The sequence below is a fragment of the Phyllobacterium bourgognense genome (genome assembly GCF_003337575.1).
Taxonomy (GTDB): Bacteria; Pseudomonadota; Alphaproteobacteria; order Rhizobiales; family Rhizobiaceae; genus Phyllobacterium; species Phyllobacterium bourgognense.
Genome location: NZ_QPJM01000018.1, coordinates 1 through 57,671, shown reverse-complemented (window position 1 = coordinate 57,671; position 57,671 = coordinate 1). Strand labels below are relative to the sequence as shown.

General features: G+C 56.0%; 44 protein-coding genes and 1 tRNA gene (1 of these 45 running past the window's edge). 14 read left to right on the top strand and 31 right to left on the bottom strand.

Annotation, left to right across the window (positions count from 1 at the left end):
* From cysQ to C7476_RS22860, 6 genes are all read right to left on the bottom strand, one after another.
* A protein-coding gene (cysQ, locus tag C7476_RS22890; protein WP_181872568.1) for a 3'(2'),5'-bisphosphate nucleotidase CysQ crosses the window boundary here: on the bottom strand, positions 1-588 show its 5' portion. The gene continues 213 nt to the left of window position 1, outside the view; 588 of the gene's 801 nt are visible here — the first part of the coding sequence; its start codon is at positions 586-588; its stop codon lies off the left edge, out of view.
* A gap of 167 nt (positions 589-755) precedes the next feature.
* Positions 756-2,639 (bottom strand): bifunctional sulfate adenylyltransferase/adenylyl-sulfate kinase NodQ, encoded by a 1,884-nt coding sequence (gene nodQ / locus C7476_RS22885; protein ID WP_245426494.1) that lies wholly within the window; start codon positions 2,637-2,639, stop codon positions 756-758.
* Positions 2,640-2,975: 336 nt separating this feature from the next.
* Entirely contained in the window at positions 2,976-3,881 is a 906-nt protein-coding gene (gene cysD / locus C7476_RS22875) for a sulfate adenylyltransferase subunit CysD (RefSeq protein ID WP_114432167.1), read from the bottom strand.
* 319 nt (positions 3,882-4,200) lie between these two features.
* Positions 4,201-4,659 (bottom strand): RbsD/FucU family protein, encoded by a 459-nt coding sequence (locus C7476_RS22870; RefSeq protein ID WP_114432166.1) that lies wholly within the window; start codon positions 4,657-4,659, stop codon positions 4,201-4,203.
* Between the two features lie 21 nt (positions 4,660-4,680).
* Positions 4,681-5,610: a ribokinase gene (rbsK, locus tag C7476_RS22865; protein WP_114432165.1), complete on the bottom strand. Its 930-nt coding sequence runs from the start codon at positions 5,608-5,610 to the stop codon at positions 4,681-4,683.
* Between the two features lie 82 nt (positions 5,611-5,692).
* A tRNA-Gln gene (locus C7476_RS22860) sits at positions 5,693-5,767 on the bottom strand.
* 521 nt (positions 5,768-6,288) lie between these two features.
* Between C7476_RS22860 and C7476_RS22855 the strand changes: the two genes are divergently transcribed.
* Positions 6,289-7,284 carry an MraY family glycosyltransferase gene (locus C7476_RS22855; protein ID WP_114432164.1) on the top strand — a complete coding sequence of 332 codons (996 nt, stop codon included), beginning with the start codon at positions 6,289-6,291 and terminating at the stop codon, positions 7,282-7,284.
* Positions 7,285-7,287: 3 nt separating this feature from the next.
* On the opposite strand, the gene C7476_RS22850 is transcribed toward C7476_RS22855, so the two are convergent.
* From C7476_RS22850 to C7476_RS22840, 3 genes are all read right to left on the bottom strand, one after another.
* The gene (locus tag C7476_RS22850; protein ID WP_114432163.1) at positions 7,288-9,156 is read right to left on the bottom strand and encodes a polysaccharide biosynthesis protein; all 1,869 of its coding nucleotides are present in this window, start codon (positions 9,154-9,156) and stop codon (positions 7,288-7,290) included.
* A 131-nt stretch (positions 9,157-9,287) separates the two neighbouring features.
* On the bottom strand, positions 9,288-9,563 hold the full coding sequence (locus C7476_RS22845; protein ID WP_114432162.1) for a hypothetical protein: 276 nt from the start codon (positions 9,561-9,563) through the stop codon (positions 9,288-9,290).
* Positions 9,563-10,093, bottom strand: a complete 531-nt coding sequence (locus C7476_RS22840; RefSeq protein WP_114432161.1) for a hypothetical protein — start codon at positions 10,091-10,093, stop codon at positions 9,563-9,565. The genes C7476_RS22845 and C7476_RS22840 overlap by 1 nt, the downstream gene beginning before the upstream one ends.
* Before the next feature lie 152 nt (positions 10,094-10,245).
* On the opposite strand from C7476_RS22840, the gene C7476_RS22835 reads away from it, so the two are divergent.
* On the top strand, positions 10,246-11,445 hold the full coding sequence (locus C7476_RS22835; RefSeq protein ID WP_114432160.1) for a DUF2793 domain-containing protein: 1,200 nt from the start codon (positions 10,246-10,248) through the stop codon (positions 11,443-11,445).
* Positions 11,446-11,588: 143 nt separating this feature from the next.
* Here the strand turns inward: C7476_RS22835 and uraH are convergent, their stop codons facing one another.
* The 7 genes from uraH to C7476_RS22795 all read right to left on the bottom strand — a co-directional run bounded on the left by uraH (position 11,589) and on the right by C7476_RS22795 (position 18,911).
* Positions 11,589-11,942, bottom strand: coding sequence for a hydroxyisourate hydrolase (uraH, locus tag C7476_RS22830; protein ID WP_114432159.1), 354 nt, complete (start codon positions 11,940-11,942; stop codon positions 11,589-11,591).
* Positions 11,943-11,952: 10 nt separating this feature from the next.
* Entirely contained in the window at positions 11,953-12,456 is a 504-nt protein-coding gene (gene uraD, locus C7476_RS22825) for a 2-oxo-4-hydroxy-4-carboxy-5-ureidoimidazoline decarboxylase (protein ID WP_114432197.1), read from the bottom strand.
* A 185-nt stretch (positions 12,457-12,641) separates the two neighbouring features.
* Positions 12,642-14,960 (bottom strand): xanthine dehydrogenase molybdopterin binding subunit, encoded by a 2,319-nt coding sequence (gene xdhB / locus C7476_RS22820; protein WP_114432158.1) that lies wholly within the window; start codon positions 14,958-14,960, stop codon positions 12,642-12,644.
* Positions 14,957-16,414: a xanthine dehydrogenase small subunit gene (xdhA, locus tag C7476_RS22815; protein ID WP_114432157.1), complete on the bottom strand. Its 1,458-nt coding sequence runs from the start codon at positions 16,412-16,414 to the stop codon at positions 14,957-14,959. Before xdhA ends, xdhB begins: the two co-directional genes overlap by 4 nt.
* A 58-nt stretch (positions 16,415-16,472) precedes the next feature.
* Complete coding sequence (locus C7476_RS22810; RefSeq protein ID WP_114432156.1) at positions 16,473-16,979, bottom strand: ureidoglycolate lyase; 507 nt, start codon at positions 16,977-16,979, stop codon at positions 16,473-16,475.
* On the bottom strand, positions 16,976-17,890 hold the full coding sequence (gene puuE / locus C7476_RS22805) for an allantoinase PuuE (RefSeq protein ID WP_114432155.1): 915 nt from the start codon (positions 17,888-17,890) through the stop codon (positions 16,976-16,978). Before puuE ends, C7476_RS22810 begins: the two co-directional genes overlap by 4 nt.
* A gap of 433 nt (positions 17,891-18,323) precedes the next feature.
* Complete coding sequence (locus C7476_RS22795) at positions 18,324-18,911, bottom strand: biotin transporter BioY (RefSeq protein WP_114432154.1); 588 nt, start codon at positions 18,909-18,911, stop codon at positions 18,324-18,326.
* Positions 18,912-19,045: 134 nt separating this feature from the next.
* Between C7476_RS22795 and C7476_RS22790 the strand changes: the two genes are divergently transcribed.
* A complete protein-coding gene (locus C7476_RS22790; protein ID WP_114432195.1) occupies positions 19,046-19,948 on the top strand; it encodes an MBL fold metallo-hydrolase in 903 nt (300 codons plus the stop codon).
* 233 nt (positions 19,949-20,181) lie between these two features.
* Here the strand turns inward: C7476_RS22790 and C7476_RS22785 are convergent, their stop codons facing one another.
* From C7476_RS22785 to C7476_RS22770, 4 genes are all read right to left on the bottom strand, one after another.
* Positions 20,182-20,979, bottom strand: a complete 798-nt coding sequence (locus C7476_RS22785; RefSeq protein ID WP_114432153.1) for a DUF1499 domain-containing protein — start codon at positions 20,977-20,979, stop codon at positions 20,182-20,184.
* A gap of 128 nt (positions 20,980-21,107) precedes the next feature.
* On the bottom strand, positions 21,108-23,429 hold the full coding sequence (locus tag C7476_RS22780; RefSeq protein WP_114432152.1) for an alkaline phosphatase family protein: 2,322 nt from the start codon (positions 23,427-23,429) through the stop codon (positions 21,108-21,110).
* Between the two features lie 89 nt (positions 23,430-23,518).
* Positions 23,519-24,043: a hypothetical protein gene (locus tag C7476_RS22775; RefSeq protein ID WP_114432151.1), complete on the bottom strand. Its 525-nt coding sequence runs from the start codon at positions 24,041-24,043 to the stop codon at positions 23,519-23,521.
* Positions 24,044-24,105: 62 nt separating this feature from the next.
* Positions 24,106-27,177 carry an alkaline phosphatase family protein gene (locus tag C7476_RS22770; protein ID WP_114432150.1) on the bottom strand — a complete coding sequence of 1,024 codons (3,072 nt, stop codon included), beginning with the start codon at positions 27,175-27,177 and terminating at the stop codon, positions 24,106-24,108.
* Between the two features lie 307 nt (positions 27,178-27,484).
* Here C7476_RS22770 and C7476_RS22765 point away from each other — a divergent pair, with 307 nt between their 5' ends.
* Positions 27,485-27,823: a hypothetical protein gene (locus C7476_RS22765; RefSeq protein WP_147274713.1), complete on the top strand. Its 339-nt coding sequence runs from the start codon at positions 27,485-27,487 to the stop codon at positions 27,821-27,823.
* A gap of 225 nt (positions 27,824-28,048) precedes the next feature.
* On the top strand, positions 28,049-29,443 hold the full coding sequence (locus tag C7476_RS22760; protein WP_114432148.1) for an aminotransferase: 1,395 nt from the start codon (positions 28,049-28,051) through the stop codon (positions 29,441-29,443).
* A 56-nt stretch (positions 29,444-29,499) separates the two neighbouring features.
* On the opposite strand, the gene C7476_RS22755 is transcribed toward C7476_RS22760, so the two are convergent.
* The 8 genes from C7476_RS22755 to C7476_RS22720 all read right to left on the bottom strand — a co-directional run bounded on the left by C7476_RS22755 (position 29,500) and on the right by C7476_RS22720 (position 43,896).
* Positions 29,500-32,367 carry a TIM-barrel domain-containing protein gene (locus tag C7476_RS22755; RefSeq protein ID WP_114432147.1) on the bottom strand — a complete coding sequence of 956 codons (2,868 nt, stop codon included), beginning with the start codon at positions 32,365-32,367 and terminating at the stop codon, positions 29,500-29,502.
* Positions 32,368-32,724: 357 nt separating this feature from the next.
* Positions 32,725-33,486, bottom strand: coding sequence for a polysaccharide deacetylase family protein (locus C7476_RS22750; RefSeq protein WP_114432146.1), 762 nt, complete (start codon positions 33,484-33,486; stop codon positions 32,725-32,727).
* A 207-nt stretch (positions 33,487-33,693) separates the two neighbouring features.
* Positions 33,694-36,363, bottom strand: a complete 2,670-nt coding sequence (gene ppdK / locus C7476_RS22745) for a pyruvate, phosphate dikinase (RefSeq protein ID WP_114432145.1) — start codon at positions 36,361-36,363, stop codon at positions 33,694-33,696.
* Between the two features lie 147 nt (positions 36,364-36,510).
* Positions 36,511-39,966 carry a chromosome segregation protein SMC gene (gene smc / locus C7476_RS22740; protein WP_114432144.1) on the bottom strand — a complete coding sequence of 1,152 codons (3,456 nt, stop codon included), beginning with the start codon at positions 39,964-39,966 and terminating at the stop codon, positions 36,511-36,513.
* An 84-nt stretch (positions 39,967-40,050) separates the two neighbouring features.
* Positions 40,051-40,749 (bottom strand): DsbA family protein, encoded by a 699-nt coding sequence (locus C7476_RS22735; RefSeq protein WP_114432143.1) that lies wholly within the window; start codon positions 40,747-40,749, stop codon positions 40,051-40,053.
* A gap of 280 nt (positions 40,750-41,029) precedes the next feature.
* Positions 41,030-41,530: a DUF721 domain-containing protein gene (locus C7476_RS22730; protein ID WP_114432142.1), complete on the bottom strand. Its 501-nt coding sequence runs from the start codon at positions 41,528-41,530 to the stop codon at positions 41,030-41,032.
* Between the two features lie 29 nt (positions 41,531-41,559).
* Positions 41,560-42,534, bottom strand: coding sequence for an NAD-dependent epimerase/dehydratase family protein (locus C7476_RS22725; RefSeq protein WP_114432141.1), 975 nt, complete (start codon positions 42,532-42,534; stop codon positions 41,560-41,562).
* 18 nt (positions 42,535-42,552) lie between these two features.
* Complete coding sequence (locus C7476_RS22720; RefSeq protein WP_114432140.1) at positions 42,553-43,896, bottom strand: O-antigen ligase family protein; 1,344 nt, start codon at positions 43,894-43,896, stop codon at positions 42,553-42,555.
* An 86-nt stretch (positions 43,897-43,982) separates the two neighbouring features.
* On the opposite strand from C7476_RS22720, the gene mutY reads away from it, so the two are divergent.
* Complete coding sequence (mutY, locus tag C7476_RS22715) at positions 43,983-45,053, top strand: A/G-specific adenine glycosylase (RefSeq protein ID WP_114432139.1); 1,071 nt, start codon at positions 43,983-43,985, stop codon at positions 45,051-45,053.
* Between the two features lies 1 nt (position 45,054).
* On the top strand, positions 45,055-45,666 hold the full coding sequence (locus tag C7476_RS22710) for an HAD family hydrolase (RefSeq protein ID WP_114432138.1): 612 nt from the start codon (positions 45,055-45,057) through the stop codon (positions 45,664-45,666).
* A 21-nt stretch (positions 45,667-45,687) separates the two neighbouring features.
* On the opposite strand, the gene C7476_RS22705 is transcribed toward C7476_RS22710, so the two are convergent.
* The gene (locus C7476_RS22705) at positions 45,688-46,821 is read right to left on the bottom strand and encodes a site-specific DNA-methyltransferase (protein ID WP_114432137.1); all 1,134 of its coding nucleotides are present in this window, start codon (positions 46,819-46,821) and stop codon (positions 45,688-45,690) included.
* Between the two features lie 192 nt (positions 46,822-47,013).
* On the opposite strand from C7476_RS22705, the gene C7476_RS22700 reads away from it, so the two are divergent.
* Positions 47,014-47,700 carry an HAD family hydrolase gene (locus C7476_RS22700; protein WP_114432136.1) on the top strand — a complete coding sequence of 229 codons (687 nt, stop codon included), beginning with the start codon at positions 47,014-47,016 and terminating at the stop codon, positions 47,698-47,700.
* A 34-nt stretch (positions 47,701-47,734) separates the two neighbouring features.
* Here the strand turns inward: C7476_RS22700 and C7476_RS22695 are convergent, their stop codons facing one another.
* Positions 47,735-48,349: a hypothetical protein gene (locus C7476_RS22695; RefSeq protein ID WP_245426488.1), complete on the bottom strand. Its 615-nt coding sequence runs from the start codon at positions 48,347-48,349 to the stop codon at positions 47,735-47,737.
* A gap of 290 nt (positions 48,350-48,639) precedes the next feature.
* On the opposite strand from C7476_RS22695, the gene thrC reads away from it, so the two are divergent.
* Genes thrC through C7476_RS22675 form a run of 4 tightly spaced genes read left to right on the top strand, consistent with a single transcriptional unit; the run spans position 48,640 to position 54,866 of the window.
* On the top strand, positions 48,640-50,046 hold the full coding sequence (gene thrC, locus C7476_RS22690; RefSeq protein ID WP_114432135.1) for a threonine synthase: 1,407 nt from the start codon (positions 48,640-48,642) through the stop codon (positions 50,044-50,046).
* On the top strand, positions 50,047-51,342 hold the full coding sequence (locus tag C7476_RS22685; RefSeq protein ID WP_114432134.1) for a M16 family metallopeptidase: 1,296 nt from the start codon (positions 50,047-50,049) through the stop codon (positions 51,340-51,342).
* Positions 51,343-51,364: 22 nt separating this feature from the next.
* A complete protein-coding gene (locus C7476_RS22680; RefSeq protein ID WP_114432133.1) occupies positions 51,365-51,946 on the top strand; it encodes a GNAT family N-acetyltransferase in 582 nt (193 codons plus the stop codon).
* Positions 51,947-51,986: 40 nt separating this feature from the next.
* Positions 51,987-54,866 (top strand): EAL domain-containing protein, encoded by a 2,880-nt coding sequence (locus C7476_RS22675; protein WP_114432132.1) that lies wholly within the window; start codon positions 51,987-51,989, stop codon positions 54,864-54,866.
* A gap of 182 nt (positions 54,867-55,048) precedes the next feature.
* On the opposite strand, the gene C7476_RS22670 is transcribed toward C7476_RS22675, so the two are convergent.
* The gene (locus C7476_RS22670; RefSeq protein WP_114432193.1) at positions 55,049-55,651 is read right to left on the bottom strand and encodes a YqgE/AlgH family protein; all 603 of its coding nucleotides are present in this window, start codon (positions 55,649-55,651) and stop codon (positions 55,049-55,051) included.
* Between the two features lie 174 nt (positions 55,652-55,825).
* Here C7476_RS22670 and C7476_RS22665 point away from each other — a divergent pair, with 174 nt between their 5' ends.
* Both C7476_RS22665 and C7476_RS22660 read left to right on the top strand, forming a co-directional pair.
* Positions 55,826-56,623, top strand: coding sequence for a protein-disulfide reductase DsbD domain-containing protein (locus C7476_RS22665; protein ID WP_181872567.1), 798 nt, complete (start codon positions 55,826-55,828; stop codon positions 56,621-56,623).
* 79 nt (positions 56,624-56,702) lie between these two features.
* Positions 56,703-57,188, top strand: coding sequence for a peroxiredoxin (locus C7476_RS22660; protein ID WP_114432130.1), 486 nt, complete (start codon positions 56,703-56,705; stop codon positions 57,186-57,188).
* Positions 57,189-57,671 lie beyond the last annotated feature (483 nt).

Here is a 57,671-nt window from a genome sequence, read left to right as displayed (position 1 = left end):
GATCGATGAGCCAACCGAGACGCAGTCGGCGATGGCGAAGCCTTTCAGGTACTCGTCGGTTTCCGGCGTACGATGCGAGCGGCTGGCGACGGCAATCATTTCCTTCGGCGCAGTCCGGCAGGAAATGCTGTTGCGCGTGGTCACGCTTCCGGCGGAATCGACGGTCACTTCCTGCGCGCCGTCCGGGCCGCCGGTGAACAGCCACCCGCGTACCGGAGCATAGACGATGCCCAGCACCGGAGCGCCGTCTTCTATCAGGGCGATGTTTACAGTGAAATCACCATTGCGATTGACGAACTCGCGCGTGCCATCGAGCGGATCAACCAGATAAAAACGGTTGCCGAGATCGCCGGGCACATGCCCGCCGGAAATCTCTTCCTCCGCCACGATCGGAATGTCGGGCGTTGTCTGGCGCAGCGCCTCCAGGATGATCGCTTCCGCCGCGCGGTCTGCCGCCGTGACCGGCGAATTGTCGTCTTTCAACGCGACATCGCAGCCTTCTATGTAAATGCGCAGAATTTCGCGCCCGGCGGCAATCGCTGTAGATTCGAACACCTGAAGCAGAGCAGGATAGTTTACGGCGTTCATGCCTTCCCCTCTGGGCTGCTGCCCACGGCCATGTTGATATTCACGATCATGCCGCACCGAAAACGGTGGTGTTCGAGCACCGGAGCGCAGTGGACTTGAAGTCCATGAGCACCGGAGCGCAGAAAAACGCCGTTTGCAGGCCGGCATGGCGTGAATATCAACATGGCCTAGATCGACCACGAACTCTGATCGTAATTAAAGATAATGCCGTGCTCTACAAGAAGCTTTTCGACCTCGGAAGCAAGTTCTTCCGTCGTCCGGCCAACTGTCTTCAAATGCAGTTCCGGATGCTCCGGCGCTTCATAGGGCGAGTCTACGCCGGTGAAGTTCTTGATCTCGCCGCGCAGTGCCTTGGCATACAATCCCTTGGGGTCACGCTTCGCGCACTCCTCGAACGGCGTATCGACAAAGATCTCGAGAAATTCACCATCATCCAGCAGTTCGCGCACCATGCGGCGCTCGGAAACGAACGGCGAAATGAACGATACCAGCACGATCAACCCAGCGTCTGCCATCAGCTTGGCCACCTCGCCGACACGGCGGATGTTCTCGACACGGTCTTCTTCGGTAAAGCCAAGATCGCGATTGAGACCATGACGGACATTATCACCATCGAGAATATAGGTGTGCTTGCCGAGCGACGACAGGCGCTTCTCGACCAGATTAGCGATCGTCGATTTGCCGGAACCCGATAGACCAGTGAACCACACGACTGCGGGTTTCTGGTCTTTTTGGGCGGCGCGCGATGCCTTGTCGACGTCGAGCGCCTGCCAGTGCACATTGGAAGCACGGCGCAGCGCAAAGTCGATCATGCCGGCGCCGACCGTCGCATTGGTCAGGCGGTCGATCAGGATGAAGGAGCCCGTCGAACGGTTCGACTTATAGGGGTCGAAGGCAATTGGCTCCTGCGTCGAGATATTGACGACGCCGACTTCATTCAGGTCAAGCGATTTAGCTGCCTCCTGCGCGAAACTATTGATATCGATTCGATATTTGAGATCGGTGATCGTCGCAGTGACCTGATCTGTCTCCGTCCGCAGGATGTAGGATCGCCCCGGGATCAGCGCATGATCGGCGAACCACACGACGTTGGCAGCGAACTGGTCCGCGACGTCAGGCCGTGCTTCGGGCGCGACCAGCATATTGCCGCGCGAAACCTCGATCTCGTCATCGAGAACGATCGTGACCGCTTCGCCCTCGCCGGCAGACTTGAGGTCGCCGTCCCAAGTGACGATACGCTTGACCCGCGAGGACTTGCCGGATTTGGCGACGACGACTTCGTCGCCCGGCGCAACGCTGCCCGAGGCAATGGTGCCGGAAAAACCGCGGAAGTCGAGGTTGGGCCGGTTGACGAACTGAACCGGAAAGCGGAACGGACGTGCGTCATCGGTGCTTTCCAACGGCACGTTCTCCAGATGCTGCAACAGCGCCGGTCCCTTGTACCAGGGAAGGTTTGCGGATGGACCGATGACATTGTCGCCAAAGCGCGCCGAAAGCGGGATGGCCTGTATTGTCTTGAATCCGAGTTTGCTCGCAAACTCCTGATAATCCGCGACAATCTTGTCAAAGACATCCTGCGAATAGTCCACGAGATCGATCTTGTTGACGGCAAGAATGATGTTGCGAATGCCAAGCAGAGACGCGATGAAGCTGTGACGCCGCGTCTGGCGCAGGATGCCCTGCCGCGCATCGACCAGCACGATTGCAAGGTCCGCAGTCGAAGCGCCGGTCGCCATGTTGCGTGTGTATTGTTCATGGCCGGGCGTATCGGCGACGATGAACTTGCGTTTCGGCGTCGAGAAGAAGCGGTAGGCGACGTCGATGGTGATGCCCTGCTCGCGTTCAGCTTCCAACCCGTCGACCAACAGGGCGAAATCGATATCTTCGCCATTGGTGCCGTGCTTGCGGCTATCCTTGGTCAGCGCTGCCAGCTGGTCCTCGAAGATCAGCTTGGTGTCGTAGAGCAGACGTCCGATGAGTGTGGATTTGCCGTCATCGACTGAGCCGCAAGTGAGAAACCGCAGCAGCGATTTCTTCTCTTGTTCGGCCATATAGGCGTTGATTTCCTCGGCGGCTGAAGCTGCAGGCGAAATCTTGATCTGTCCTAGCTGAGAGCGAGATGAGGTCATATTGCACCGTTCTGCCGGAGAGAATTGGTTTCAAGGTCAAGGGATTTGGCGAGGCCGATGTTTTTCCAACGGACGATGCCAAAGTCCGAAGGAATTGGAACAAATTCACCCGGCCCTTCGGGTTTCCGGCTGGCGGCCAACCACTTTGTCGGGTGGCTTCGTCCGATGAACCACATCGGCCTCGCCACCTTCCGCGTGGATTGCCTCCCCAGCCGGGAAACAGAACGTGCGCAATATGACTTCATCTCGCTCTGGCCATCAGAAATAGCCCTCACGCTTCTTCTTCTCCATGGAGCCCGCTTCGTCCTTGTCGATCATGCGCCCCTGCCGCTCGGAGGTGCGCGAGACGAGCATTTCGCTGACGATTTCTGGCAGCGTTGCCGCATCGGACTCAACAGCCCCCGTAAGAGGATAGCAGCCAAGCGTGCGGAACCGCACCATTTTCTGCTGCAGCACTTCGCCGGGAAGCAGTTGCATGCGTTCATCATCGCGCATGATCAGCGTGCCGTCACGCTCGACGACCGGACGCCTCGCGGCAAAGTACAGCGGAACGATCGGAATATCCTCCTGCATGATATATTGCCAGATATCGAGCTCCGTCCAGTTGGAGATCGGAAACACGCGGATGGATTCACCCTTGGCGACGCGGGTATTGTAGATCTTCCACATTTCCGGCCGCTGGTTCTTCGGGTCCCAGGAATGCTGCGCATTGCGGAACGAGAAAATCCGCTCCTTGGCACGAGACTTTTCCTCGTCACGGCGTGCGCCACCAAAGGCCGCATCGAACCCGTATTTGTCGAGTGCCTGCCGCAGTGCGACGGTTTTCATAATGTGGGTATGTGTGTTGGAACCATGCGTGAAGGGACCGATGCCCTGCTCGATGCCTTCCTGATTGCTGTGCACGAGAAGATCGAAGCCAAGTCGCTGAGCTTCTGAATCACGAAATGCGATCATCTCCTTGAATTTCCACGTGCTATCGACGTGGAGGAATGGAAATGGCGGCTTGGCCGGATAGAAGGCCTTCATCGCCAGATGCAGCATGACGGACGAATCCTTGCCGATCGAATAAAGCATCACGGGATTGGAGAATGTCGCCGCGACCTCACGAAAAATATGGATTGCTTCGGCTTCAAGACGCTGGAGATGCGTCAGGTTCTTGGTCATGAAAATTACTATCCACTCTCGCTGCCAGCATCAGGCGCAACGAATATCAACTGAATCACGCGGCGTATCAATATCGCCATTGCTCGCGGCAACATAGTGGAACGGCGATATTTAAGGAAAGGATGGTTTCACAAGGGATGCGAAATCCGCGCCAATTTATTGCCGTGAACGACATTTTATCAGAATGCGATTCCATAGCAGCGCAACGCCGGAGTCCAGCTTTTTTAAAACATGCAATCCGTGGAAAATTGATCCGGGATTTTTGGGGCGACGTTGGAAGACCTATTGAGAATTCAGCCTGATGCACGTCAGGGGTGGATTATCGAACCTCTTCCGGTGGGATCACGCCCTTCGTCAGGATAAAACACCCATAAAACCGCCGCTCGCCAGTCGCGATAACGCAATAGGCATTCTTGGCATGTTCATAGAAGTCCATCCGGTCGATGGAGACCATCGGCCAATGCTTGCCTTCCGCGGCGTCGATCTCGGCCTGCATTTCCACTTGCACATCCGGGATTTCGTCGGGACTGCCAACGATTTCCATGCGCGCGGCGGCGTCGTCGATGAACGTGTCGAGCGGCATGACCGAGAGAATGGCACGCGCGGCTCTCGGCGCGGTCACAGCGTCAATACGCAACAGCCGGCCGAGCCGTGTCTGGCGCGCAATGGAATCCCCCGGAAAATTCGTATCGCATATGACCAGCCGATCGCCATGGCCCATAGCTCTCAGCGCGTAGAGCACATCCGCATTCAGCAATGGATCCAGATTCTTGAGCATGTTTCCTCCCGATATGTCTGATTATTTCGCGCGATTGTGCAGAAATTGGTTGAATTCTTCGGCCGTCGCATAGGACTTCTGCGTGCCTTGGCGGGTAATCGAGTCGGCGGCATAGAGCGCCGCTTTCCTGAGCGAAGCCTCGAGCTCCCGACCCTCAACGTAGTAGCGGGCGAAACTGCCAATGAAAGCATCGCCAGCGCCTGTCGTGTCTTTCGGCTTGACCTTGAGAGGCTCGATCAATGTCGAGGAACTTGCTGTGATCAAGCGCGCGCCGCGTGAGCCGAGAGTGACGATGACCGTGCGGATACCCTTGTCGATCAAGGAACGCGCTGCCGTTTCAATCTCGGCGTCTGTCCCGGTAGGCATGCCAGTCAGCAGCGCCAGTTCGGTTTCGTTGGGAACCACGAAGGTTGCCTTGGTGACCTGTTTCGGATCAAGATCAGGCGCAGCGGGTGCCGGATTGAGGATCGTTTCGATGCCATGCCGATCAGCGAAGGCAATCGTATAATAGACCGTCTCGAGCGGCACTTCCAATTGCATCAGAATGAGGTCGCACCGCTTCAAATCTTCTGCAGCCGCATCGATATCGGAGGGCTTCAGATCATTGTTCGCGCCCTTGATGATAAAGATCGAGTTCTCGCCGCTTTCATCGACAAAGATCGGCGCAACGCCGCTGGATTTGCCCGTAACGGTCCCAACATGCGACACATCGATGCCGTTGCTCTTGAGGTTGTCGATGGTGCTTTGACCGAAAACGTCGTCGCCAACCTTGGTGACCATCATCACATCGGCACCAAGCCTTGCGGCAGCGACGGCCTGATTGGCGCCCTTGCCGCCAAATCCCATCGAGAATGCCGGTGCTTCCAAAGTTTCTCCTGGCGCCGGCATGCGGATGATCGATGTGACGAGATCGGTCATGTTGCTACCAACGACCGCGATGCGACGTGCCATATCTGTTTCCTCTCAATAGTCTTTTGCCAATGATCTATAGCAATGATTAGCCGGAAAGGAACAGGTCTTGTCATGAAATGACTGGCTGGGGCGGGAGGGTTCGAACCTCCGAATGGCGGTACCAAAAACCGCTGCCTTACCACTTGGCTACGCCCCAAAATGTCAACGCTGGTGGGAATATTCGGCGTGACAGCGCGGCCTTATAACCTCTGGTTCCAGCTTGCGCAACGTGAATGATTGGAGAGTTTGTACCTTTCCGCAATTGTTTCCGCGTTTTCCATAACCAAAGCCAGGACAGGGCATTGGACCTAAGTCGGGGTTCTGTTCAGAAATGCATATCGCTAGGCTGGAGCACTATTGCGTTTTGACGGCGAAGCAGCAGCACCGTGCCAGCCGGTGCAATCAGGGGGATGGGCCTCCCTGGCTGAGGCATACGGCCAATATGCTGTCAAAACTTGGAGTGAAGCGAATGTGGTTTCTACCGCTGCGCATCACCCTAGAAGTGCGAAAGACCCGAACGAGCTGGACACTCACGGTTCGGGTCTCATTCGCGCTAAACTAGGATTGGGAGGTGGGCTTCGGCCTGCCTCCTATCCAAGTGAGAATATAGCACTTCTCAAGGATTTTCCAAGAGTGCTAAGTGACCACTCCAGAGTCATATAAGTAGTGGAATCATCATTGACTGCCATCATCGCTTCTTTTCTTGCCGCTGCCGTCGCAAGTGCCGTCTTGTTGGCGATCATAATGCGGGCGCTTCCTGCGGATTTCCTCGGCGCGGCGATGACCGAGCGCTCCAATCATACGCAGGCGGCCCGTCAATTGGGCGGCCTCGCAATCGTTCCGGTCATCATTGTTTCGCTGTGGATATTCGGCCCTGCGTCCGGCCTTGACCAGCAGTTCCTTAACGCCACAAGTCTTGCGGCAACTCTGCTCTGGATTATCGGTTTCCTCGATGACCGCCATCATTTGCCCGAGACAATCCGGCTGGCATCGCAAGTCGCAGCCTCGGCGATTGCAGTCCATGGGCTCGGGGCAGACTTTCGCCTGCTGCCGGAACTCATGCCTTTCCTTGTGGAACGTGGCCTTCTCGTTCTCGCCCTCGTCTATTTCATTAATCTGACCAATTTCATGGACGGCCTCGACCTGATGGTCGTCTCAGGCCTCGGCATTCCCCTCGCCCTGCTTGCCGTGTTTGCGGTCTTCGGACTTGCCATGCTCGGGACCGGCAGCCTTGCCGCTTCGATTGCGGGAGGGCTATTAGGCTTTGCCGTCTTCAACCGGCCGAAGGCGAGCGTGTTTCTCGGTGATTCCGGCAGCTTGCCCATCGGCTTGCTCAGCGGGCTTGCCTTCTTTCGGCTTGGCCATGATCTGTCGATCTGGGCCGGGCTGATTCTGCCGCTGTTTTTCATCGGCGACGCAACATCGACGCTGCTAATGCGGCTGGCGGCTGGCGACAACATTTTCGCCGCGCATTCCAAGCACGCCTACCAGGTGGCGAAACGTTCCGGCTGGTCGGTCTGGAGTATCATCATCAGCGTTGGCGTGCTCAATGTGATACTTGGAGCCTGCGCCGTTGCAGCGGCACAACACGATCTGTTTCGCGCTGCAGGTATTCTCGTGGCGCTGATGGGTGTCGGGTTCGTCTTGCTCCGGTTTCGAGCCAAATTGCGCTAGGATCTAGGAGGTTGCGTACTCGAAGAGCAGCTTGCGCACAGCATCGGCGTCCTGCTTTTCGATCAGTTGCCGCAACTCCGTAATCGCTTCGGGCAAATGGTTCACGGAATTGGCGCCGCGCTTGGCGCGCAGGATTTTGGAATGGTTCGTTGGTGATACGCCAGTCGGATCGTAGAACAGCTCTTCATGCAGTTTCTCGCCATCGCGTATACCGACGGTGACGATTTCGATATCACCCTCGGGATGGAGGGTGTCCTTGATTGAAAGGCCGGCAAGCAGAATCATGTTTTCCGCTAGATCGCGGATGCGTACGGCTTCGCCCATTTCGAGCAGCAGAATATCCCCTCCCTCGGAAAGCGCTCCCGCCTGAATGATCAGTTCCGCAGCTTCGCGCACCGACATGAAATAACGGGTCATGTCGTCATGGGTGACCGTCAGCGGACCGCCATGAGCAATTTGCTCGCGAAACAGCGGCACGACCGAACCGCTGGAACCGATCACATTGCCGAAGCGAACCGAAGCGAATATCTGCCCGCTCCCCTGTCTGCTCGCCTCATCGCCATGATAGCGTACGATAAGCTCGGCCCAGCGCTTGGTCGCGCCCATGACATTGGATGGCCGCACGGCTTTGTCGGACGAAATGAGGACGAAATTTCTGACCCCTGCCTCGCGAGACAATGCGGCCAGCACGTCCGTGCCGACGACATTGTTTCGCGCGCCCTCGACAACATTTTCCTCCACCAGCGGCACATGCTTGTAGGCGGCACAATGATAAACGTTCTCGATCTTGTGCGCTGCAAGCACGGTTCTGATCAACGGTGCATCGGCGATCGAACCGAGCACCGGGATGATCAGGCAGTCGCTGACCGCAGCAAGCTCGCGATGGAGTTGATAGATACTGTGCTCATTGACATCGAAAATTACCAGCTTCGCCGGCGCCAGCTTGACGATCGTGCGGCAAAGCTCCGACCCGATCGATCCGCCGGCTCCGGTCACAAGAATGGCGCGGTCTTCCACGGTTTTGTCGAGCAGTGCCGGATCAGCCGGTACCGGCGAGCGGCCGAGCAGATCGTCGATGTCGATGTCGCGCAGATGGCTGATCAGGTATTTTCCTGCAGTCAAATCCGAAATCGCCGGAAGAATTCGCACCTTTACATCGAGCGATTTCAACCTGCCGATCAGACGGCGGCGCTGGATACCGCTCAGGGCGGAGGTCGTCACGATCAACTCGTTGATGCCGAAATTGTCGATCAGCGTTTCGAGCTGCGATGTCGGGTAAACGCGGATGCCAAGAATATCCATGCCATGCAGGCCCTTGTCATCATCGACAAAACCCGCGACGAAGACTTCGTTCTGCGACCTCAAGGCGTTTGCCAATTGGCGGCCGGCATCGCCCGCGCCGAATATGAGACACTGCCGCGCCAGCAGCTTTTCACGTAGAGGGCTCCATAAAAGCCATTTTGCGGCAAAACGGCTGCCGCAGATGAGACCGATGCTGAGCACCCAATAGAGAAACGGTATGGCGCGAGGCACGCCTTCGGCGCCGGTCATCAACGTAAGGAAGGCGAGGCAGACCCAGAGAATGACGGAGATCGTCACGGCCTGAATCATCGTCCAGATTGCCTTGTCAGGAAGGTAGCGGATGACAGAGCGGTACAACCCGAAACGCACGAACACCGGCAGGCCGATAAGCGGCGCAGCGACCATCAACAAGGCTTGCTCGCTGTTCGGGATAAAAAACTCACCGAATCTCAGCAAATAGCTGAGCCAAATAGCGAAAGTCAGCGTCACCATGTCAAAAATGACAAGGAGTATCTGCTTGTAACGACGCGGCATCATCGAGACGCTTTGCCGAAAGATTTCCAATTTCATTAATCCTCAGTGCTCGGAGAATAAAGACCTGCTGGTTCGGTGTGTATCGCACCTGATATAAACGCAAGACCAGTAACATAGGGCGTTATAAATGCAATGCCGGTTTCGGCAGTGTCCCCTGCTTCTGGTTGCTATCTTTTTTGCCTATCTAGCGAGTTGATGTCGTCGTGGTTCCCCGTTAGTTCCAGCAGATAGAACCGATCACCGACCTTGGTCATCGCTATGCGCAGCCGAATATCAGCTCGGATAGTGTAATATTTCGAACCGCTGCGTTTCTTGAAATCAAGATCCTGATGATGAGGTTCACCTACGAAAAGCTTCAGTGCATTCCTGACCAGCAGTTGTTGATCAGAAGACAATTTTGAGAGCGATTTCTTGAAGCGGGTTGTATAGTCCAGCTCGATCATTATTGAGCGGCAATCCGGTCAAACCAAGCATCAAAATCATCGATTGATTTGAGCACATCACCCACTGGTTTATTATCGGGATGATATTCCTCGACAACGGAATCAATCTTCGATTTGACGTCGTATATAAGTTCGAGCTGCACACTCATTGCGGCTTGACCGCGCTTTCCAATTTCTTTGGCCAAATCAGATACAGCCAAGGTAGGTACCAAATCAATGTTGGTTTGTAAGGACTTAGCAATCTGATCCAGCCGCGCGGTAACTTGAGGGATTGCTTCATCTATTAAAAAATTCGTTGAATTGCCGGTTTCGTCTTCGGAAGCCTTATCGAAGAGACTTTTGAGCTTTTCAAGCGAGATCAGGAGATTCGAGTACCAAATAGAGACCTGTCTCTGATAAAGCTTGAGTGCTTCATTGAAGTCACTCATGGGGTTCGGATCATTTATCAGAGGGCGCGCGACTAAGTTCGGAGAAGTCGGCAACTCCGCGGCAAATCCTTCAAATTCCTGCTTGAACGCTGTTAAACCCATCAAAACACTCCTTATAGAGTTATATGGGAGTTCCCTTGTATTTGTCACCAACTATCATTTCTAACAGGCGTTTCCTCGCTGGCTGTTTATCCACCACCTGTGAGGCGGCTTTAGAGTCGTTGGTCTTGATCGATTGCTGAAAGGACAGCCAGATGGACCAGACGACGACAAACCTCAAATTACCCTATATAGCGCCGTCGCAGGCGCAAAAGCATGTCACCCACAACGAGGCTATCCGGGCGCTCGATGCACTGGTGCAGCTCTCGGTGATGAGCCACAAACTGAAAAATGCCCCGCCTGAGCCCTCGGAAGGAGACCGTTACATCGTCGCGTCCGAGGCCGTCGTGCCATGGGCGGGGAAGACGGACCAGATCGCCGCGTGGCAGGATGACGCCTGGGCGTTCTTCCAGCCGCAGGAGGGCTGGCATGCCTGGGTTGCAGAAGAGCAAACCTTCGTCGTTTTCAATCGCAATTCCTGGAGCAGGGTAACGAGCGGAACCAACCCTGTGGATTCCGTCGGTATCAACACGGTCGCTGACGAGAACAATCGGCTGGCGTTAAAAAGCCCCGCCTCGCTGTTCGATCATATTGGTGGCGGGCATCAGCTGAAAATAAACAAGGCGGATGACGACCATGCCGCTTCGTTGCTTTTCCAGTCCAATTATCAGGGCCGGGCCGAGATGGGCACAATGTGGGGTCGTGATTTTCATATCAAGACCAGCTCCGACGGCAATCAATGGCAAGACGCCATGGTCGTCGATGGCGCCACAGGGATGGCCCGTTTTCCCTCAGGCGTCGCTCATTCGGCCACCAGCAAGAAGCAGTCCAGTCTGATTTTCCTCCCGCCAAGCGACAACGGCACGATGATTTTCCAGTCGCTGGGGGTTCGCACCCAAGCCCTGAAGACCGCCAAACTGGCTTCGATCAGCGCTGATATCGTGACTTTCACCAGCAATACCGCCGGCGAATTCTTCGGCGCCGCCATGCGCGGCCTGTCGATGGTTCGCATCTGGAATGTAACCAAAACACCGGCGCAACCGGTCTTCGCCAAATGGGATACTGCAGCGAATCAGCTGCAAGTGAGGAACGCCGACGACATCAAGCTATGGTCTGCGGGCGATACGATCCAGCTTGGCGATCCGCTTACCGGCCTCATCGCGGTTGATGTCTCGCCGCTGATGCAGAAACTTCTGGGTAGCGTATTCCGGCAAGACGGCCTTCTACTCGATGCAGGCAACACCGGGAATATCACCGTGGCCTGCAGGGATCTGTCTCCTGCATCCGCATCCAACCTCGTCTACGTCAAGAGCGATGAAGCTCGTAGCTTCAGCGTGATCGGCGTTTACGGGTGAGAGAGAGCCTTGAGAATTCAGCCTGATGAGGCAGCTGGTGTGGTTTTCGAGAACCGGAGCGCAGTGGACTTTTGGGTCCATGAGCACCGGAAGCACAGAAAATCGCATCAGATGTCCATCAGGGTGAAGCTATCAAGGCTCTCTCAACTGCCTCTGTAGGTCGAATACCCCCACGGCGTTACCAACAGAGGCACATGATAATTGCCATCGGCATTCGCTATCGAAAACCGGAGAGGAATATCGTCAAGGAACGGAGGCTCGTCACGGGCAATCTGCGATGTCTTGAAATAGTCCTCGATGAAGAACGTCAACTCATACTGACCAGCCACCATCTCATCCGGCGATAGCAGCAGCGCATCTGTCCTGCCATCCGCATTCGTAACCGCAGTCTTGAGCAAATGACGGCCGGTTTCATCGATCCGGTGCAGGGTCAACGCCATTCCGGCGGCCGGCTTTCCCGCTGCCGTATCGAGCACATGCGTGGATAACTTTCCCATCAAAAGCTCCTCATGCAAATAAATCGTCGAGACGAAAGCGTGCGATCAAAGCGATCTGCCGCAGCGCTTCGGTTACCTCTTCTCCGGAGTTATGGTTCAGGCGTTGGCGGAACGCCGCCATGATAGAATGCTTGTCATGACCTCGAACCGCAAGAATAAACGGGAAGCCGAAACGGCTCTGATACGCGTTGTTCAGCCGATGAAACTCTTCGAACTCAGCGTTCGTCAACCGGTCGAGACCGGCGCCCTTCTGCTCGCTCGTCGATTCCGCTGTCAGATTTCCCTGCCGCGCCGCCTTACCCGCGAGACTGGGATGTGCCCGTATCAGTCCGAGTTGCGCCACCTGCCCCGAGGCGTTCACGGCATTGACCATCGCTGCGTGCAGGTCCTCGGTGCCGGCAAAAGGCCGTAACTTCGCGACAGTCTCCGGAACCCAAGGCGAGTGCTCGAATATGCCGCCCAGCGCTGCAACGAAATCCGCGGCATCGAGGGAGTTGAGTTTGTCTAATGTCATATGCTGCATCGATGTTCCAATATAACAAGATAGCAATGCTGCTGTGCGTGGTTCGACAAGCTCACCATGAGGGAGGCGGGTTGTTTGCAGGTAACGAAATTCTGCGATGTAGGCGATTGTCGTTGCAGCACTCTACCTCCCTCATGGTGAGCTTGTCGAACCACGCACGGCAGCATTGCTATCGATCATACGCCAATCACTGCCTCTGCATGCCGCACAGCCCGCAAAACTGCCTCCGGGGTCGCAGGCGCATCGAGCTGCGGCACCCCGCCACGGATCGAAGCGATTGCATCGCGAATGGCCAGCCACACCGATATGCCAAGCATCAATGGCGGCTCACCGATCGCTTTGGAGCGAAACACTGTTTCTTCCCTGTTGGGCATATTGTCGAGAATGCGCACATTGAACTCAGGCGGTACGTCGCGCGATCCGGGTATCTTGTAGGTCGATGGCCCGACAGTCCGCAGCTTGCCTGCTTTGTCCCACCACAATTCTTCGCACGTTACCCAGCCCATACCCTGCACGAAAGCGCCCTCGATCTGGCCAAGGTCAATGGCAGGATTGAGCGGCGAGCCGACATCCTGCAGGATATCGGCGCGCAGGCAACGCGTTTCGCCCGTAAGCGTGTCGACAGCAACTTCCGCCACGGCAGCGCCATAGCTGAAATAGAAGAAAGGCCGGCCTTTCATCGTCTTGCCGTCCCAATGAATCTTCGGCGTCGCATAGTGTCCGGCTTCCGAGAGCTGGATGCGCTTGGCCCAGGCCATTTTCGCCAGTTCACCGAAGGATACCGAGCGATTATCTGCGTGGACGCGGCCTTCGCGATAGATGATCACATCTTCTTCGACGTCGAAATGTTCCGCAGCCACGCGTGTCATGCGCGCTTTGATGGCCATCGCGGCCTTGAACGCCGCCATGCCGTTGAGGTCCGAGCCGGTAGAAGCCGCAGTCGCACTGGTATTCGGCACCTTGCCTGTCGCGGTGGACGAAATGCGAACCATGTCGAGCTCGACCTGAAACACCTCCGCCACCACCTGCGCGACCTTCACAAACAGGCCCTGCCCCATTTCGGTGCCGCCATGATTGAGGAAGATCGACCCATCCAGGTAAACATGGACCAGCGCGCCCGCTTGATTGAGCGAGGTCAGATTGAACGAAATGCCGAATTTGATCGGCATCATCGCCAGCCCGCGCCGGATAACAGGATTGGCAGCATTGTGCGCGTCGATTTCAGCGCGGCGATAGTCCCACTCGGCGGAGCCAAGCACCGCATCCGTCACCTCGACCAGACGATTGTCCTCGACCCGCTGGCCATAGGGCGTCATGTCGCCGGTCTCGTCGCCATAATAATTGACCGCCCGTACCGCATTGGGGTCAAGCTTCAATTCGCGGGCGACCGTATCGATAACGGCCTCGATGGTGATAATTCCCTGCGGACCGCCAAAGCCGCGAAACGCCGTGTTTGATACGGTATTGGTCTTGCATGCGTGGCCGATAAAGCGCGCATTCGGAATAAAATAGGAATTGTCCGTATGGGTCAGCGTGCGAGTTATCACCGGTCCTGTCAGATCCGGCAGGTTGCCCGCCCGCGCCAGATATTCGACATCGAGACCGAGAATGCGGCCCCTGCTATCGACACCGGCCTTCCAGTTGGCGATGTAATCGTGGCGCTTTCCGGTCGCTACCATGTCATCGCGGCGTTTCAGCCGCATCTTGCAAGGTTTGCCGGTCTTGGCCGCAACCAGTGCCGCAGCCCCGGCAATGATCGTCGGCTGACTTTCCTTGCCGCCAAATCCGCCGCCCATGCGGCGCACCTGACACTCCACAGCGTTGGCGTGTACGCCGAGAATGCCGGCAACGTGATGTTGCACCTCGGTCGGGTGCTGGGTCGAAGAATGCACCAGCATTTCACCGTTCTCGCCGGGGATGGCATAGGCGATATGGGTTTCGAGGTAGAAATGATCCTGCCCGCCCATGTGCAGCTTGCCGGAAATGACATGCGGCGCGCCTGCAAGAGCAGTTTCGACATCGCCCTCGACGACCTCCTGCGGCGGCAGAACGTAGCTTTTTCGCCGGTGCGCCTCTTCGATATCCAGCACGGGCTCGAGCGTCTCGATATCGAGCTTCACCTTTTTGGCGGCGCGATATGCCGTTTCGAAATCCCTGGCGGCAACGACCGCTATCACCCGTCCTTCGTGATCGACAATATCTTCGGCAAAAAGCGTCTCGCCGTGAAGTATTGGCCCGACTTCATTGTGACCGGGTACATCCTTCGCGGCCCAGACACCAGCAACACCATCTATCGCCAGCGCTTCGGAGGCGTCAAAGCCGTTCAGCTTGCCGTGCGCCACCGGCGAAAGGACGAAGGCCGCATGCAATGTGCCAGGTAGCTCCGGCATATCGTCGATGTAGTTCGCCTCGCCCGCCACATGGCGCGCGGCGGAATCATGCGCGATGCCTTTTCCGATAATGCTGCGCTGGACGATCTTGGCGTCGATATTCATAGGGCCATAACCTCCACCGTCTCGCCAGCAACATCGCGCCAGAATCGTTCGGCGAGGTTCGCGGCAACCTGCAACCGATATTCGGCACTGCCGCGCCAATCGCTCAGCGGTTTAAACTGCGCGGTAATCGCAGTGGCGCATGCTTCTACAGCTCTATGGTCAAATACACTACCGACTAGTGCTTGTTCAGCCTTCGGCGCGCGCTGCGGCGTTGCCGCCATGCCGCCGAATGCGATGCGAGCACTGCGAACCTGACCTTCTTCGCGGACAATGGAAAACGCTGCACAGACAGTCGAGATATCCTGATCGTAGCGCTTGGAGATCTTGTAGACGCGGAACTCCTGGCCCTCCACGGGCTTCGGGATCGACACCGAAGCAATCACCTCGTCGGCACGCAGCTCCGTCTTGCGATAGTCGAGGAAGAAATCTTCGAGCGCCAGAAAACGATGCCCGCTCAAGGATGCAAGTTCAATCTCGGCTCCGAGCGCAATCAACGCCGGCGGGCCGTCGCCGATCGGGCTTGCAGTGCCGATATTACCGCCGACGGTTCCCATGGAGCGTATCTGGGTCGAACCGAAACGGCGGATCAAAGTCGCGAAAGAGGGATAATACTCGATAATACCGGCGAGAATCTCTTCCCACGTTACTGCCGCGCCAAAGCTCAAATGATCTTCGGTCTCGCGAATGGCACGCAGTTCGCGCACACGGGCAAGCGAAATCACCTCGTTCCAGTCAGTGTGATAATCCGCCAGCGCGACGCCAAGATCGGTGCCACCGCCAAGCAATATCGCGTCGGGCTTCTCCTTGCGCAGCTGCAGCAAATCATTCAACGACTGCGGCTGATGGAATGTCGAACCGGCTGCCGAAATCGTCGTGCGTGGTTCGATCTTGGCAAAGGCGGCGACGTGCGGGCCCGCAATCGTCGCCTTGCCAACCTTGCGCGCGGCCTCGACGATCGGCCGGTAGCCGGTACAACGGCACAGATTGCCCGCCAGTGCATCGTGGATATCGGAATCCGTGACTTCCGTCTTGCAAGCCGCAAGACCGGCTCCCGCAGCGCTTCTTTGCGCTGCAAGGCCGGTTAAGGAAATCACGATGCCCGGCGTGCAGAAGCCGCACTGGGACGAACCGTTTTCCGCCATCGCCGCTTGTACCGGGTGCAGCTGTTCCGTCTTCAAACCCTCGACCGTGACCACAGCGCGGCCATCGACCTGGCCCATGGCAAGGATGCAGCTGTTGGCCGCCTGGTAGTGCACGGCCCCCTCGTGGTGAGCGTCGTCGAACCAAGGGTCGCCGATCAGCACCGAGCAGGCCCCACAATCGCCCTCCGCACAGCCCTCCTTGGTGCCGGTCAGCCGCGGCCCGCTGCGCAGCCAGTCCAGTACTGTCGTATCCGGCCGGACCGAGGCCTCCTGCTTTTGACCATTCAGAAAAAAACGTATCGTTTGTGACATGTTGCCAGCTTCAACCGGCTATGCGCACCCGTCAAGGGGAAACCACTTGCCAGCTCACTCAAACGGCAAGCTTTTCAATCCTGTAGACCACATCTTCAAAGAAGAACTCCTCAAGATTATTGCCCTCGCCGCCACGATCGACGACGAGAAAATCCGACGTTTCTTCCAGTGAGATCAGTGGATGATGCCAGGCGTTGCGGGCGTAGTTGACGCCCTGACTGCCCTGGCACAGAAAGGTGACAGGTATTCCCGGCTTACCGCCGTCGTCCTCAGCCACCACAGCCAGAAACGGCCGGTTCTGCAGCGGCATGAATGCCTGGGTGCCAAGCGGATGACGTTCCAGCATGCTGATATCGACAGGCAGCGCAAAGGGCTTGCCCCGGAAGATATTGACCAGCACCCGCGCGCCCTCGCCTGTTACGTCGACATTGGCGAGATCGTGGTAGCGCTCAGTCGTGCCATCATTGATCAGGCGCAATTCCGCGCCCTCCGTCTCGATCACATCACCGAACCGCGCAAACGCTGGCTTGGTCAGCGGCTGGACGTCAAGAATGATGGTTTTCATGCACGGCTCAGATGATGGTGTTCGTGCCAATGGTTGGCGATGTCTATGCGCCGCGTGATCCACACGTCCTCGTGGTGCTGGATGTAGTCGAGAAACCGTTCCAGCGCCGCCGCCCGTCCCGGACGCCCTACCAGCCGGCAATGCAAACCGACCGACATCATCTTTGGCGCGCCATCCTTACCCTCTCGTAGCAGGCAATCGAATGTATCTTTCAGATAGCTGAAGAACTGATCGCCGGAGTTGAACCCCTGCGGCGTTGCAAAGCGCATGTCATTGGCGTCGAGCGTATAGGGCACGATCAGGTGCGGTCCCTTCGGACCTTGCACCCAGTAAGGCAGTTCATCGGCGTAACTGTCGGCGGAATAGACGAACCCGCCCTCCTCCATGACAATCTTCAGCGTGTTGTCGGAAGGCTTGCCCTGATAGATCCCGAGCGGCCGGGAGCCGGTGATTTCCGTATGCAGGCGCACAGCCTCGTGAATATGCTGGCGCTCGAGCTCTTCGGGGAAATCCTTGTATTCAAGCCAGCGCAGGCCATGGCTGGCGATCTCCCAATCAGCCTCTCTCATGGCTGCAACCGCTTCCGGATTGCGCGCCATGGCGAGGGTCACACCGTAGACTGTCACGGGCAAATTGCGGCGCGTGAACATGCGCCACAGCCGCCAGAAGCCGGCGCGTGACCCGTATTCATAGATCGATTCCATGTTGAGATTGCGCTGGCCCGGCCAAGGTTGCGCCCCGACGATCTCCGAAAGCAGGCATTCGGATGCCGCATCATCGTCGAGGATCGAGCTTTCTGCGCCCTCTTCGTAGTTGACAACGAACTGCACGGCGAGTTTCGCGCCACCCGGCCATTTCGGATCAGGCGGATTGCGGCCATAGCCAATGAGATTGCGGGGATAGTCTGCCAAGGAACGTACTTATCAGTGGGAGTGGCGCGGCTTATTATTATCCGAGCGATCCTTGCGCGTAATAAACAACGCAAAGGCACCCATCAGGAGCCCGCCTACTGGCATTATCATAAAGAGCATAAACTGTTCCAATGTCACGGTTTTAACCCTTTCAGCGTCTGTCTTGCTATCCAATGTAGTGCAATGGCCGCCATAATACAAATACTCGCCCCCGCTGCGATCAACGCAGTCGGGGCCTTTTCATTATAAATACTGGACGTTAACGGCGCCAATCCTCCAACGGCATAAAGTGCAACAGATGCCCCATTCAGCCAAGTAGCAGTCAGCTTCGTTCGCTCATTTTGAACGCTAGTCGGAATATCCAATATGACACCGATCAAAACAGGAAATTACAAAAAACACATAATGAAAACAGCGAACTGGGGCGCCGGTATCACCGGCGCTTGAGCAAAGATCCAACGGCCGGAACGATCGCGGCAGCCAATGCAAGCTTCAGCATATCGCCCACGATGAAAACACCGACGCCATAGGCGAGCGCCTTTTCGAAGCCGAAGAGATAGGCCATCCACAGGAAGCCCATGCCGAGGATAACCACTTCAGCGGCGAGCATGGCGAGGCCAAGGACAATCGGATTGCGGGTAAAGCCGTTGTCGGCCGCACGACCAACGATCCAGGCGGCAGCGATATACGACAGGAGATAGCCGCCTGTCGGTCCGACCATATAGGCGAGCCCGATGCCCTTCTCCGGTGTTCCGGTGAATACCGGCATGCCGAGCGCACCCTCGAGCAGGTAAAGCGCCATCGTCGCAACCGCGAGCCGCGAACCATAAGCCGCCGAGATCGCGAACACCGCAAACGTCTGCATCGTGACGTTGACAAAGACCATGTCGACCTTGGTCTTGGCGGCAAGCGTCATCAACGCAGTGCCGACGAGAGCGAGCGAAACAAACCACACGGCTTTGGCGAGCTGGCCTTCCGGCTGGAACGTCTCGGCAAGAGAACGAGTTTGGGCAGCAATCATGTTCGTATCCTCCGGAAGGTCGTGAACCCTAGAAATTCACGCCTCAAGCTTTCACCATTTCATGAAAAATGTATATTGAGGATCATGCCGCACTGCAATACGTCGAAAGCCGCACAAAAGGTAAATCCCGATCAATGAACCTCGTTTTCGACAAGGTATTTGCGCCGCATTATGGCGAGGCCATCGATATTGCGCCGAATATACAGCGTATCACCGTCAACAATCCGAGCCCCTTTACCTTTCACGGCACGAACTCCTACCTGATCGGCAAAGATACCCTGGCGCTGATCGATCCTGGTCCCATCGACGAAGAGCACAAGGCGACGCTCCTGCGCGCCATAGCCGGGCGCCCGGTCAGCCATATTTTCGTCAGCCACACCCACCGCGATCATTCGCCCCTGGCAAGCGTGTTGAAGGATGAACTCGGCGCAATGCTGGTGGCAGAAGGACCGCACCGCCCCTCCCGCCCGTTGCACACGGGAGAGATCAACTTTCTCGATGCGAGCGGCGACACGGAGTTTATGCCGGACATCATGGCACCAGACGATTCGATCATCGAGGGCGATGGCTGGGCGCTTCGAAGCATCCATACCCCCGGCCACACGGCAAACCACGTCGTCTTCGCGCTCGAAGGTACGGATATCCTGTTTTCCGCAGATCACGTCATGGCCTGGGCAACGTCCATCGTCGCGCCGCCCGATGGCTCGATGTCCGATTATATGGCGTCCCTCGACCGGCTGCTCGCACGGCATGATCGCGTCTACTTTCCTGGCCATGGCGGTCCTGTCACCAAGCCGAAAACCTTCATGCGCGGCCTGAAAGCGCACAGGAAAATGCGCGAGCGCGCAATTCTGGAACGGGTACGCGCCGGAGACCGCACCATTCCTGCCATGGTCAAGGTGATCTACCGCGAGACCGATCCGCGCCTGCACGGCGCCGCGGCCCTGTCCATACTCGCCCACCTTGAAGATCTCGTTGCGCGAGGCCTCGTGCAGACCGCAGGCAACCCGGCGATCGACGGCGTTTATTGGGCGTGAAAGTACCCAGTAACAGCACCAATGGTCTATGCCGCTTATCTCCCCCTTTGTGGAGGAGAAAGGATTTTCTTGGATTTAGCCTCTTCGCTAAATCCTTAGAAAATCCAAGAGAGGGGGTAGTTGAGTGAGGCAAATCCCCTCTCTGGCGATTTCTAGCACTTAGCTAAAGAAGCTAAGATGCTGAAATCGCTTTCTCTCCCACAAGGGGAGAGAAAAGGGCAGCGGTGAAGCACCTACTGCGCCGGTTCGGTCGTTTCCTCTTCCGGCTGGGCGCTCTGCACTTCGGCATCGAGAGCGGTCATGAAGGCAATGATTCGGTCGGCATTCTCGCCAAGATCATGGATGCCGTAGCGCGAAACCGAGCGCATATCGACATAGGTGGTCTCGCCCTCATCGGAAAGCCGGATAACCGCATCGCTGGTGAACCCAAGCAAAAAGGTTCGCGCCACAACTTCGAGCAGGATTTCCTCATCAACGCCCGGCTCGCCTTTTTGGGCAACAACCGTCCAGCCATTGGCAGCAATGACCTTGTTGATTGCGGTCAGAATACGATCAGGCGAGCCATCATAGCGACGGCCTGTCACCTGCGGGTAGGCGCTGGATTGAAGCGCGCGGCTGTCCTCGTCATTCACGACAGGGTTCATACGCTCGGTCCTTTGCCCGGCCGCAAACAGTTCGGGCGGATCGGTGATATCGGTCGAAATGTCGTAGATCCTCGGCAGCATCAACGCCTGATAGAGCGTCGTGGCAAAGGGCGCCAGCACCACAAACGCGATCACCATACCCCAGAAGGCACTGGGAAAGCCCATATCGCCCCGGCGCCAGACGCTGGTGAAACCCTTAAGACTGAGCAACAGAGCCAGCAGCGCGAGGCCGGCAACAATGGCGAGCAGCCAGAGAAACTCCGGCGTTTCTATACGTTCGAACCGATGGCCAAGTCCCGAAAGAACAAACAGAATGAGGCCAAGAAACGCAATGCGTACCGACCATCTGGCGGAAATCGATCGGCGGCGTCGAATATGCGGTCGCATGAGATTCCTGATTGCTGGTGACTGCGCCACAGCTAATCGCAATTTCACGCGGAGACAAGCATTTGACTCCCGGCGTGCGGTGCGTGGTCCGACAAGCGCACCACACACCTGCAGTCGTTCCGAACTTCCTACGCCACCATACCGATATAGGCCCGCTTCTTCGCATCGTATTCCAGGCCAATAGCTGGATCGCTCTTGCTGATCTTGCCGTTTTCCAGATGCCCGGCATAGCGGCGCAGAAAATTATTGGCGTTGACGCCGTCGACAACGGCCACATCGTACCAGCCATCCTTTGTCGCGATCTCGACAGTGGTTGTTCCACTGACTTCCTTCGCCTTGTCGATCACCTGTTCGGTACCCGAATAGGCATCGATCAGTTTCAGCTTGCTGCTCGCCGTTTGCCATTTCTCAAAGACGATCTGCAGCTTCTTGCCGTCATCGGCCGACTTCATCTCGATGATGTTCGGAAGTTGCGTTTGCTGCGCGTCCAGCGAATCTCCGGAAAACTCGAACAGATAGCCGTTGGGGCCATGAATGGCGTGCTCGTAGACGCCATTTGCAATCTGGGCGTAGTCCATGACTTCGATGGGCTTTCCGCCCGGCTTCACACCTTCGACGCTGTAGTACCAGGATGGCGCGTCCGTCCTCGAATAGGGGGTAACATAAAATGCCGCCCCGAGAGCCCCTCTATTGCGGATCACCCATTCGACGCGCTTCTTGCCATCACCATGGGTACCGAAGCGGAAACACACCTGAAAATCATAACCAATGGGAAGGATTTCGCAGCGTGTTTTATCCTGTTTGGTGCCGATCGGCTTGCCCGCATAAGCGTCAGCCTTAACGTCGGCAATCCCCGGTGTGAAAAAGGCCAGGTTGGCCGCCCTTGCGCTTGTACGATTGGCATCGGTAAGGATCGTCGCTTTTTCACCGGGCGCGATGAGTTTGTCGAGTCCTTCGGTCCGCGTCCGGCTGAAATCGAACGTACTGGTCAGATCCCCGGCAATGGCCTGGCGCCAGGAGGAGATGGTGGAAAAGGCCGGCGTGGCAGCGTCTTGCTTGCCACGGGCTATCAGCCATTTGTCGAGAAAGCGAATGACAGACGTATGGTCGAAAGTCTCCGAATTGACCCGCCCGCCGGCACTCCACGGCGAGATGACCAGCATCGGTACGCGCGACCCCATCCCGAGCGGAATTGTCGGTTTGACTTTTTCGTATTTCGCGTCTTCCACAGGGTCACCGGAGACCTTGTCCGGATGCTCGGAATTGAAATCGCGAGCCACGCTTGGCGAAGTCACTTTGATCCCGGGTGAAACCTGGCCTAGACCCGAATTCAGCGGAGGAACTGGTGGCAGTACGTGATCGAAGAAACCGCCATTCTCATCATAGGTGATCAGGAATAGAGTCTTGTGCCAGACCTTCTTGTTGGCGGCAAATGCCCGCAAAATCTCATGCACATAATATTCGCCGAAATGCGGTGGATATTTTGGATGTTCGGTGAAGGCTTCCGCCGGCACGATCCAGGATACTTCCGGCAATTTGTCGTCGACAATGTCCTGTTCGAACTGCGACGGCTTGTTGGCATCCGTGCGCAACACCGAATTGACGCTCTGGTTTTTCTTGTAAAGTGCAGTCGTCTTGTCTCCATACTCCTTGAAAAACTCGAGCGTGTTGTCACCATAATTTCCGGCAAATGCATCATTCGTCCAGGTCAGACCGTCCTGATAAAATTTCCAGTCGATTTTCAGGTCTTCCAGCTTTTCCGGATAGGTTTTCCATGCAGGCCTCGGCCCCACTTTGCTGCTGAAGAACGCATTGGCTGCCAGGCCATTGCAAGTCCCGCTCCAAAAGTAGCTGCGATTGGAATCCGTCGCGCCGTTATGCGAACAGAAATAGGCATCGCAGAGCGTGAAGGCTTTTGCCAGTTTAAAATAAAGCGGAATATCAGCTTCAGTATAGTGAGCGAAAGACACGTAGTCCTTGTATTCTTTCCACTGATCCATCAAACCGCCATTCCAGGCATAAAGGCCGGTGTCGTATCCATGCGCCGGGTCGGCCATGAAGACGCTCCCCGCGCTATCGGCCGGGATCGTTTCCCCGTCGATGCCCGATTCATGGGCTTGCAGCTTGGGCAGCCGATAAGGTCTTGCACCATCCGACTGTTCCCAGACCGGATTGCCGTTACGTAACCGCAAAGGCCTTGGGTCACCAAACCCGCGCACGCCGCGCAGCGTCCCGAAATAATGGTCGAAGGAACGGTTCTCCTGCATCAGGATCACCACATGCTCGATGTCGGCAAGCTTACCGCCCGGGCACTCGGCAGCGCTGGTCAGCAAGTCCTCGATCGTTGTGGATTGTGCCAGCGCCTCCTGCATATAGGCCGAGCAAGCGGTGTAGGCGGCGGCACTAGTGCCGGCAAGGCCCAGCATCTTGATGAAATCACGTCTATCCATAATGGCTACCTGAAATTTTTTGAACAAAGGATGTTGGAGTGAAAGGGCAAAGCGGCCAAACGAGCGCCGCCTGGACCCTAGCCAACTGTTTATTGGCAGACTTTTGCGACGAGCTTTGCCAGCGCCGCGTTTAACCGGTCACGATCGGAGATTGCAGCGTCGCGCTCCGATGTCATCTTGATCAGATTGTCCCCGGAAATTTTCAGTGCATCGAGCTTCGCCTCGAGTTCGCCTTCAAACCCGGTCTTGCCGTCAGGTCCGATCTTGCCGGTGCTTAGCGCATTCTGGTGTTTTATCTGCAACGCATCATGATCTGCCTGCAAAGCCAGATAATTTTGCTTTTCGGCTTCGATGCTGGTGTTCAGACCTGCGATTTTCTGCAAACTGGCGTCGCGTTCGCCGGTAAGTCCGGCAATGGTCACGTTAGCGGTACTGAGTTGCCCGGCAAGTTCCTGATTTTTCCTGGTCAGTTCGTCTTTGGCTTTGTTTGCCTGCTCGAGCTCCGCCGTCACCGCATCGAAAGTCGACTTGGCAACCTTGTCCGAATTCGAATCCGATCCATTACATGCGGAAAGCAGGATCAACGGAAATACCAACAATAGATTCTTTTTCAAAATGAATACTCCAAAGTAAAAGTTGTAAATTTTAAAATCAATATTTGCACCCGGATTTCGGGCTAAGCACCCGCCCAATCGTAAATCCGTTTTGTCACATCGTATTTCCTGCCGATGGCAGGGTCGGTCTTGCTGAGCTTGCCGTTTTCGAGATGCCCGGCATAGCGCCGCAGATAGCCGGTGGTCGTTTCCGCCGACGCCACGATAGCGTTGTTGCTGTCGATAAAAGACACATCGTACCAACCATTCCCGGTTGGCAAAGCAAGTTTGACTAAGCCACTGCTTAAATGAGTTGTCTGCCCGGTATAGGCAGAGACTGCCTTTATGCTGCCATTGGCTGTCGGCCACTTGTCGAACACGAACTCGACCGTCGCGCCGCCGTCAGTCGAGCGTATATCGATCACCTCCGGAAGCCGCTGCTCCGTCCGGTTCGTGTCGCCCCGGAACTCACTCAGATAGCCATTCGGGGCATGCACGGCGAATTCATACTTGCCGCCGCGTGCGATGAGATCATATGCGTCAACGACTTCCACAGGCTTGCCATCCTTGCCCGTCTTTTCCAGCGCGTAGAACCAGGCTCCACGATCCTTGTCATAGGCATGATAGGAATAGACGTTGAGCGCAACGCCAATGCTGCCCCTGTTCTTGAAGGTCAGTTGCAGCCTGTCGGGTTTGCCAGCTTTTTCGACGACTGACCCAAACACATTGAAATCATAACCAAGCGGCAGAAGCTCTACCTGCGTCCGATCCTGCTTCAGCCGTGTCTCCTTGGCAAGGTCGGCGGCGATATCGGTTCCCTTCCCCTTATACGTTGGCAGAGCCTTCATCAGGGCCGCTTGATCGGCCTTGGTCCGGTAAGCCGGAACCGACTTTGCCGCCGCAACCGCCGCATCGATCCTGGTCTTGCCCGCGCTGGCGACAGCGTCGAGCTTGCGGGTAAAATCAAAAGCGCTGGTCATGTCGCCACAAATGGCTCTACGCCAGGATGAGATGTTCTCGAACGTCGAGCCGGACGGTTGCTTTCCCGTGGCCGCAAGCCACGTGTCGAGGAAGCGCAATGTCGAGGTATGGTCGAAGAGTTCGGAGCAGACTCGCCCGCCGACAGTCCATGGCGATATGATAAGGCAAGGCACACGGCAACCGAGACCCATGGTCAATTGATCCCTGGGCGCGGCCGGATAACGTGCATACGCCGGTGTGACAAGGTCCTGCACCAGTTTCGCCGCATGTTCTGCATTGAAGCCCTCCGCTGAAATCTCGATGCCATCGGAGACCTTGCCAACGTCCTTTACCGAAGGCAGCGGCGGCAAAGGCGGCGGCACATGATCGAAGAAACCGTCATTTTCATCGTAATTGATGATAAAGACGGTTTTCTTCCACACTTCCGGATTGGCCGCGAGAGCTTTCAATATCTGGTTAACGTAATATTCGCCGAAATGCGGCGAGATACCGCTTGGATGTTCGCAGAAGGCCTGGGGCGCGGCGATCCAGGAAACGGCGGGCAGCGTACCCTCAGCGATATCCTTTTCCAGTTGCGAGGGGACATCGGCATCGATGCGCAATATCGTGTTGACGGTCAGCGCACGCTTGGCGATTTCACTGCCGGCAACTTTATATTGCTTGAAATCCTCCAGCAGATTGTCGCCAAAATTGCCAAAATATATGTCGTCTCCCAGGCCATCCTGATAGCATTTCCAGCTTACACCCAGGCTCTGCAATAGCTCCGGATAGGTTTTCCAGTCGGGCAGGGTTTTGCCGCCGCTGAAAAACACATTGTTGGTCCAGCCATTTGCCGTGCCCGAGTAAAAATGGGCGCGATTGGAGTCCGTCCCCGTGTGGGAAGAACAATGATATTCGTCGCAAATGGTGAAGGCGTCCACAAGCTTGTGGTAGAATGAAAGGTCCTTGGCGACATCGAGATGCGCCATCGCCTCCTCGCCTTTTGTCAGCATCCAGTGATCATTCCAGCCACGATTGATAGCATCACGCTGATCGTCATAGGCATGCGGCAGCCCGAATGATTTGTATTCACCGGCTGAATCGGTACCGCGCTGCACCTGGAACGGCTTGATGTGCCCCTTGCCTTTTAGCAAGGCAACAAGCTTCGGATACTCGGCCTTGATGTCCTCGGGAATATATTTGGTGATGTCGGCAGGCAGCAGGGAAAGGAGGGGTGCGGAGTCTTGCGGCAACATGCCAACGACCGGTGACGCCGCGAATTGCTTCGACAGTCCCTGCAACCAGTAGAACAGCTCCGCCAGATTTGGCAGGCCCTTGCCAAGCGAAGGCAAGATCGCAACCGCATTGGGCCAGGAGGCCTTCAATTCATCGATCTTGATCAGAGAGGCGACAAGATTCGCAAGGGCTGCAACCATGCCTTGCGCCGGCATCCCTTCAATTACCCCCTTGAGCATATCGGGGGTGAAGAAACCGCCCTTCGGGAGGGCCTTTCCGACCAGGCTCATCACCTCCTTGTTGTCGAACAGAGACATAACTCCATTCTTCACCATCTGGGCGAACGTCGGATCGACATCATCAGGCCTGAAAGCCACCAGGCCAGCTTTCAGCTGCTCCAGCAGCTCCGGAATGGTCTTGCCGGCCATCTCTGGCGGCAGGAGGCTATCCCAGTTGCTGCGCAGCACACGCAGGAGGAAACCGTCGGGCATGGTATCAATCAACGGTGTCACCGTCGGCGCTGCCGTCGGGAACATCATAACAATCTTCTCCTTGAGGACCCGCTTGACCTCTGCCGGCTCGAATGGTGCAATGAAAGCTTCGATCATTTCCCAGCTGACGTTGTTGAACGAATAGCTGAATGACGAAAGGAGCGGTGCCCTTGGCTGATTGAACACGGGTTCGTCACTCTTCAGCCGCAGCGGCCGCGGATCGCCAAAGCCGCGCACCCCGCGCAAGGTGCCGTAATAATGATCGAAGGAGCGGTTTTCCTGCATCAGGAAAATGACATGCTCGACATCCTCGAGCGAGCCGCCCGGACAATGCGTAGCTGTATTCAACAAATCATCGATGGTGGTGGATTGCGCCAATGCCTCACGCATATAGGTCGAGCAGGCGGCATAGGCAGTAGCGCTGGTGCCGGCAAAAGCCAGCATCTTGATGAAATCGCGTCTTTCCATGAAAACATTCCTAAAATATCAAACCGTTGATTTTATTGAATTTATTTAAATGAGAATATTCAAATACATTGTCGGCAAAATTCGTGCCTCCAGTTCCAATATCGGGATTGCATGAAATCTGGATGACAATCGGTAGGACGCGTCGGCGTTCAACCCTCGCCTGCATTTAAGTCGTTTACACTTTATGAGTGGATCGGGTGTCACAGTGCTGACATGATCACCGTCCTGATTTGGACAATCGTTTCGGGAAAACAGAGGGCGGAATGCAAACCGCATTTCAAATATGAAGATAACGAGGCCTGACAATATGCCTGAGGCTGGCAAAGCGGTTTCGCTTGAAGTTGTGGAAATCGAGCTTGCGCTCGGTGCCCAGGACATTGTCGCCGACGGTTTTGAGGGAGCGCTGCAGAAGGCAGCCGACCTCGTCAATGGCGAAGTCATCTTCAATATCAGAGCACCTGAAAACAGCGATCAGCAACGGATCGCCGCCATCTCCGTGTCGGACGGGACGACCGACCAGACGGTGTTCGTTATGCTCGGTAACGACGGGACAAGTTTAACTGTGACCACCGATCAACCCGAGACCGCACCGCAGAGCAAACTCGGGATGGAATTTGCCGCTCTCCTCAAACGTTTTCGAACTTAGAACGGCGCTCTTCTATTCCGGCAAGGTTTTTCCGCAACAATACGCGAAAATGGCACAAGATCTGGCGATTCCCATGCAAGAATAGTCGATTCCGGGATGCTTTTATGCACCCTGAGTTGAAATTTTGGTTAGCAAGGTTGCAAGTAGCTCTTTTGGCGCGTCGCGCTTTGCACTTTCAAACGAGTCTGGCTAAGGTCACAAATCTTTCAAAGCCGGAGTTATCAAATGGCGAATGGCCATCCCCTTACCAATGTCCAGCAGCGCGATATCAACGCGGTTTTGCACCCCTATACTCCCCTCCACAAGCTTGCAGAAACCGGGCCGCTGGTCATGGGGCACGGCAAGGGCGTCTACCTCTACGATACGCAGGGCAAGGAATATATCGAGGGCATGTCGGGCCTGTGGTGTGCGGGTCTCGGCTTCGGCGACGAAGAGATGATCGAGGCGGCCAATGAACAGATGCGCACCCTGCCCTATTACCATCTCTTCGGTGGCAAGGGTATGGAGCCTGCTACCGAACTTGCTGAAAAGCTTAAGGAAATCGCTCCTGTACCAATCTCGAAAGTGTTCTACACGTCGTCCGGTTCCGAGGCCAACGACACGCAGGTCAAGCTTGCATGGTACTATAACAATGCCCTTGGCCGGCCTGAAAAGAAGAAGATCATCTCCCGCGTCAAGGCCTATCATGGAGTGACCGTAATGGCCGCATCCTTGACCGGCCTGCCCGGAAACCACAAGGGGTGGGACCTGCCCGTGGACCGCGTGCTGCATACGGATTGCCCGCATTACTATCGCTTCGGTCAGGAGGGCGAAAGCGAAGCCGAATTTGTGGCTCGTCTTGCCAAGTCATTGAAAGATATGATCGAACGGGAGGGACCCGAGACCATCGCCGCCTTTATCGCCGAACCTGTCATGGGTGCCGGCGGCGTCATCGTTCCACCTGCGGGCTACTTCGCCGCCATTGAACCGATCTTGCGCGAGCACGACATTCTCATCATCGCCGACGAAGTCATCAATGGTTTCGGCCGGACCGGCAACTGGTGGGGCAGCCAGAGCGTCGGCATGACCCCGACGACGATTTCAGCCGCCAAACAGTTGACCGCAGCCTATGCGCCGCTCGGAGCCGTGCTCGTCCCGGAGGACATCTACCAGGCCTATGTCGACCACAGCGCCCAGCTCGGAACATTCGGCCATGGCTTTACTTATGGCGGTCATCCGGTCGGCTGCGCGCTTGGCGTAAAGGCAATAGAGATTTACCAACGCCGCAATATTGTCGAGTATGTTCGCGGCTTGACCCCGACTTTTGAAGCTCGCCTTGCCAAGATCAAAGACCATCCTCTCGTCGGTGAAGTTCGTTCCTGCGGACTTGTTGGAGCGGTGGAGATGGTTGCTGACAAGAACACGAAGCGCCCCTTCGATCCCGCGCACGGCGTCGGTTCAAATCTTGCGAAGTTCCTTGAAGGACATGGCGCCATACTTCGCGCTCTGGGCGACACGATCGCCTTCTGCCCGCCGATGGTCATCACCGGGGACGAGCTCAACGAACTCTTCAATCGCTTTGAATTGGCCTTGGCCGACACCGAGGCTTACGTATCGAAGAACGGGCTGCGCGCCCAATAATTTTCAGTTCGTCAAGCCATGAAAGGGCAGTCAGAAACTGCCCCTTCATGTCTTTGTCACTTGGTGGTCAGCGTAACACTTTGCTTTTCCTTGGCTTTGATCCGGACGTACGTCACGTCTATATTGCCATGGCCTGCATCTTGGCCAGAATACCAGCCTTCACCGGCGGTCTTTAGACCGGCGACGTTCGGAATCTGATTGAGCTTCACGCCGTTCAACTCGACACTTGTGGCATGAGGGCCATGAATTTTCACAGTATAGTGTTCGAGCTTTGGCGCAAAACTACCCTTTGGTGTAGCTGTTTCGAATAGAACCGTTTTATCAGTCCTCTGCACCGACAATTCTTGCAGGAAATACATGCCCTTTTCATAATCATAGGTTTTACCGTCATCGTCGTAATACTCGAATGAGGTGCGTTTCGTGTCCGGAAATACTTCGACGTCCAATTCCGTCAATGGCTTTTCTCCGACATATTGCACGTCTTCACTCATCATCGGGATAATCGCACCCTGGCGGATGAACAGCGGAACATCGGACAAGCCATTGTTAAGACCGTAGTTTTCGCCTTTACCACCTTCGTGAACGCCTCCCCACCGCCAGTCGAGCCAGCTGCCCTGAGGGAAATAAATCCATTTCTCTTTCTGTTCCTGTTGAACCACCGGAGAAACCATCAACCACTCCCCGAACAGCCAGCTATCGACGTTGTTGGCAACGTTCTTGTCTTCAGGCCAATCGAAAATCAATGGACGGACAATGCCGAGGCCGGTCTTGTTGCGCTGATGTTCATAGCTGTAAATATAGGGTATCAACTTATAGCGGAGCTTGATTGCGTCGATCGCATCCTCGGCCGTTGCTTTGCCAGGTGGCGCGTAGTACCAAGGCTGGCGTTGTATCCCGTTGTCACCATGGACGCGAAAGATCGGCGTAAAAATGGCAAATTGCATCCAGCGGGCATAATCCTCATATTGGGTTCCGATCTTGACCCCATTCTCTGTCCGATCTCGAAAGCCACCCGTATCCATGGTCCATTGCATCGCACCGGCGTTTATTGCACTCAGCATTTTCTTGCGCTGATCAGCCATGACGTCAAAGCCATTGTTAATATCGCCCGACCAGAGCCCATAAGCGTAACGTTGGGCGCCCAGATAGAAGTTACGGTTGATGGACCAGACGCGTTTTTCGGGTGCGTAGCTGCGCTGCCATTCATAGACCGCGCGTTGCATATCGAAACCTTCGGTTTCATTACCGTCATCTGTGGCATTGCTCGAATCGAACTCGTCGTTCCACCAGCCTGAAATACCGGAATCGAGAGCACCTCTAAGATGGTGAAAATACCAGTTGAGAACCTCTGGCTTGGCAAAATTCAGGTGCCGCATCTTTGTAGTCTTTAAGAAATAATCCTCTTCTTCTTTCGTATTGGGCATCCAGAAATTACGGCTCAGTGCATAAGCACCTTCGTTGGATGCCACGGGGATCCGCGGCTTCAGGATCGTGGTCAGCTTGATACCCTGCTTATCAAGCCACGGCTTCAGCTTGTCTTTATCTGCAGCATTCGGCGCCATGCCCGGAAATTTCTCCAGGTTCCAGGTAAACTGGCTATAAGGATAATTGGCATTGGCCCAGTACATCCAGTCCAGGTCAAATGTCATTGCGTCGAGCGGTATACGTTCTTTGCGATATTGCTCAATGATATTACGAAGTTTGGGTTCAGTCAGGCCTTTGCTATAGTCGTTTCCATCCCATGGGGTGTCCGCGCCCCATTGGCTGTTGGTGAAGCCCATGGCCCATTTTGGAAACAGCGGTGAACGTCCGCTTATCTTGGCAAGTGCACCGAACAACTCAGGCGGACGGCCCAGAATAAAATAGGCATCGACATCGGTCTTTGAGGTGCCAAGGAATGCGATGTTCTTGTTGTCGCGCAGATCGATCTTCCTGCTGGCGGAACCCATCGTATCGACAAGAACGCCATGGCCTGCCGTGCTCCAGACAAAAGGTGCACCCGCATGTCCCTGCGCGCCGGAATTCAGGCCTTCTTCCCAGTTGCGAAATAGGCCGGCGGGTTTCTCATACTCGGCACTACCATTGATACCGTAACGGGGATCATTTGCATTGTGCTCCACGATGACGTTGCCGATCCTGAGCTCGTCAACACTGATCGTCATCACTTTCGCGCCCACAGCGTTAAGAACCGAGACTGTCAAGTCCGAAGGATTCCAGCGGGCGGTGTATTGTCCCAGAACAAGGTCTTTCCCCGCCGGAAGCGTTGAGTCCTTCAACTCGTAGACGGCATCGGGTTTAAAGCCGGGGTCAATTACCCGAGTTTTCTCCGTGCCCTTTCCATCCGGCAAATAATGAACCCGAAACGCGTTGGCGGTCACTGCACGTACCTCAAGCACATCCTTTTGAATTTGCACATCGAAACCGCCCTGCTTTGGTGTGATAGTGCCGTCCTTTATCAGTTGACCTTCAGGTTGGACGGCACCCTTGTCTCCAACTGCCCCTTTGTCTCCAACCGCGCCCTTGTCTCCGACCGATCCTTTGTCGCCGGCCGCACCCTTGTCTCCAACCGCGCCCTTGTCTCCGACCAGCCCCTTCTCGCCAACTTCGCCCGCTGTGCCCTTGTCCCCGGCCAGCCCCTTCTCCCCAACTTCGCCCACTGTGCTCTTGTCCCCGGCCTCACCTTTGTCTCCGGCCAGACCCTTACCGCCAACTTCGCCCTTTTCCCCGTTTGCGCCCGCGTCGCCCTTCTCTCCGGCCTCGCCTTTGTCGCCGGCTTGCCCCTTGTCTCCGGGCTCGCCCTTTGGTCCTGGCAGGCCGGCAAAGGTACTGCTGTTGGCCTGGGCCGCATCCGGTTTCGTATCGTTGCAGCCGGCCAGACCCGGCAATAACATCAAGCTCAGTATGGAAATTTGAATGCGGTTCAAGATAATTCCTCCTCAAATCAAGGTGAGGCAAAACCAGACATTTCGACGGAAAATCAATGAGATGCGCAGCTACGTCCGAACGTGCTGCGCCGTTGCGCGGTTGGCCACCTCGGCACAATTGCGCATCAAATATTTGATCCAGCTCTGGTGTGGTTCTGTCTTTTAAAAATGGTTCGCTAAAAAATGAACTGCGCGGATGTATCCGCAAAAATCATATGAATTTCTATATCTTCATGCGGATGAACCCCTCCCAAGGTATCGCTCGATCAGCGTTCCGCACCGAACACAATACGGACAAGCCTGTCAATTATCCCAAAGTCTATATATTTTGATAGTCGTATAAAATGGAACGAGCCGTTAGACACCTGGCCTTGTTGGCTGCTCGCTCTCCTCAACGTCCTCGAGGCGCACAAAATGGAAGCCCTTTTGCTTGAGCGCGAGAATACCTTTGACGACTCCCTCGCCTGCTGCTCGCGTCGGCTGGTTCACATGGGCGATGATCACGTCGCCATCCTTGGCGGCCGTGATGCGCTTCTCAACCTGCCCGGCCAGCAATGACGCTCCTATGTCGGCATTCAGGGAATAACCGGCCACCCGATACCCCATCTGATGGATAAGTGTTATCGCATCGTCGCTGTAGCGTGCCGTCGCGTCGCGATACCAGGCCGGCTTCGTCAGTGTCGCCGCAGTCATCGCATTCGCACCGCCTTCAATCTCCGTGCGGATAGCAGGCAGAGATCCTGCCGTCTTCAGGCCGAACATCCTGGGTTGGTTGTCGATGGCCGGGATATGATTAAGCCCATGATTTTCCAGTTCAAACAGGTCTGGATGCGCTTTCATGATCGCTAGTGAAGGGGCATTGTGCTTGAGCCAGCGGCCGGTGACAAAGATTGTCGCCGGGATATGGTTGTCAACCAACGCATTGAGGATGCGCTGATCTGTCTGTCCGGAACAGGCATCCAGCGTCAAGGCGACTTGCGGCGTTGCATCGCCGCCTCTGGTGATGAACAGCTTGGGTTCTATAAAGTGAGGATGTTCCTTGGCTGGCGCCGTGACGACGGAGGCGCAGAGAACAGTTGCAGCGATGATTGCAGACGTTGAGCGCACGATTTTCGCCATATGTTGAGAGCCCAAAAGGAAAACTCGTCAAGAGGCGGCGAAAATGGTGGTTTTCGAGCACCGAAGCGCAGCGTACATTTGGTACGTGAGCCTCGGAGCACAGAAAAACGCCATTTGCAGCCCTTCTTGTCGAGTTTGCATTTGGGCTCTGAGGAATTTCGCGCGGACAGGGCGCGCTAAACCAAGCATATTTATGGCAGACGTGGTTCAGGCATTCTTCGCCTTTGCCGAGGCCTGCGCTGCGGCAAGCCGGGCGATCGGAACGCGGAACGGCGAGCAGGAAACATAGTGGAGCCCGACTTCCTCGCAGAAGTGGATGGACGCTGGATCGCCGCCGTGTTCGCCGCATATGCCAAGCTTGATTCCGGGCCGCGCCGCCCTGCCCTTGTCAGCACCGATCCGTACCAGTTCGCCAACGCCGTCAATGTCGATCGTTACGAACGGATCCTGCTCGATGATTCCCTTCACCTGATAGCTCATCAGGAAGGATGAGGCGTCATCGCGCGAGATGCCGAATGTCGTCTGGGTCAAGTCGTTGGTTCCAAACGAGAAAAACTCGGCAACTTCGGCAATCGAGTGGGCTCGGATGGCGGCACGCGGCAGCTCGATCATTGTTCCGACCAGATAGTTGATCTTGATGTCAGCCTCTTTCATCACATCGGCAGCAACCGCATCTATTCGCGCCTTGACGAAATCGAGTTCGGCTCGCAGTCCGACGAGCGGCACCATGATTTCTGGCTCTACAGGGGCGCCTGTCGATTTCGCCGCTTCCACAGCAGCTTCGAAAATCGCCCGCGCCTGCATTTCCGCGATTTCCGGATAGGAAATGGCAAGGCGGCAGCCGCGGTGGCCAAGCATCGGGTTGGTTTCGTGCAGGCTATCAGTTCGTTCACGCAGCTTTTCGGCGTCGACATTCATGGCAGCAGCAACTTCGGCGATTTCTTCCTCGGTTTTCGGCAGGAATTCGTGCAGCGGCGGGTCAAGGAGACGAATTGTGACCGGCAGACCATGCATGATTTCAAACAGTTCCACGAAATCGGACCGCTGCATAGGGAGCAATTTGTCGAGCGCAGCACGGCGGCCTTTTTCGTTATCGGCCAGGATCATTTCGCGCATGGCGACGATGCGTTCGCCTTCGAAAAACATATGCTCGGTGCGACACAAGCCAATGCCTTCAGCGCCAAATGAGCGAGCCGTACGGGCATCGACAGGCGTTTCCGCGTTGGCGCGCACCTTCATCCGCCGCGTCTTGTCGGCCCATTCCATGATCCTGCCGAAGTCTCCCGAAAGTTCCGGCTGCCGCATGGGCACTGCGCCCTTGAGCACCTGGCCGGTGCCGCCATCGATGGTGATGATATCGCCCTTCTTCAAAACGACACCCATGGCGAGCAGGGTCTCGTTGCGATAATCGACGCGCAGCGAGCCAGCACCCGACACGCAGGGTTTACCCATGCCCCGTGCGACCACTGCCGCGTGGCTGGTCATGCCGCCGCGCGTGGTCAAGATCGCTTCGGCGGCATGCATTCCGTGGATGTCTTCAGGACTTGTCTCGATACGAACCAGAATCGCTTTGCGCCCCTCGGCCTTCAGCTGCTCGGCGTCTTCCGACGAGAATACGATTTCGCCTGTGGCAGCGCCCGGAGATGCCGGAAGGCCTGTTCCGATGATATTGCGCTCTGCACCCGGATCGATGGTCGGGTGCAGCAATTGGTCAAGCGAAGCGGGATCGATGCGCAGAACTGCTTCCTCGCGCGAGATCAGGCCTTCTTCTGCCATTTCCACTGCAATCTTCAATGCTGCCTTGGCGGTACGCTTGCCGGACCGCGTCTGCAGCATCCATAGTTTGCCGTTCTCGATGGTGAACTCGAGATCCTGCATGTCGGTGTAATGCTTCTCGAGCCGTTCCGATACTGCACAAAATTCGGCAAAGGCCGCAGGCATTATCTTCTCCAGCGAGGGCTTGTCGGATCCCGCAGCAATGCGTGCGTCTTCGGTGATGTTCTGCGGTGTGCGAATACCGGCAACGACGTCTTCGCCTTGCGCGTTGACCAGGAACTCGCCATAGAGCTTCTTCTCGCCAGTGGATGGATTGCGGGTGAAGGCAACCCCGGTCGCCGAGCGATCGCCCATATTGCCGAACACCATCGCCTGGACGCTGACCGCCGTGCCCCAGCTCTCCGGAATGTTGTGAAGCCGCCGATAGGTGATCGCGCGGGCATTCATCCAGCTGGAAAATACAGCGCCAATCGCCCCCCACAGCTGCTTTTCCGGATCCTGCGGGAAGGGCTCATCAAGCTCTTCCTCGATCTTCGCCTTGTACAAGGCAATGACATTCTTCCAGTCGTCGGCTGTCAGTGCGGTGTCGACCTCATGGCCAAGGTTGGCCTTGGTGTCTTCAAGAATCTCTTCGAAAACCGAATGATCGAGGCCCATGACGACGTCAGAATACATCTGGATGAAGCGGCGATAACTGTCATAGGCAAACCGATCATCGCCGGTCTCGCGGGCAATCGCCTCCACTGTCTCGTCGTTGAGGCCAAGGTTGAGCACCGTATCCATCATACCCGGCATCGACGCACGAGCTCCGGAGCGCACGGAGACCAGCAGCGGCTTTTCTGTGTCGCCAAAATTGCGGCCCGTAATCGCAGCAATGTGAGAGAGGGACTTCTTTACATCCGTTTCGAGCGTGTCCGGATATTTGCGGCCATTGTCATAGTACCAGCTGCAAACGTCTGTCGTGATGGTGAATCCCGGTGGAACCGGCAAGCCGAGCGAGCACATCTCGGCAAGATTTGCGCCTTTTCCACCCAACAGATTGCGATCACCGGCGGATCCCTCCGCCTTACCGTCACCGAATGTGTAGACCCATTTCACCATTGCAGCCTCCCTGCCGCTGAAACACAAGAGAGGTCTACGCGATCAATTCGTCAAGCACCATCAAAAAATGCTGCATCGCAGCATTCAAATCGATTAGCAGAGTAAATCCGCATTAAGCTTTGAAATCCTTCGTCATTTACGGATCGGTCAGCTTGCCTCACGCAGCTGCTCGGCGGTCTGGAGATCGACGGAGACCAGCTGGCTCACGCCCTGTTCGGCCATAGTCACGCCGAAGAGCCGGTTCATCCGTGCCATGGTGATGGGATTGTGGGTGATGACGACAAACCGCGTATCGGTGGACGCTGCCATTTCATCCATCAAATTGCAGAAACGCTCGACATTATGATCGTCGAGTGGCGCGTCCACTTCATCGAGAACGCAGATCGGTGCGGGATTTGTGAGGAACACCGCAAATATCAAAGCCATTGCGGTCAACGCCTGTTCGCCGCCTGACAGGAGCGTCATCGTCTGCGGCTTCTTGCCGGGCGGGCGGGCAAGGATTTCGAGGCCCGCTTCCAGCGGATCGTCGGACTCGATCAATTGCAGCTCTGCCGTGCCGCCACCGAAGAGGTGTGTGAACAAGCGTTGAAACTGGACGTTGACCACTTCGAACGCGGCCAAGAGCCGTTCGCGCCCCTCCCGGTTCAAACTCTGGATCGCCTGCCGCAGTTTCTTCACCGCCTCGATGATATCTTCACGCTCGCTGACGATCGTCTCAAGCCGCGCGGAAAGTTCGTCTTGTTCTTCCTCAGCCCGCAGGTTGACCGCCCCGAGGCGTTCGCGCTCGATCTTGAGACGCTCCAGATTGCGCTCCGTTGCATCTACATCCGGCAGTGGATCATCTGGGCCGAGCCCGGTCAGCTTCATCACCTCATGCGGCGCACAATGCAGCGCCTCGGCAATGCGGGTTTCGGCATCCTTACGGCGCTCTTGCGCGGCAGCGAGCCGTTCCTCGGCGCGTGCCCTGCCCTCGCGCGCTGTAGCCAAAGCCTGAATGGCATCGGTTGCAAGCTGGTCGAGTTCCCGTTGCCTGTTTTCTGCAATGGCAAGCTTGTCGGCTGCATCCTTACGCAATGCCTCTGCTTCGGACAATTGTGAGAGCAATGTCCTATTGCGCTCGGCAAGTTCGTCGGGCGCGTCAGCGAGGTTTTCCGCCTCGCGCTCTGCTTCGAGGCGGCGTTCGTAAAGTGACGTGATCTGCCGGTCGGCATTATCAGCGCGGTTGACCCAGCTCTTGCGTTCGTGACCAATCGCTTCGAGGCGACGCATACGATTTTCGCCTTCTCGGCGCAGACCATCATGAATCGCGCGGGCTTCCGCCAGTGCAGCGCGGTCAAGCGTCACTTCGCTCGTCAAATTGGCGAGCCGGATGTTGACTTCATCAAGATCGGCAGCACTCGACAGCCGGGTTTCCGCCTCCAGGAATTGCTCCTGGGTTTCCTCCAGGTTTTCGGCAAGGCGCGCCCTGCCCTCTTCGAGAGCGGCGCGGCGGCTGGACAATTGCCCCGCGGCACGTTCGGCGGCAGCCAAGCCTTCGCGCGCATCGGTGACGGAGCGTTGCATGCCACGCAATTGATCACGTGCAGTTCGCTCCGTTTCGACGGATTGCCGTACGGCTGCTTCGGCAGCGACTATTCCGGCTTCCGCAGCACGCAGGATTTTCGTTGCCTCAACAACTTCAAGATCGAGTTCCGCCAAACGATTCTTCTGGGCAAGGCGCTGCGCGGCCGGCGTCGGTGCATCGGCGCTCGCCGTATAGCCATCCCAGCGCCACAACGCGCCGTCACGGCTGACCAGCCGCTGACCGGGCTTCAGCGCAGACTGTAGCCGCATTCCGTCGGCTTCAGTGACAATACCGATCTGGGCAAGACGGCGCGCCAGTTGGCGCGGAGCCCGGACAAATTCCGCCAGGGATTGAAGACCTGCCGGCATTGCCGGGTCCCCCGAACCGTCTACTTCACCCCAGAAGACCGGAGCGCTTTTGTCCGTGGGTGCGTCAAGATCCTCACCCAAGGCAGCTCCAAGAGCTATTTCATAACCCTTCTCGACTTTCAGCGCCTCCACGACCGCGGGAAAAAGGTCTGACCCGCCAAGGTTGATCATCTTGGCGAGCGTATTCGCTTCCGTCTCTATACGACCCAGATTGCTGCGCGCTTCCTGCAGGGGTTGGCGAAGTTCGGCCTCCCGCCGACGCGCGGTTTCCACAGCTGCTTCGGCAGTGAGTGCAGATTCTTCGGCGTGCTCGAGTGCGGCTTCGGCGGTTTCCACCTGACCTTGTTTCTCGACAGGATCGGCCAACGCGCCGATCTGGGCTGCGACTGCAGACAAGTCGCGCTCCACATCGCTCATCTGACGCATGAGGCGCTCGCGCCGCTCGGCACTCTCGCGCAGGTTCCGCTCGACCTGCGCACGTTCGGCCGAGGCTTCTGCGCGCTCGGCAGTAACTTTAGCTAGTGCTGCTTCGCTTTCTTTCAGCTTGGCATCGGCGCGCTCGAATTCTGCACGCGTTTCGATCTCGCGTTCGCCAGCATTAGCATTTTCTTCGTTGAGTGACCGCTCCTCCGTGTCGAGACGTGCCAGCACATCGGCGTTGTCGCGCACCATCTGCTCCTCGCGAGCAATATCGGCAGTGAACTGAACGAGGCGCTTTTCCAGTTCGTTCTGGCGCGCCTGCATCCGCTCGGCTTCCTCATTGAGCTGCGACCGCGCGATGGTCAGACGCTGTAATATCGCCGCTGCCTTGGCTTCTGCATCGCGCAAATCAGGCAATTTATGTGCGCCGATCGCCTGTTCCTTGGCGGCGTTCATCTGCTTTTGTGCCTGATCGCCGACGCTAACCGTCGCCACCGAGAGCGCCGATTGCGCCTCGCCTTCCTGCGCCTTGGCAACGGACCACTTCAGATGCAGAAGAATGGCTTCCGACCGGCGTATATCGGCGGACAGGCTTTTAAAGCGATTTGCCTGACGCGACTGCCGCTTCAGACTTTCGATCTGCGTTTCAAGCTCACCGACGACATCCTCGAGCCGCTCAAGGTTCTGTTCCGCTGCCCGTAGACGCAGTTCAGCCTCATGGCGACGGGTATGCAGGCCGGAGATCCCAGCGGCCTCTTCCAGCAAGGCCCGGCGTGCCTGGGGTTTCGCCTGGATAAGCTCACCGATACGGCCCTGCCCGACCATCGAAGGCGAACGTGCGCCTGTCGATTGATCGGCAAACAGCAATTGCACGTCCTTGGCGCGCGCATCCTTGCCGTTGATGCGATAGACCGAGCCGGCCTCGCGCTCTATGCGCCTCGAAACCTGGAGCTCGTCGGCATTGTTGAATGCGGACGGCGCACTGCGATCCTGATTGTCGAGGAAGAGCGTCACTTCCGCCGTATTGCGTGACGGCCGTGTCCCCGATCCGGAAAAGATTACATCGTCCATGCCGGAGGCGCGCATGTTCTTGTACGAGCTTTCGCCCATCACCCAGCGCAGCGCTTCAACGAGATTGGACTTGCCGCAGCCATTGGGACCGACGACGCCGGTCAAGCCACTTTCAATGACGAATTCTGCAGGTTCTACGAATGATTTGAAGCCGAGCAGGCGGAGCTTGGTAAAGCGCATCAGATGCCCTTTCCGACAAACACCGCACATGCAAGAGATTGGACGGCGGACGCAACGAAGCATCCGCCGAAAACCGGGTGGCGGTTACTTAAGCAGTCCGTCAATAATCGCTGACATTTCGTCAACCGAAAGGGCTCCCGAGTATCTGCTGCCATTGATGAAGAATGTTGGAGTAGCATTCACTCCAAATTCATTGGCTCCGCGCTCACGCACAGCATTCACATCATCCAGAAGTTTTTGGTTCGTCAAGCACGCCTTGAAGGACTCCTGTGTAAAACCGGCCAATTTGGAGATTTGCAGCAAAGGTTCTTCTGCATTTGCCGCACCTGCCCACTGTTCCTGCTGTTTGAATAGAACTTCAACCAGCGGGTAGTAGCGCTCTTCAGGAGCACAACGTGCCAACATGAAGGCGGCCGCCGCGCGTGGGTCAAACGGGAATTCGCGCAGGATGAGCTTGGCCTTGCCCGTATCAATATATTTTTCCTTGATCGTGGGCAGGGTTGTCGTTGCGAAATGCGCGCAGTGCGGGCACGTCATCGATGCGTATTCAACGATCGTCACAGGCGCTTCGGCCTTGCCCATCACGATATCTTTCAAGGTGCCGGGCGCAAGCAGCTTCGCCTCATCGACTGTCCCTGCCGCAGGCGGAACCTTTACATCGGATGCATTCGGGACAGGAGTAGCGTCTTGTGCCCAAGCCTCCGTGCCAGCGGCCAAAGCGATGGCGGCCGTGGAAACAGCGGCGAGCGTCAGAATTTTTCTGCGTGTCAGCAATTCAGTCATAAGATCACCTGTCTCCGGTGTTGGTTATGCAATTACAAGTCTTTGACTCGTTAGTGGCCCAGGGGCTGTTGAAATTCATGCTCTGAAGCGACGAAAATGGTGGTTTCGAGCACCGGAGCGAAGCGTACTTTAAGGTACGTGAGCACCGGAGCGCAGAAAAACGCCATTCGCAGGCCGTCAGAGCGTGAATACCAACAGCCCCTTGTTTCTTTAAGGCACGGTATACGTTCTGTCTTTGAATTTTTCGTGATGCGACATCAATGAATTCACACTATTAGAATTATCGTTTCATCTTGTCGGCATGAATACTCTGTCCCAGCCGTTGCAGCGCCTCGCGTAGACCATCATCCTCGATCGGCTCGACGGAGCGGCTGATCTTGTCGGCTGTTGCCGCGTCCACTGGCGGCAAGGTCCGGCGTTTGGCAACCGGCTGCTCGACAGGCTTCTGTTCGATCTTGATCCTGCCGACAGCTGCAAAGCCCAGAAATGCATTGACGCGGCTGATGATTTCGCCCGTTTCGTGTTGAATTCGCATGGCCGTAAAACCTTGACATGCGACCACTAACGTTGCCGGCTGGAACGGATCATTCTCATGTGCCCGGCGCGGCCAAAGAAGTTTGAGCGGTCTCGATTGCGCGCCGACGGCCGGTCCGACAATCTCTTCCCAGGCCTGAACAAGTTCGATCGTTATCCCCGCGCGCTTGCGCAACACAGGATCAAGAATTCCTGCAGCTGGGTCGGCAAGTGGGCGAAAGCCTTTTTTTCTGCGATCATCGCTCATTGGCCTATCGCACCTGTTTCAGAGGAGTCTCAGCGGCCATTATAGCCGCGGAACCATTCAACGAACAAAGGAATACCTTGTTCCAGCGTGGTAGCGGGCGAAAAACCGAGGTCCCGTGATGCAAGGTCGATGTCCGCATATGTACATTTAACATCAGCGGGGGGCATCGGCTCAAATTGTTTGATCGCCTCTCGACCACAGGCATTTTCGATGATTTCGATAAAACGCATCAAGGCGACCGGCTTGTTGTTGCCGAGATTATAGACTGGTGCCGTTCCTTCGGGATGGGAGAGAATGCGATTTACGGCGCCATAAACACCGCTGACGATGTCATCAATGAACGTGAAATCGCGCTGCATGTGGCCGTGATTGTAAACCTTGATCGGCTTGCCTTGCAAAATCGCATCCGTAAAAAGCCAGGGGGCCATGTCAGGGCGACCATAGGGGCCATAGACAGTGAAAAAGCGCAGACCTGTCGAAACAATCTTGTGCACGTGCCCATAGGAGTGGGCAAGAAGCTCAGCCGAGCGCTTGGTCGCAGCATAGACCGAAACGGGATGATCGACGGGATCGTTTTCCGAGAAAGGCACTTTGGTATTTGCGCCGTAGACCGATGAGGAACTCGCATAAACCACGGGGGGCCGTTTCGGCATTTTCAACGCCTGCTCGAATATCGTCACCTGGCCATGTACGTTGGCATCGACATAGGCCGCCGGGTTTTCGACCGAGTAGCGTACGCCGGCCTGCGCTGCGAGATGCACTATGATGTCGGCATCCGTATCATCGCCGATCGCAGCGGAAAGCCCTTGGGGATCGGCTATGTTACCACGGACAAAACGGATATTGGAAAGACCATCCAGCGCGGAGAGCCGGGCTTCCTTGAGCGCTACTGGATAATAGTCGTTGAGATTGTCGATCGCGATAATGTCAAAGCCTTCGCTGGCGAGCCGTCGCGCAACGTGAAATCCGATAAAACCAGCTGCTCCAGTAACGATGGCCTTCATAAATTACCCAACATCATTCTAATCGATCTTCGCCATGGCGAGCTTTTGGTCGAACTCACTCAAGGTAAGCTCGTCGGCTTCGGCATGCGCGGCCAACTGCGGTATCGACAGATAGGGCGAGGTTCCGGATATCCAACAGATCATCATCGTCAGGTAAATGAAAACCGCGTCCGTCGCGTCGTGACCGAACATGATACCCAGCATGCCCGTAATCACATAACTGCTCACCAGCAATAGGGAAATAGCGATTGCAAGATCCCGGCCCGGCCCGGGCACCTTCTTGCGCGCCGCGATTATCGGAGCAGCAAGAAGCCCGAGCACCGCCAGCACACCCAATACACCGCCGTCGACAGCGGCATTCAAAAAGCCGTTGTGTACGTGCGTAAAAGACATTTTCTTGTCAGGAGGCAAATTCAAGATCTCGTTGACCCGCGACATGCGATTTTGCGGACCATAGCCGATCAATGGCGATGCCAGCAAAGCGCGCTTGGCGGCCGACCACAGCATCAGTCGCGCATTGAGCGAATTGATACTGTCTGGCTGGCGATCCAGCTGCACGATATCGCTTTCGAGCGCATGATACCGCTCCGTCACCTTCATCGCCGCAATGGCGATGATCGCAACGATTGTGACGGCTCCAACGACCTTCACGACATTGGTGATTGTCGGCAGGGTTTGTCCTCGCAAGTACCAATACAGAACGGCAAAGTTTACAGGCATGACCAGCCAGGCCGAACGCGTGCCGGAGAGAAATGCACAGACAAGACCACATGCAAAACCAGCGATTGCAATAAATCGCTCGGTCCTGCTGTCTGAATGCGCATTGAGCAGTGAAATGCTGCCAAACAACACCGTAAACAGTCCGAATACCGCAGCATTCCCGGCGCCCCCTTCGGCGCGAGGCGACAGAAAGGAAATCTGGACGATGCTGAATATGAGCGAACCGATCATGCCGATGCCAGCACCGGTGATCAAAAAGGGCACAAGACGACCGGGAAGGCTCGCTCGAAGTCGCGGCAGCACAGCCCAGATTGCGAGGAAGGGAATCATCTTGAAGATGAAGGGAATCCCCTTCGACGCATCGGGATGCACGACCACTGAAAGTATGGTCACGAAAACGTAGAAGGTCAGACACCAGCCCACGATCTTGTCGGTTCTGCTCATCTCGAACCGAAAACGTTTTGCAGCGAGTGAAACGATCGCCCATAAAAAGGCACAGACTAGGGTCACGGAAGTTCCGCTTGCCAGCAGACCGGGAAACAGCGCAAACACAAATGTGAAGAGACGATTGTTGCGATCGATTCCGATGAAATGCCCCCTTGTAGGGAGCATCAACGCTTTGGCTAATTGATCTGGAAGCATTTAAGGTTCCGAATGATTATGAAATTCATGCTTGCAACCGTTTTTATAAGAACCGTCAAGGCTTCGTGTAGCGCAGTTTGGAATTGATGCAACCAATAACCACCCGCCTGTTGCTATGGTATGATTCCCATCATCGAACTCTACCATGGCGCATTTCGCCGCGCGAGCGTCTCGCAGGCATCACTGCCGATCCCTATCGGATCTGGCTTTCCGAAATCATGCTGCAACAAACGACGGTTGAAGCCGTCAAATCCTATTTCCGCGTTTTCATAGAAAAATGGCCGACAGTGGTGGACTTGGCCGCCGCGAGCCAGGACGATGTTTTGCGTGCCTGGGCTGGTCTTGGTTATTATTCGCGCGCGCGAAACCTGAAGAAGTGTGCCGATATCATCTGTGCAGAATATGGCGGGCATTTCCCGTCCGATCTCGCCAGCTTGAAATCGCTGCCCGGTATCGGCGATTATACAGCGGCCGCGATCGCCTCGATCGCGTTCGATCTGCCCATGGCCGTTGTCGACGGGAATGTGGAGCGCGTCATCACGCGGCTCTATGCCCTCGCTACCCCCCTGCCGCTCGCCAAGCCGGAAATTCGCTCGCGCATGCAGGCGCTTACACCTGATGAAAGATCGGGGGATTTTGCGCAGGCAATGATGGATCTCGGAGCGACGATCTGTACCCCTCGGCGACCGGCTTGCGTCATTTGCCCGCTCAACGACAATTGCCAGGCGTTGAAAACCACCGATCCGGAATTCTTTCCCGTGAAAGCGCCCAAGAAAGAGAAGCCTGTTCGCGTTGGAGCTGCCTTCGTCGCTATTTCGAATGATGAGCTATATTTACGTAGCCGTGCAGAGACGGGATTGCTTGGCGGAATGGCGGAAGTTCCAACGACATCATGGACGGCACGCCTAGATGGGGAAACCGAATTGGATGCAGCCCCCTTTCCCGCAAACTGGGTCGCCACCGGCAACATTACCCATGTTTTTACGCATTTCGAATTGCGTCTTAAAATCTACAAAGCCCATGACGTAGAGAAAGACATTGTGGCTGGCGGTTGGTGGGTCAAGGTCGATAAATTGGGAGGCGAAGCCTTGCCCACCGTCATGAAAAAGGCCATTGCTGCCGCCGTTCCAGATGCGTTTGCAAGGAGAAGAAATTAGAATGACACAGGTCAAGCATATCGTTTTCGACATTGGCATGGTTCTTATTCATTATGACCCGCATGCCGCCTTCCTGGATGTCATTCCCGATGCCACTGAGCGCAAATGGTTCTTCGACAATGTCTGCACGCACGAGTGGAATGTCGAGCAGGATCGTGGACGGAAATGGCCAGAGGCTGAGGCTCTATTGATCGCCGATTTTCCCGACCGCGAGCAGCACATCCGCGCGTTCCGCCAGAACTGGCACATGATGGTTCCGCATTCGATCGATGGCAGCGTCGAGATTATGCGTAAGCTGATCGCAGACGGTCACGATGTGACCATGCTTACCAATTTCGCCTCGGACACGTTGCGCGAGGCTTGGGAACGATACCCGTTCCTGACCGAAAGCCGCGGCGTTACGATTTCCGGCGATGTCGGCCTGATCAAGCCCGACAAGGCGATCTACGATCACCATGTCGCAACCTTTGACCTTGACCCGTCGTCCACACTCTTCATCGATGACAGCGCCAAGAATGTTGCCGGTGCCAGGGCCGCAGGTTGGCAATCGGTGCAGTTCATCGATCCTGAAACGCTCAAGGCCGATCTGAAGAATCTGGGCATCAACGTCTGAGTTTCAGCCGGAAACGCTGACTTACCCGCCTGCGGAAACCAGGCCCGATCGCACCTGCTTGCGCAGTTCGTCGATTGGCTTGAGCACGCCATCGTCTTCGAAGTGCCAGAATGTCCAGCCGTTGCAGGCATCGAGCCCCTGCGCTTTCGCGCCCATGCGGTGGATCGATCCGGCGTCACCGCCTGTCGTCACAGTACCATCAGCACGTACGATAGCAGCATGGCGCTTGCGAATATCGCTCAGAACGGCACCCGGCTTCAACATGCCGGATTCAATGATACTGCCGAATGCGACACGCGGTTCCGCGCGCTTGCTGGTCATAACGGTGAGGTCGGCGCCGGCCAGTGGGTCCACCGCAGCGATGCGAGCCGTCGCAGCATCGATATATTTCTGTTCCCGTTCGATGCCGACAAAATGCCGTCCGAGCCGTTTGGCGACGGCGCCGGTGGTTCCCGATCCAAAGAACGGATCGAGAATGACATCCCCTGGCTTCGATGAAGCCATGAGAATCCGGGCCAGCAGGGCTTCAGGCTTTTGCGTTGGATGTATCTTGTCGCCATTCTCATCTTTAAGACGCTCCGCGCCGGTGCAAATCGGGAAAAGCCAATCCGAGCGCATCTGAAGATCGTCGTTGGCTGCCTTCATGGCTTCGTAATTGAACGTATAACCCTTTGATTTCTGATCGCGCGATGCCCATATCATGGTCTCGTGGGCGTTCTGGAATCGGCGGCCGCGAAAATTCGGCATCGGGTTATTCTTGCGCCAGATGATGTCGTTGAGCATCCAGAATCCGAGATCCTGCATTGTCGCTCCGACACGGAAAATATTGTGATAGGAGCCGATGACCCAGATCGTGCCGTTCGGCTTCAGCACGCGGCGGCAGGCGAGAAGCCAGGCACGCGTGAACGCGTCATACGCCTGGAAGCTTTCGAACTGGTCCCAATGATCGTTGACCGCGTCCACCTTCGACTGATCCGGGCGATGCAGATCCCCCTCGAGCTGAAGGTTGTAGGGCGGGTCGGCGAAGATGATATCGATCGAATGATCGGGCAAACGGTTGAGAGCGGCGACGCAGTCGCCTTTGAGAATGGTGTCGATCCAGGAAGTTTGCGGCGCTGCCTGGGGCAGATCATTCACGAGACGTACTACGGACATTTGATACTCGATTACTGGAGACGCTTTACACAACAGTATGGTTACCGCACACGGTAAATATCGCGTTAAACGCAAACGAAATCGGTGCTTGTCTTTGACCCGATGGCCATAAACGTGTAGTCGATGCCCGACATCCCCCAAAACGACCGGAGCCGCTGCTGTTGCGGCGCTATTTTTGAACAGGTATGACGAATGGAACCTCAGCTTATTATTTTCGACTGCGATGGCGTGCTCGTCGATTCAGAAATTCTTGCCGCCGAAGTCGAATCCCAACTGCTGACACAATCCGGCTACCCCATTGAACCGGAAGACATCGCCGAACGTTTTGCCGGGCTGACCTGGACGGATATCTTGCTTCAGGTGGAAAAGGAATCCGGTATTCCTATTTCAGCCTCGCTGATCGAAGAATCGGCGCGGCAGATGGACCATAAGCTGCGCAACGAACTCAATGTCATCGAAGGCGCCGAACAGGCCATCGGAGCATTGAAATATCCGAAATGCGTCGCATCGAATTCGATCAGTTCTTCACTGAAGATGATGCTCGAACAAAGCACGCTCTATGATCTCTTTGCCCCACACATCTTCTCAGCCCGAGAGGTGGGTACACAGAAGCCGAAGCCGGATCCAAACGTGTTTTTGTTCGCTGCGAAGCAATTCAACGTAGATCCGGCACGCTGCATCGTTATCGAAGATTCGAGCCATGGCGTTCACGCGGCGAGGACTGCCGGCATGCGGGTAATTGGTTTTACGGGCGGCGCCCATACCTATCCCGGCCATGCCGACAAGCTGACTGATGCCGGAGCCGAAACGGTGATCAGCCGCCATCGCGATCTGCCGGCAGTTATCGAAGCAATGACGGTATGGTCCGAAGCAGTCTGATTTAAATAAAGGCTGGCGCCGGGCCAGCCTTTATTCACTGTGTTTTCGGCTTTGATTTTGAAGCCGCGCTTGCAGGCCCTTCGTCGAAGCCAATAAAGACCTGAATGTTCTGTGCGGTTGGCTTTGGGAAACTTACACTGGGATCGTTGAAAACGAACTGTGTGGCAGCACTCCCATCTGAAGCCGGGATCGCCTGTTTGTGCAGCGTCGAGTACAGCACATTTGTTCCCTGAATGACGGCGACGCGGATAGGCACTGTGATTGTGCCAGGTGTGAATTTCGGACCGGGTACGACCTTGCCGGAAACGGCTACATTCATGGTCATGGTACCGTCGCTTGACTGGCACGACCGCGTCTGGTTCGAGATTGAAGCTTGATAGATCAGGTTCTCAGGCGTCTTGTCTGATTTTCCATAGTTCGTCAGGACCGAGGTGCCTTCGCGGATCGTCACGGTGGGGCAGAACGCTGTCAATTCGGACGCTGTTATGCGTTTTTGCGCTTCCGCGGTGGCAAGCGACTTCTCACTATTCGGGTCATCGCTGTTGCTGCCGCTGGTAGAGCATCCTGCAAGACCTATAGCAAAAATCATTGCACAAACCGGTGTGCAAAGTTGATAGAAGGGCAGAGATTTGGGTGCTTCTGACTTCATGAACAGAACTCTCCTTGACGAACGAACCTTAAGAGGCCAAACGAAAATTCGTCAGGAAGCGGCGAAAATGGTGGTTTTCGAGTACCGAAGCAGAACGTACGTTTTGTACGTGAGCATCGGAGCACAGAAAACCGTCATTTGCAGCCCTTCCATGACGGATTTGCGGTTGGGCTCTGACGAACGAGCGTGTTCTATACCAACGGTAAGGAAATAATGCGACCGGGCATTGCAGCCTTTTTTTGACAAGGGCAGCGACAGCACTATTGGGCAAAACACAAGAGGCGACCGAGATGAAATATGTGAGTACCCGGGGAGAAGCGCCGGTTTTGGGCTTTTCCGATGCGCTTTTGTCCGGTCTTGCCCGTGATGGCGGGCTCTATCTTCCGGAGCAATTTCCACAGTTTTCCGCAAGCGAAATCCGCTCGCTGCGCGGCAAAACCTATGCCGAAGTCGCCATTCAGGTGCTGACGCCTTTTATCGCCGGCGACATAGACCAGGCTGATTTCGAGAAGATGGTGCATGAAGCTTATGGTACGTTTCGGCACGAAGCCGTCTGCCCGTTGGTGCAGACCCGGAACAACGAGTTTGTTCTCGAGCTTTTCCATGGACCAACCCTCGCCTTCAAGGATGTGGCGATGCAGCTGCTGGCGCGACTGATGGATTACATCCTGACCAAGCGTAACGAGCGTGCCACCATCGTTGGAGCAACTTCCGGTGATACGGGCGGTGCAGCCATCGAGGCATTTGCCAATCGGGATCGCACGGATATCTTCATCCTGTTTCCGCACAACCGCGTTTCGCCAGTTCAGCAGCGGCAGATGACGACATCGGCGGCATCGAATGTCCACGCGCTGGCCGTTGAAGGGAATTTCGATGATTGCCAGTCTCTGGTCAAAGGTATGTTCAACGATTTGGCCTTCCGTGATTCCCTTTCTCTGTCGGGGGTTAATTCGATCAACTGGGCGCGGATCATGCCGCAGATCGTCTATTATTTCACTGCTGCCGTTTCACTCGGAAGCCCGGAGCGCCCGGTATCCTTCACCGTTCCCACTGGCAATTTCGGCGATATTTTTGCAGGCTATGTTGCGAAACGCATGGGCCTTCCAATTGACCAACTTATCATTGCGACCAACGATAACGATATTTTGACCCGCACGATCGAAACGGGAATTTATGAAACCCGGAGCGTGCTCCACACGACATCGCCTTCCATGGACATACAGGTTTCTTCCAATTTCGAGCGCCTGCTCTTTGAAGCACACGGTCGGGATGCCGCCGCGGTGCGCCGATTGATGGGGGGGTTAAAACAATCAGGCAGCTTCACGATTGCCAACACTGTACTTGCCGCAATCCGCGGCGAGTTCGCTGCAGGGCGCTCTAACAAGGCTGAAACGGCCGAGGCAATCGCAAATGTGCTGAAGCAGTCCGGTTATCTTCTTGATCCGCATTCGGCCATCGGACTGAAAGTTGCGCGGGAGAAGGCGGGGAGCGAAACGCCAAGCGTTGTACTTGCCACTGCTCATCCGGCGAAATTTCCTGATGCCGTCGAGGCAGCGAGCGGCATTCATCCACACCTTCCGCTCTGGCTCGGTGACCTCATGCAACGAAAAGAACAGTACACGGTACTTCCCAACGACCTTAAAAGTGTGGAAGAGTATGTGAGCCGACATTCAAGAGCGGCGGGTAAGGAGCATTGAATGGGCGTTGAAATCAGTCGCCTCTCCAACGGTTTGACGATTGCGACAGAGACAATGCCGCATGTGGAGAGTGTAGCGCTTGGCATCTGGGTCAAGGCGGGGTCGAGGAATGAGGCCAACCATCAGCACGGCATTGCTCATCTTCTTGAACACATGGCTTTCAAGGGAACTGAAAACCGTTCTGCCTGGAAAATTGCAGCCGACATTGAAGATGTTGGCGGCGAGATCAACGCGGCTACCAGTGTCGAAACAACATCGTATTATGCGCGCGTACTGCGAGACGACATGCCTCTGGCAATCGATATCCTCACCGATATCATGACTGGTTCGAAGTTCGACGCTGAGGAGCTCGAGCGCGAAAAAAATGTGGTCATGCAGGAAATTGGGGCAGCTCACGACACGCCTGACGACGTTGTCTTTGACCGCTTCACGGAAGCAGCGTTTCAAGACCAGACGATCGGCCGGACAATCCTTGGAACGCCGGAAACCGTGCAATCCTTTTCTTCCGCCGATCTTCGCCGCTACATGGACGAACAATACAGCGCCGAGCGCATGGTTGTCGTCGCCGCTGGCGGTGTGAAGCACGATGAATTCGTACGCGAAGTCGAGAAGCGTCTCGGTTCCTTCCGTGCCAAATCAACGGCACCGGAACCGGATCTGTCGCACTATGTCGGCGGTGATTTCCGCGAACAACGTGACTTGATGGACGCACAGGTCGTCATCGGCTTCGAGGGACGTGCCTATCACGTTCGCGATTTTTACGCTTCGCAATTGCTGGCAATGATCCTCGGCGGCGGGATGTCCTCCCGTCTTTTCCAGGAAGTGCGTGAGAAACGCGGGCTGTGTTATTCTGTCTATGCCTTCCACTGGGGTTTTTCCGATACCGGCATTTTTGGAATTCACGCCGCAACCGGACGCAACCACCTTAAGAAGCTCGTCCCGGTCATCATCAATGAGCTGCATGAAGCTGCCCGAAACATCAGCCAGGAAGAGCTGAATCGTGCGCGGGCGCAATATCGTGCCAGTCTGCTGATGTCACACGAAAGTGCCGCGAGCAGGGCTGGACAGATTGCACGGCAGATGCTGCTCTACGGGCACGCAGTCTCGACCGAAGAACTGGTCGAGCGTCTATCGAAAATTACGACCGAGCGCCTGACGGACCTCGCAGGCCGCCTCTTCCTCGATACGACGCCGACGATTGCCGCCGTCGGTCCGGTTGGTTCGCTGATGAAATTCGCCGATGTCCGCCAGGGGCTCACTTCTGCAACAGCAAGTCCCCGAAAAATCGCGGTCTGACGGCCAGAGAGCCTCGAAGGCCATGATCGCCCTGCCCTTCCTGAAAAGCGCCGCGCCGCCCCTGCAGGGCGAGCGGCTCTATTTGCGTCCGCCGCAACTTTCCGATTACCGTGCGTGGTCCACACTTCGCGCGCAGAGCCGCGAGTTCCTCACGCCGTGGGAACCTCTCTGGGCGGCTGACGATCTGGAACGTGGAGCCTTTCGCCACCGAATTCGTCACTATGACGAAGAGGCGGCGGCCGGAACGGCGCATCCTTTCTTTCTTTTCCGCAACAAGGATTCGCGCCTGCTTGGAGGCATTACGCTCGGCAATATCCGCCGCGGTGTAGGGCAGAATGGTATGATCGGTTACTGGATCGGCGAGCCATTTGCCGGCCAAGGCTTCATGCATGAAGCACTGGGCCTGCTTATTCCCTATGCTTTTACCAAGGTAAGGTTGCACCGGCTGGAAGCGGCCTGTATTCCAAGCAATGAAAGATCGATCCGGCTTCTCGAAAAAGCCGGATTTCAGAGGGAAGGACTGCTACGCTCCTACTTAAAGATAAATGGTATGTGGCAAGATCATCTGCTCTTCTCGATGATCGAAGGCGATGTACGGCGCTAGTGAAATAAAGGTTGTATCGGTGGTATCATTGGCGAGACGAATGCTGAAAAGCTTATCGCGGGTTTTTGCGCTCGTCATTTTGTTGATATCGATGCAGTCGGGCGCGAACGCGTTCGAGACAATCAAGATCACGAAGGAAAGCACAGCGCTCGACCTGTCAAAAGCCGTTGAAGTGTACCGGAACCAAGGCGAGACTTTCCAGATTTCCACCGCGCCGGGCACCGACGGTATCGTTCGCCGCATCGAGGTGCAGGCCAACGACAAGCGGTCTACCGGTGACTGGGCAGCCTTTTCCCTTGCCAACCCGACGGACGAGCAGATCGACCGACTGATCGTCGCGCCGCACTTCCGCCTTGTCGGATCAGGTTTCATTTGGCCCGATCTCGGCTCGACTCGCATCGCATCCATTACGCCGAGCGAGGGATTCGCGCTGGACCGGCAAGCCAGCGAGGATGCCGATATTTTCCTGATTACGCTCAATCCCGGGGCCGTGATCACGCTTGTTGCCGAACTGGCATCACCCAACCTGCCTCAGGTTTACGTTTGGGAGCCGAATGCTTACAAGGACACGGTCAATTCCTATACGCTTTACCGCGGCATTCTTCTCGGAATTGCTGGCTTGCTCGCGTTGTTCTTGACCATTCTGTTTGTCGTCAAGGGAACGTCGCTTTTTCCTGCAACAGCCGCCCTCGCATGGGCGGTACTGGCCTACATCTGTGTCGATTTCGGGTTCTGGAACAAGCTGATAGAGATAACGCCTGGCAATGAACAGATGTGGCGAGCGGGCACCGAGGTGGCGCTTGCGGCGACGCTCGTAATCTTCCTTTTCACCTATCTCAATCTCAACCGATGGCATGACAATTTCAGTTATGGCGCACTGACATGGATTCTCGGCCTCGGCATTGTCTCAGGCGTCGCGATTTTCGACCCGCCGATCGCGGCCGGTATTGCCCGCTTCTCCTTCGCCCTGACCATTATTTCCGGCATCGTGCTGATCGGCTTCTTCTCCTTCCGAAGTTATGATCGCGCGATCATGTTGATACCGACATGGATCCTCCTGCTGGTCTGGTTGATGGGCAGCTGGCTCACCGTATCGGGAATTCTGGCCAATGATATCATTCAGCCGGCCCTTGCAGGCGGCCTCGTTCTTATCGTTCTCCTCATCGGCTTCACCGTCATGCAGCACGCATTTTCCGGCGGCGCGCTGCAACAGGGCCTGTTCTCCGACGTGGAGCGGCAAGCGCTCGCCATTATAGGCTCCGGCGATATCGTCTGGGATTGGGATGTACCGCGTGATCGCGTCGTTACCACGCCTGATCTCACCAATTTCCTTGGAGCCTCGGCGAGTTCTCTGCATGGCGCCGTGCGCAATTGGTTGCCGAGCCTGCATGCGGACGACCGCGATCGCTTCCGCACGACCCTGGACGTTATTCTTGAGAACAGGCGCGGCCGCATTTCGCAAACATTCCGCCTGCGTGCCAATGACGGCCACTACTACTGGTACTCGCTGAAGGCTCGTCCTGTTATCGGTTCCGATGGTGAGATTGTCCGGTGTGTCGGCACACTTATCGATGTCACCGAGCAGAAAAAGGCAGAAGAACGCCTGCTGCATGACGCTGTGCACGATAATCTGACAGGCCTGCCGAATCGCGAACTCTTCCTGGACCGCTTGGGCTCCGTCATCACCATGGCCCAAACCGAGAGCAGAATCCGTCCTACAGTGTTCATCATCGACATTGACCGGTTCAAGCAGGTCAATGACGGACTTGGCATGTCTGCAGGTGATACATTCCTGCTGACGATTTCGCGCCGTCTGCACCGTCTTCTGCGGCCGCAGGATACGCTCAGCCGTCTGGCCGGCGATCAATTTGGCCTCATTCTCGTCTCTGAGAGCGAGCCCGCCAAAATTGCCGCATTCGCCGAAGCGGTGAAACAGGCCATCCGGGCGCCGATTGCCTTTTCCAAACGAGAGATCGTGCTGACTGCATCGCTTGGCCTGATTACCTGGACGAGCGGCAGCGCCGCCTCGCCGGAAGACCTGGTCAAGGACGCCGAGCTCGCCATGTTCCAGGCCAAGCGGTTCGGTGGTGATCGCATAGAGCCGTTCCGCCCGGCCTTCCGTGCAGTGGGGAGTGACCGGCTTCAATTGGAATCCGATCTGCGCCGCGCTCTCGAACGTCGCGAAATTCACATGGCTTACCAGCCGATCATGCGCCTGGAAGACAACAGCATTGCCGGGTTCGAAGCCCTGATGCGCTGGGATCACCCCCGCCGTGGCTCCATTCCGCCGTCGGAGTTCATTCCGATTGCCGAAAGCTCCGGCCTTATCGTGCAGCTCGGCCTTTTCGCAATGCAGAAGGCGGCGGAAGACCTCGTCAACTGGCAGCGCAATCTTGGTGCTTCGCCTCTCTTTGTTTCGGTCAATATTTCCAGCAGCCAACTGATCCGGCAAGATTTGATCGACGACGTGCGGTCGGTGCTCCTGCAAACCCAGATCGAGCCGGCGAGCCTGAAACTGGAACTCACCGAATCCCTGATGATGGAGAACCCGGAACGCTCCAACTATGTGCTTTCCAGCATCAAGGCGATGGGCGTCGGTGTATCGCTCGATGATTTCGGCACCGGGTATTCTTCGCTGTCCTATCTGACCTCTTTCCCGTTCGACATGATCAAGATCGACCGGTCGTTCCTGAAGGCGGATCAGCCGCAGAAGGTGACACTCCTTCGTTCCATGATCAGCATGGCGCATGATCTTGGATTGTCTGTTGTGACGGAAGGCATCGAGAACGAAAGCGATGCGCTGCAGCTCCGCCAGATGGGCTGCGAGTATGCGCAGAGCTTCATGTTCAGCCCGCCGCTTACACTGGACGTCGCTACAAAACTGCTGCGCGAGCAGTTCCAGCAGTCGAAAGCGTCGTAGAAATCACATCAGGTTGCCTTCGGGCTGAACTAGCTCAGATACTGCAGTTGCAAATTCGTCAGGCCGAGGCGAAAAGGTCGATTTTCGAGGATCGAAGCGGAGCGTACGTTTGGGTACGTGAGCACCGAAGCGCAGAAAATCTGCCTTTGCAGCCCGGCATCACGAAGAATGCAACTGTAGTATTAGGCGTGACCGGCGACAGTGGCCAGCCGTGACGGATCAACGCCCATATAGGCGAGAATTCGATCGTACTTGCTGTCGATATCCGTATCGAACAGGAGCTCCTGCGACGCTTTGCAAGTGAGCCAGCCGTTGTTGGCGATCTCGGTCTCGAGTTGACCCGAAGCCCAACCGGAATAACCCAGCGTCATCAAGGCTTTGCGCGGTCCGCGGCCACCGGAGATGGCACGCAATATATCCACAGTTCCCGTCAGGCAAATTTCTTCTGCGACTGGCATGGTTGAATCGGTGAGATAGTCATCGGAATGCAGGACAAAGCCTCGCCGCATTTCGACCGGTCCCCCATTGCGCACCAGAAAATCGCGCGTCCGTTCAGGCATCATGATGGCCTGTTGCTCATCGAGAACGCCCAGTTGAACAAGGATATCTGAAAATTCCATGTCCTGGACACGGTTGATGATAAGGCCCATAGCGCCCTTTTCAGAGTGCGCACAAACATAGATGACCGAACGCGCAAACCGGCTGTCGTCCATTCCCGGCATGGCGAGAAGGAACTGTCCATTCAGAAATCCGGTCTCTTTGTTGGCGTCTCTGAAAATCTCCATGAGAATAAAGGTACCAAGGATTCTGTAAATGACAACGGCTTTGGGTAACGAATTGTAAATGATACTTAAATCCGTCAGCCGCGCACACATTGCGGGATTACTTCTCACACAGAAATGATCCGCAAAATCAGTGACATCCTTGATAGTGCCCAAAAGGCCTGTAAAGCTCCAAAAATGAAAATAGAACTGCTCTTTTTTGCGGCCGTGATTGCGTTTACCGCTCCGGCGTATGCAAATTCCGAATGGACGAAGACGCCAGGCGGCAACGTCAGGCTCGTTATCGACAATCCTGTCCAGCCATCGCCCGAGATCCGCGGAGCGATAGAAATTAATCTTGATCCGGGCTGGAAAACCTATTGGCGAGAACCCGGTGATGCGGGTGTGCCACCAGAACTCGATCTCACCGAAAGCACCAACATCAAAAGCTATGCGCTTTCGTTTCCAACGCCGCATCGCTTCGACGACGGCAATACCCACTGGGCAGGATACAAGAAACCGGTCTCCTTGCCGCTCACGCTCACGCTCACCGATCCTGCCAAGCCCGCCCATCTGAAGGGCCATGCTTTTCTAGGGATTTGCGAGACGATCTGCATCCCTGTCAAAGCGGAGTTTGATTTTAGCGTCGACAGCACCAAACGGACCGACGCGTTGACGAAAACGCTTGTAGATGCGGCCTTCGAACAGCTGCCGGGCGAAGCGTCAGCGACATTCGGCGCGCGCAGCGCGATACGCAAAGATGATCATGTGAGAGTAACCGTCGACCTTCCTGCCGATGATGCAAACACCGACATTTTCGTCGCGGGCGATGGAGCCGTTACATTCGGCATGTCGAAACTGAAGGACCGGCAGGCGAATAGTGCTGTTTTTTCCGTGCGGATCATTTCCGGAAAGGACAAAAAGACGCCGCCCCTCAACTACACGCTGGTTCAAGGGGCCAAGGCTGTGTCCGGAACGGTTGACGTTCAGGAATAACGATCAAAATTCTCGACTTTTGCAAGTGCGCACCCTATCTGCGGAAGGTCTCATATCATCATCTCACAGGGAGCTATTCATGACGATCAAGGTGGGCGAGCGTTTGCCGGACGCTGTATTCAAGACGAAATCGGATGAGGGCGTCAGTGAAGTCCGCTCCGACGCGCTGTTCAAGGGCAAGAGGGTTGTTCTCTTCGCTGTCCCTGGCGCATTCACGCCGACCTGCAGCATGAACCATCTGCCAGGTTATCTTGAAAACAGAGATGCCATTCTGGCAAAGGGTATCGATGCAATTGTCGTGGTAGCCGTCAATGATCCGCATGTCATGGGCGCTTGGGCCAAGGCAACCAACGGCGAGGGCAAGATTCAGTACCTCTCGGACGGCAATGCTACTTTCACCAAGGCCGTCGGTCTCGATGTCGATCTTGGTGCTGGCAATATGGGAATACGCTCCAAGCGATATTCAATGCTGGTCGAAGACGGCGTGGTGAAGCAGCTCAATATCGAAGAGTCCCCGGGTCAGGCCGTCACCTCGAGCGCAGCTACCATTCTAGGTCAGCTATAGGGCAAACTCATATTGGGATGGGGATAAGTTTTGGCACGCTGAAACAATCCCTCACTTGGATTTTCCCCGGATTTGGCAAGGGATCAAATCCGGGAAAATTCTTTTTTTCCCGCAAGGTTGGTGACTACCTCATTTGCCGAATGGCATTGCTGCTGTGCGTGGTTCGCCCTTCGACAAGCTCAGGATGAGGCTCACCATGAGGGAGGTATGTGGGTTGCACGATACCGGGGGCGTCGCGATAGGAACGTTGCTGTTTCTATCTGGGCTCCCTGCAACCCACCCAACTCCCTCATGGTGAGCTTGTCGAACCACGCACAGCAGCATTGCCATCCGGCAAATCACCAGCCTTCAAGGCACCCGATCAACCTCCAGACCAAAATAATCGTGGCCACTTATCCACGCTCCCCGAACCTGAGCTATCCTATGCCCGTCCTTTCCATGGGGAGCTGCTTCCGGAGCCGTTCGAAAGTGGGGAAGGACGGC

What these genes read in the sequence shown, in the direction of transcription:
- nodQ (WP_245426494.1), bottom strand. Translation starts at nt 2,639, where the DNA reads ATGGCCGAACAAGAGAAGAAATCGCTGCTGCGGTTTCTCACTTGCGGC.
- cysD (WP_114432167.1), bottom strand. Translation starts at nt 3,881, where the DNA reads ATGACCAAGAACCTGACGCATCTCCAGCGTCTTGAAGCCGAAGCAATC.
- C7476_RS22870 (WP_114432166.1), bottom strand. Translation starts at nt 4,659, where the DNA reads ATGCTCAAGAATCTGGATCCATTGCTGAATGCGGATGTGCTCTACGCG.
- rbsK (WP_114432165.1), bottom strand. Translation starts at nt 5,610, where the DNA reads ATGGCACGTCGCATCGCGGTCGTTGGTAGCAACATGACCGATCTCGTC.
- C7476_RS22850 (WP_114432163.1), bottom strand. Translation starts at nt 9,156, where the DNA reads ATGAAATTGGAAATCTTTCGGCAAAGCGTCTCGATGATGCCGCGTCGT.
- C7476_RS22845 (WP_114432162.1), bottom strand. Translation starts at nt 9,563, where the DNA reads ATGATCGAGCTGGACTATACAACCCGCTTCAAGAAATCGCTCTCAAAA.
- C7476_RS22840 (WP_114432161.1), bottom strand. Translation starts at nt 10,093, where the DNA reads ATGGGTTTAACAGCGTTCAAGCAGGAATTTGAAGGATTTGCCGCGGAG.
- C7476_RS22835 (WP_114432160.1), top strand. Translation starts at nt 10,246, where the DNA reads ATGGACCAGACGACGACAAACCTCAAATTACCCTATATAGCGCCGTCG.
- uraH (WP_114432159.1), bottom strand. Translation starts at nt 11,942, where the DNA reads ATGGGAAAGTTATCCACGCATGTGCTCGATACGGCAGCGGGAAAGCCG.
- uraD (WP_114432197.1), bottom strand. Translation starts at nt 12,456, where the DNA reads ATGACATTAGACAAACTCAACTCCCTCGATGCCGCGGATTTCGTTGCA.
- xdhB (WP_114432158.1), bottom strand. Translation starts at nt 14,960, where the DNA reads ATGAATATCGACGCCAAGATCGTCCAGCGCAGCATTATCGGAAAAGGC.
- xdhA (WP_114432157.1), bottom strand. Translation starts at nt 16,414, where the DNA reads ATGTCACAAACGATACGTTTTTTTCTGAATGGTCAAAAGCAGGAGGCC.
- C7476_RS22810 (WP_114432156.1), bottom strand. Translation starts at nt 16,979, where the DNA reads ATGAAAACCATCATTCTTGACGTCCAGCCGCTGACCAAGCCAGCGTTT.
- C7476_RS22795 (WP_114432154.1), bottom strand. Translation starts at nt 18,911, where the DNA reads ATGATTGCTGCCCAAACTCGTTCTCTTGCCGAGACGTTCCAGCCGGAA.
- C7476_RS22790 (WP_114432195.1), top strand. Translation starts at nt 19,046, where the DNA reads ATGAACCTCGTTTTCGACAAGGTATTTGCGCCGCATTATGGCGAGGCC.
- C7476_RS22785 (WP_114432153.1), bottom strand. Translation starts at nt 20,979, where the DNA reads ATGCGACCGCATATTCGACGCCGCCGATCGATTTCCGCCAGATGGTCG.
- C7476_RS22780 (WP_114432152.1), bottom strand. Translation starts at nt 23,429, where the DNA reads ATGGATAGACGTGATTTCATCAAGATGCTGGGCCTTGCCGGCACTAGT.
- C7476_RS22770 (WP_114432150.1), bottom strand. Translation starts at nt 27,177, where the DNA reads ATGGAAAGACGCGATTTCATCAAGATGCTGGCTTTTGCCGGCACCAGC.
- C7476_RS22765 (WP_147274713.1), top strand. Translation starts at nt 27,485, where the DNA reads ATGCCTGAGGCTGGCAAAGCGGTTTCGCTTGAAGTTGTGGAAATCGAG.
- C7476_RS22760 (WP_114432148.1), top strand. Translation starts at nt 28,049, where the DNA reads ATGGCGAATGGCCATCCCCTTACCAATGTCCAGCAGCGCGATATCAAC.
- C7476_RS22750 (WP_114432146.1), bottom strand. Translation starts at nt 33,486, where the DNA reads ATGGCGAAAATCGTGCGCTCAACGTCTGCAATCATCGCTGCAACTGTT.
- ppdK (WP_114432145.1), bottom strand. Translation starts at nt 36,363, where the DNA reads ATGGTGAAATGGGTCTACACATTCGGTGACGGTAAGGCGGAGGGATCC.
- smc (WP_114432144.1), bottom strand. Translation starts at nt 39,966, where the DNA reads ATGCGCTTTACCAAGCTCCGCCTGCTCGGCTTCAAATCATTCGTAGAA.
- C7476_RS22735 (WP_114432143.1), bottom strand. Translation starts at nt 40,749, where the DNA reads ATGACTGAATTGCTGACACGCAGAAAAATTCTGACGCTCGCCGCTGTT.
- C7476_RS22730 (WP_114432142.1), bottom strand. Translation starts at nt 41,530, where the DNA reads ATGAGCGATGATCGCAGAAAAAAAGGCTTTCGCCCACTTGCCGACCCA.
- C7476_RS22725 (WP_114432141.1), bottom strand. Translation starts at nt 42,534, where the DNA reads ATGAAGGCCATCGTTACTGGAGCAGCTGGTTTTATCGGATTTCACGTT.
- C7476_RS22720 (WP_114432140.1), bottom strand. Translation starts at nt 43,896, where the DNA reads ATGCTTCCAGATCAATTAGCCAAAGCGTTGATGCTCCCTACAAGGGGG.
- mutY (WP_114432139.1), top strand. Translation starts at nt 43,983, where the DNA reads ATGCAACCAATAACCACCCGCCTGTTGCTATGGTATGATTCCCATCAT.
- C7476_RS22710 (WP_114432138.1), top strand. Translation starts at nt 45,055, where the DNA reads ATGACACAGGTCAAGCATATCGTTTTCGACATTGGCATGGTTCTTATT.
- C7476_RS22705 (WP_114432137.1), bottom strand. Translation starts at nt 46,821, where the DNA reads ATGTCCGTAGTACGTCTCGTGAATGATCTGCCCCAGGCAGCGCCGCAA.
- C7476_RS22700 (WP_114432136.1), top strand. Translation starts at nt 47,014, where the DNA reads ATGGAACCTCAGCTTATTATTTTCGACTGCGATGGCGTGCTCGTCGAT.
- C7476_RS22695 (WP_245426488.1), bottom strand. Translation starts at nt 48,349, where the DNA reads ATGAAGTCAGAAGCACCCAAATCTCTGCCCTTCTATCAACTTTGCACA.
- thrC (WP_114432135.1), top strand. Translation starts at nt 48,640, where the DNA reads ATGAAATATGTGAGTACCCGGGGAGAAGCGCCGGTTTTGGGCTTTTCC.
- C7476_RS22685 (WP_114432134.1), top strand. Translation starts at nt 50,047, where the DNA reads ATGGGCGTTGAAATCAGTCGCCTCTCCAACGGTTTGACGATTGCGACA.
- C7476_RS22680 (WP_114432133.1), top strand. Translation starts at nt 51,365, where the DNA reads ATGATCGCCCTGCCCTTCCTGAAAAGCGCCGCGCCGCCCCTGCAGGGC.
- C7476_RS22675 (WP_114432132.1), top strand. Translation starts at nt 51,987, where the DNA reads ATGCTGAAAAGCTTATCGCGGGTTTTTGCGCTCGTCATTTTGTTGATA.
- C7476_RS22670 (WP_114432193.1), bottom strand. Translation starts at nt 55,651, where the DNA reads ATGGAGATTTTCAGAGACGCCAACAAAGAGACCGGATTTCTGAATGGA.
- C7476_RS22665 (WP_181872567.1), top strand. Translation starts at nt 55,826, where the DNA reads ATGAAAATAGAACTGCTCTTTTTTGCGGCCGTGATTGCGTTTACCGCT.
- C7476_RS22660 (WP_114432130.1), top strand. Translation starts at nt 56,703, where the DNA reads ATGACGATCAAGGTGGGCGAGCGTTTGCCGGACGCTGTATTCAAGACG.